The organism is Peptacetobacter sp. AB800, from assembly GCF_047807365.1.
Lineage (GTDB): Bacteria > Bacillota > Clostridia > Peptostreptococcales > Peptostreptococcaceae > Peptacetobacter.
On the sequence record NZ_JBLOUI010000007.1, the window covers coordinates 1 to 57,671 of the forward strand.

At 29.6% G+C, this 57,671-nt stretch carries 54 protein-coding genes and 2 other annotated features; of the genes, 50 read left to right on the forward strand and 4 right to left on the reverse strand.

Annotation, left to right across the window (positions count from 1 at the left end):
• Window positions 1-245: 245 nt before the first annotated feature.
• The 8 genes from ACK2WN_RS03935 (at window position 246) to ACK2WN_RS03970 (ending at window position 9,036) form a co-directional block, all read left to right on the forward strand.
• Window positions 246-674, forward strand: a complete 429-nt coding sequence (locus ACK2WN_RS03935) for a PPC domain-containing DNA-binding protein (protein WP_416154891.1) — start codon at window positions 246-248, stop codon at window positions 672-674.
• Between the two features lie 20 nt (window positions 675-694).
• Entirely contained in the window at window positions 695-1,342 is a 648-nt protein-coding gene (locus ACK2WN_RS03940; protein WP_416154892.1) for a YigZ family protein, read from the forward strand.
• Between the two features lie 11 nt (window positions 1,343-1,353).
• Window positions 1,354-2,109 carry an NAD(+) synthase gene (gene nadE, locus ACK2WN_RS03945; RefSeq protein WP_416154893.1) on the forward strand — a complete coding sequence of 252 codons (756 nt, stop codon included), beginning with the start codon at window positions 1,354-1,356 and terminating at the stop codon, window positions 2,107-2,109.
• A gap of 63 nt (window positions 2,110-2,172) precedes the next feature.
• Entirely contained in the window at window positions 2,173-2,895 is a 723-nt protein-coding gene (locus tag ACK2WN_RS03950) for a YebC/PmpR family DNA-binding transcriptional regulator (protein ID WP_300530319.1), read from the forward strand.
• 314 nt (window positions 2,896-3,209) lie between these two features.
• Window positions 3,210-4,061 carry a BglG family transcription antiterminator LicT gene (licT, locus tag ACK2WN_RS03955; RefSeq protein WP_118548640.1) on the forward strand — a complete coding sequence of 284 codons (852 nt, stop codon included), beginning with the start codon at window positions 3,210-3,212 and terminating at the stop codon, window positions 4,059-4,061.
• Window positions 4,062-4,167: 106 nt separating this feature from the next.
• Window positions 4,168-6,060: a beta-glucoside-specific PTS transporter subunit IIABC gene (locus ACK2WN_RS03960; protein ID WP_416154894.1), complete on the forward strand. Its 1,893-nt coding sequence runs from the start codon at window positions 4,168-4,170 to the stop codon at window positions 6,058-6,060.
• Between the two features lie 15 nt (window positions 6,061-6,075).
• The gene (locus tag ACK2WN_RS03965; RefSeq protein ID WP_416154895.1) at window positions 6,076-7,539 is read left to right on the forward strand and encodes a glycoside hydrolase family 1 protein; all 1,464 of its coding nucleotides are present in this window, start codon (window positions 6,076-6,078) and stop codon (window positions 7,537-7,539) included.
• Window positions 7,540-7,680: 141 nt separating this feature from the next.
• Window positions 7,681-9,036, forward strand: a complete 1,356-nt coding sequence (locus tag ACK2WN_RS03970; protein ID WP_416154896.1) for an MATE family efflux transporter — start codon at window positions 7,681-7,683, stop codon at window positions 9,034-9,036.
• A 54-nt stretch (window positions 9,037-9,090) separates the two neighbouring features.
• Here the strand turns inward: ACK2WN_RS03970 and ACK2WN_RS03975 are convergent, their stop codons facing one another.
• Window positions 9,091-10,056, reverse strand: coding sequence for a tyrosine-protein phosphatase (locus ACK2WN_RS03975; protein ID WP_300530307.1), 966 nt, complete (start codon window positions 10,054-10,056; stop codon window positions 9,091-9,093).
• 215 nt (window positions 10,057-10,271) lie between these two features.
• Between ACK2WN_RS03975 and ACK2WN_RS03980 the strand changes: the two genes are divergently transcribed.
• The 8 genes from ACK2WN_RS03980 (at window position 10,272) to rbr (ending at window position 17,309) form a co-directional block, all read left to right on the forward strand.
• Window positions 10,272-10,823 carry a DUF3592 domain-containing protein gene (locus ACK2WN_RS03980; protein ID WP_416154897.1) on the forward strand — a complete coding sequence of 184 codons (552 nt, stop codon included), beginning with the start codon at window positions 10,272-10,274 and terminating at the stop codon, window positions 10,821-10,823.
• Between the two features lie 28 nt (window positions 10,824-10,851).
• Window positions 10,852-12,660: an Hsp70 family protein gene (locus ACK2WN_RS03985; RefSeq protein WP_416154898.1), complete on the forward strand. Its 1,809-nt coding sequence runs from the start codon at window positions 10,852-10,854 to the stop codon at window positions 12,658-12,660.
• Window positions 12,657-13,940, forward strand: coding sequence for a DnaJ domain-containing protein (locus tag ACK2WN_RS03990; protein WP_416154899.1), 1,284 nt, complete (start codon window positions 12,657-12,659; stop codon window positions 13,938-13,940). The genes ACK2WN_RS03985 and ACK2WN_RS03990 overlap by 4 nt, the downstream gene beginning before the upstream one ends.
• 155 nt (window positions 13,941-14,095) lie before the next feature.
• Window positions 14,096-14,398: a hypothetical protein gene (locus tag ACK2WN_RS03995; protein ID WP_300530299.1), complete on the forward strand. Its 303-nt coding sequence runs from the start codon at window positions 14,096-14,098 to the stop codon at window positions 14,396-14,398.
• Window positions 14,399-14,739: 341 nt separating this feature from the next.
• A complete protein-coding gene (locus tag ACK2WN_RS04000; protein ID WP_416154900.1) occupies window positions 14,740-15,513 on the forward strand; it encodes a hypothetical protein in 774 nt (257 codons plus the stop codon).
• Between the two features lie 37 nt (window positions 15,514-15,550).
• Window positions 15,551-16,018 (forward strand): ATPase P, encoded by a 468-nt coding sequence (locus tag ACK2WN_RS04005; protein WP_329999040.1) that lies wholly within the window; start codon window positions 15,551-15,553, stop codon window positions 16,016-16,018.
• A gap of 239 nt (window positions 16,019-16,257) precedes the next feature.
• Window positions 16,258-16,668, forward strand: coding sequence for a universal stress protein (locus ACK2WN_RS04010; protein ID WP_201416781.1), 411 nt, complete (start codon window positions 16,258-16,260; stop codon window positions 16,666-16,668).
• A gap of 101 nt (window positions 16,669-16,769) precedes the next feature.
• Window positions 16,770-17,309 carry a rubrerythrin gene (rbr, locus tag ACK2WN_RS04015; RefSeq protein ID WP_329999038.1) on the forward strand — a complete coding sequence of 180 codons (540 nt, stop codon included), beginning with the start codon at window positions 16,770-16,772 and terminating at the stop codon, window positions 17,307-17,309.
• Window positions 17,310-17,411: 102 nt separating this feature from the next.
• Here the strand turns inward: rbr and ACK2WN_RS04020 are convergent, their stop codons facing one another.
• Window positions 17,412-18,527: a DEAD/DEAH box helicase gene (locus tag ACK2WN_RS04020; protein ID WP_416154901.1), complete on the reverse strand. Its 1,116-nt coding sequence runs from the start codon at window positions 18,525-18,527 to the stop codon at window positions 17,412-17,414.
• Between the two features lie 521 nt (window positions 18,528-19,048).
• Here ACK2WN_RS04020 and nifV point away from each other — a divergent pair.
• From nifV to proC, 12 genes are all read left to right on the forward strand, one after another.
• On the forward strand, window positions 19,049-20,206 hold the full coding sequence (gene nifV / locus ACK2WN_RS04025; RefSeq protein WP_416154902.1) for a homocitrate synthase: 1,158 nt from the start codon (window positions 19,049-19,051) through the stop codon (window positions 20,204-20,206).
• Window positions 20,207-20,254: 48 nt separating this feature from the next.
• Entirely contained in the window at window positions 20,255-22,180 is a 1,926-nt protein-coding gene (locus ACK2WN_RS04030) for an aconitate hydratase (RefSeq protein WP_416154903.1), read from the forward strand.
• A gap of 28 nt (window positions 22,181-22,208) precedes the next feature.
• The gene (locus ACK2WN_RS04035) at window positions 22,209-23,201 is read left to right on the forward strand and encodes an isocitrate/isopropylmalate dehydrogenase family protein (protein ID WP_416154904.1); all 993 of its coding nucleotides are present in this window, start codon (window positions 22,209-22,211) and stop codon (window positions 23,199-23,201) included.
• A 236-nt stretch (window positions 23,202-23,437) separates the two neighbouring features.
• Window positions 23,438-23,959 (forward strand): nitroreductase family protein, encoded by a 522-nt coding sequence (locus tag ACK2WN_RS04040; RefSeq protein WP_416154905.1) that lies wholly within the window; start codon window positions 23,438-23,440, stop codon window positions 23,957-23,959.
• A 264-nt stretch (window positions 23,960-24,223) separates the two neighbouring features.
• The gene (locus ACK2WN_RS04045) at window positions 24,224-25,087 is read left to right on the forward strand and encodes a hypothetical protein (RefSeq protein ID WP_416154906.1); all 864 of its coding nucleotides are present in this window, start codon (window positions 24,224-24,226) and stop codon (window positions 25,085-25,087) included.
• A gap of 26 nt (window positions 25,088-25,113) precedes the next feature.
• Window positions 25,114-26,352: a glycosyltransferase family 4 protein gene (locus ACK2WN_RS04050; protein WP_416154907.1), complete on the forward strand. Its 1,239-nt coding sequence runs from the start codon at window positions 25,114-25,116 to the stop codon at window positions 26,350-26,352.
• A gap of 101 nt (window positions 26,353-26,453) precedes the next feature.
• Window positions 26,454-27,308 carry a protein-ADP-ribose hydrolase gene (locus ACK2WN_RS04055; protein WP_300528844.1) on the forward strand — a complete coding sequence of 285 codons (855 nt, stop codon included), beginning with the start codon at window positions 26,454-26,456 and terminating at the stop codon, window positions 27,306-27,308.
• A 142-nt stretch (window positions 27,309-27,450) separates the two neighbouring features.
• Window positions 27,451-28,245: a DUF6873 family GME fold protein gene (locus tag ACK2WN_RS04060; RefSeq protein WP_416154908.1), complete on the forward strand. Its 795-nt coding sequence runs from the start codon at window positions 27,451-27,453 to the stop codon at window positions 28,243-28,245.
• Window positions 28,246-28,426: 181 nt separating this feature from the next.
• Window positions 28,427-29,029 carry a DUF445 domain-containing protein gene (locus tag ACK2WN_RS04065; protein ID WP_416154909.1) on the forward strand — a complete coding sequence of 201 codons (603 nt, stop codon included), beginning with the start codon at window positions 28,427-28,429 and terminating at the stop codon, window positions 29,027-29,029.
• A 69-nt stretch (window positions 29,030-29,098) separates the two neighbouring features.
• Window positions 29,099-29,312: a binding site (T-box leader), on the forward strand.
• 95 nt (window positions 29,313-29,407) lie between these two features.
• Window positions 29,408-31,324, forward strand: a complete 1,917-nt coding sequence (gene thrS / locus ACK2WN_RS04070) for a threonine--tRNA ligase (protein ID WP_416154910.1) — start codon at window positions 29,408-29,410, stop codon at window positions 31,322-31,324.
• Window positions 31,325-31,636: 312 nt separating this feature from the next.
• Window positions 31,637-32,086: a hypothetical protein gene (locus ACK2WN_RS04075; protein WP_300528834.1), complete on the forward strand. Its 450-nt coding sequence runs from the start codon at window positions 31,637-31,639 to the stop codon at window positions 32,084-32,086.
• A gap of 20 nt (window positions 32,087-32,106) precedes the next feature.
• Complete coding sequence (proC, locus tag ACK2WN_RS04080; protein ID WP_300528833.1) at window positions 32,107-32,904, forward strand: pyrroline-5-carboxylate reductase; 798 nt, start codon at window positions 32,107-32,109, stop codon at window positions 32,902-32,904.
• A gap of 68 nt (window positions 32,905-32,972) precedes the next feature.
• On the opposite strand, the gene ACK2WN_RS04085 is transcribed toward proC, so the two are convergent.
• Window positions 32,973-33,533, reverse strand: a complete 561-nt coding sequence (locus tag ACK2WN_RS04085; RefSeq protein ID WP_416154911.1) for a manganese efflux pump MntP family protein — start codon at window positions 33,531-33,533, stop codon at window positions 32,973-32,975.
• A gap of 369 nt (window positions 33,534-33,902) precedes the next feature.
• Here ACK2WN_RS04085 and ACK2WN_RS04090 point away from each other — a divergent pair, with 369 nt between their 5' ends.
• The 19 genes from ACK2WN_RS04090 (at window position 33,903) to ACK2WN_RS04180 (ending at window position 53,463) form a co-directional block, all read left to right on the forward strand.
• Window positions 33,903-34,772, forward strand: a complete 870-nt coding sequence (locus tag ACK2WN_RS04090) for a methionyl aminopeptidase (protein WP_300528829.1) — start codon at window positions 33,903-33,905, stop codon at window positions 34,770-34,772.
• A 275-nt stretch (window positions 34,773-35,047) separates the two neighbouring features.
• Window positions 35,048-35,557: a translation initiation factor IF-3 gene (infC, locus tag ACK2WN_RS04095; RefSeq protein ID WP_300528858.1), complete on the forward strand. Its 510-nt coding sequence runs from the start codon at window positions 35,048-35,050 to the stop codon at window positions 35,555-35,557.
• Between the two features lie 28 nt (window positions 35,558-35,585).
• Complete coding sequence (gene rpmI / locus ACK2WN_RS04100) at window positions 35,586-35,783, forward strand: 50S ribosomal protein L35 (protein ID WP_006440755.1); 198 nt, start codon at window positions 35,586-35,588, stop codon at window positions 35,781-35,783.
• A gap of 67 nt (window positions 35,784-35,850) precedes the next feature.
• Window positions 35,851-36,207: a 50S ribosomal protein L20 gene (rplT, locus tag ACK2WN_RS04105; protein WP_270840018.1), complete on the forward strand. Its 357-nt coding sequence runs from the start codon at window positions 35,851-35,853 to the stop codon at window positions 36,205-36,207.
• A gap of 284 nt (window positions 36,208-36,491) precedes the next feature.
• Complete coding sequence (locus ACK2WN_RS04110) at window positions 36,492-37,859, forward strand: TrkH family potassium uptake protein (protein ID WP_329999065.1); 1,368 nt, start codon at window positions 36,492-36,494, stop codon at window positions 37,857-37,859.
• Between the two features lie 36 nt (window positions 37,860-37,895).
• A complete protein-coding gene (locus ACK2WN_RS04115; protein ID WP_178411792.1) occupies window positions 37,896-38,567 on the forward strand; it encodes a potassium channel family protein in 672 nt (223 codons plus the stop codon).
• A gap of 3 nt (window positions 38,568-38,570) precedes the next feature.
• On the forward strand, window positions 38,571-39,365 hold the full coding sequence (locus ACK2WN_RS04120) for a TrmH family RNA methyltransferase (protein WP_006440759.1): 795 nt from the start codon (window positions 38,571-38,573) through the stop codon (window positions 39,363-39,365).
• A 59-nt stretch (window positions 39,366-39,424) separates the two neighbouring features.
• Window positions 39,425-39,661: a binding site (T-box leader), on the forward strand.
• 82 nt (window positions 39,662-39,743) lie between these two features.
• Window positions 39,744-40,763: a phenylalanine--tRNA ligase subunit alpha gene (gene pheS / locus ACK2WN_RS04125; protein WP_006440760.1), complete on the forward strand. Its 1,020-nt coding sequence runs from the start codon at window positions 39,744-39,746 to the stop codon at window positions 40,761-40,763.
• A gap of 27 nt (window positions 40,764-40,790) precedes the next feature.
• A complete protein-coding gene (pheT, locus tag ACK2WN_RS04130) occupies window positions 40,791-43,184 on the forward strand; it encodes a phenylalanine--tRNA ligase subunit beta (RefSeq protein ID WP_416154912.1) in 2,394 nt (797 codons plus the stop codon).
• A gap of 30 nt (window positions 43,185-43,214) precedes the next feature.
• Window positions 43,215-43,826: a cell division protein ZapA gene (gene zapA / locus ACK2WN_RS04135; RefSeq protein ID WP_416154913.1), complete on the forward strand. Its 612-nt coding sequence runs from the start codon at window positions 43,215-43,217 to the stop codon at window positions 43,824-43,826.
• A 166-nt stretch (window positions 43,827-43,992) separates the two neighbouring features.
• The gene (locus tag ACK2WN_RS04140) at window positions 43,993-46,422 is read left to right on the forward strand and encodes a DUF3656 domain-containing U32 family peptidase (RefSeq protein ID WP_416154925.1); all 2,430 of its coding nucleotides are present in this window, start codon (window positions 43,993-43,995) and stop codon (window positions 46,420-46,422) included.
• Window position 46,423: 1 nt separating this feature from the next.
• Window positions 46,424-46,906: an 8-oxo-dGTP diphosphatase gene (locus tag ACK2WN_RS04145; RefSeq protein WP_329982776.1), complete on the forward strand. Its 483-nt coding sequence runs from the start codon at window positions 46,424-46,426 to the stop codon at window positions 46,904-46,906.
• A 116-nt stretch (window positions 46,907-47,022) separates the two neighbouring features.
• A complete protein-coding gene (locus ACK2WN_RS04150; RefSeq protein ID WP_158573253.1) occupies window positions 47,023-47,160 on the forward strand; it encodes a hypothetical protein in 138 nt (45 codons plus the stop codon).
• A gap of 377 nt (window positions 47,161-47,537) precedes the next feature.
• Window positions 47,538-48,254 carry a LytR/AlgR family response regulator transcription factor gene (locus ACK2WN_RS04155; protein WP_416154914.1) on the forward strand — a complete coding sequence of 239 codons (717 nt, stop codon included), beginning with the start codon at window positions 47,538-47,540 and terminating at the stop codon, window positions 48,252-48,254.
• The gene (locus ACK2WN_RS04160; RefSeq protein WP_416154915.1) at window positions 48,254-49,600 is read left to right on the forward strand and encodes an ATP-binding protein; all 1,347 of its coding nucleotides are present in this window, start codon (window positions 48,254-48,256) and stop codon (window positions 49,598-49,600) included. Before ACK2WN_RS04155 ends, ACK2WN_RS04160 begins: the two co-directional genes overlap by 1 nt.
• A gap of 497 nt (window positions 49,601-50,097) precedes the next feature.
• Window positions 50,098-51,351 (forward strand): radical SAM protein, encoded by a 1,254-nt coding sequence (locus tag ACK2WN_RS04165; protein ID WP_416154916.1) that lies wholly within the window; start codon window positions 50,098-50,100, stop codon window positions 51,349-51,351.
• A gap of 54 nt (window positions 51,352-51,405) precedes the next feature.
• Window positions 51,406-51,528 (forward strand): hypothetical protein, encoded by a 123-nt coding sequence (locus ACK2WN_RS04170; RefSeq protein ID WP_300528812.1) that lies wholly within the window; start codon window positions 51,406-51,408, stop codon window positions 51,526-51,528.
• Window positions 51,529-51,585: 57 nt separating this feature from the next.
• Window positions 51,586-51,756 carry a hypothetical protein gene (locus tag ACK2WN_RS04175; RefSeq protein WP_158573256.1) on the forward strand — a complete coding sequence of 57 codons (171 nt, stop codon included), beginning with the start codon at window positions 51,586-51,588 and terminating at the stop codon, window positions 51,754-51,756.
• 144 nt (window positions 51,757-51,900) lie between these two features.
• The gene (locus ACK2WN_RS04180; RefSeq protein ID WP_416154917.1) at window positions 51,901-53,463 is read left to right on the forward strand and encodes an ABC transporter transmembrane domain-containing protein; all 1,563 of its coding nucleotides are present in this window, start codon (window positions 51,901-51,903) and stop codon (window positions 53,461-53,463) included.
• Window positions 53,464-53,724: 261 nt separating this feature from the next.
• On the opposite strand, the gene ACK2WN_RS04185 is transcribed toward ACK2WN_RS04180, so the two are convergent.
• Entirely contained in the window at window positions 53,725-54,597 is an 873-nt protein-coding gene (locus tag ACK2WN_RS04185; RefSeq protein ID WP_416154918.1) for a S1 RNA-binding domain-containing protein, read from the reverse strand.
• Between the two features lie 169 nt (window positions 54,598-54,766).
• On the opposite strand from ACK2WN_RS04185, the gene ACK2WN_RS04190 reads away from it, so the two are divergent.
• The 3 genes from ACK2WN_RS04190 to nagB all read left to right on the forward strand — a co-directional run bounded on the left by ACK2WN_RS04190 (window position 54,767) and on the right by nagB (window position 57,513).
• Window positions 54,767-55,501, forward strand: coding sequence for a GntR family transcriptional regulator (locus ACK2WN_RS04190; protein ID WP_201416794.1), 735 nt, complete (start codon window positions 54,767-54,769; stop codon window positions 55,499-55,501).
• A gap of 47 nt (window positions 55,502-55,548) precedes the next feature.
• Window positions 55,549-56,682: an N-acetylglucosamine-6-phosphate deacetylase gene (gene nagA / locus ACK2WN_RS04195; protein WP_416154919.1), complete on the forward strand. Its 1,134-nt coding sequence runs from the start codon at window positions 55,549-55,551 to the stop codon at window positions 56,680-56,682.
• An 84-nt stretch (window positions 56,683-56,766) separates the two neighbouring features.
• A complete protein-coding gene (nagB, locus tag ACK2WN_RS04200) occupies window positions 56,767-57,513 on the forward strand; it encodes a glucosamine-6-phosphate deaminase (RefSeq protein ID WP_329998998.1) in 747 nt (248 codons plus the stop codon).
• Window positions 57,514-57,671 lie beyond the last annotated feature (158 nt).

Sequence of the window (57,671 nt, forward strand, 5' to 3'; positions counted from 1 at the left end):
AGAAGATATGATGAGTGAACAGCTAACGCTTGACGTAGTGGACCCGTTTACGGGTAACCAGAAGTAGTTAGCGAGTGGCGGACCGACATACGCTTTGAAGCGTAGCTGGAAGTTGAGCCTTATAGGCGTCAAATGAAGAACCCCCAGTTTTACTGGGGGGTTCCTTTTTATGCGTTCACATATTTATAAAACTAATATATAATAAAATATAGTAGTTAAATATAAAAAAGAGGAGATGTTTCAAAATGGAATATATAAAATCAGGAAACACAATAGCAGTTCGTATAGACTATGATGAAGAGGTAATGGAAAAGTTAACAGAACTTTGTAAAAAAGAAAATATTACTTCAGCAGCAGTTTCTGGAATAGGTGCTACAAAATTAGCAGAATTAGGATTATATAATATAGAAACAAAAGAGTATAAAGTAACTTCTTATACTGGACTTTATGAAGTTGGTTCATTTATGGGTAATATAACTCAGAAAGATGGAGAACCATATTTACATATGCATATAACTATAGGTGATCCAGAAAAAAATGAGGTGCATAGTGGCCACTTAAATAAAGCAATTATAGGTGCTACAAGTGAAATATTTGTAACTGTATTTGATAAAAAAATAGGTCGTAAACTTGATGAAAAAACAGGAATAAATATTTTTGACTTTGAAAAATAAGAATTTGAAAGGGGATTTCTATGAATTCGTATAGAACTATCTACGAATATGGATGTGATGAATTCACAGAAGAGAGATCGAGATTTATAGGATATGCAAAACCTATAAATAGTGAGGAAGAAGCTGTTGAATTTGTCGACGAAATAAAGAAAAAGCATAAAGATGCAACTCATAATGTATGGGCTTATACAGTAGGACCTACTATGAATATTCAGAGATACAGCGATGACGGAGAACCACAGGGAACAGCTGGAATACCAGCACTTGAGGTTATTAAAAAAGAAGATTTAAGAAATGTTGTAGTTGTAATAACTAGATATTTTGGTGGAATCAAGCTAGGAGCAGGAGGACTTGTAAGAGCATATACAAGAGGAGCCAAAATTGGTTTAGAAGCAGGAAAAATAATTGATAGAATATGGTATCAAGAAGTTAAAATAAAAGTAGACTACAATCAGATAGGTAGAGTTCAGAATGAAATAATGAACTTAGGATATTTTGTAAAAGATACTATATATCTTGAAGATGTAGAATTTATAATATATTCTAAACCTGAAGATACACAAAAGCTTAAAGATAGAATAACTGATATAACAAATGGTACAGCAAATATTTCATTTGGTGAGGAATTCTATTTAAGTGAAAATAATGGAGAAATAATACTTGATTAATGGGGGAAAAAATGAGTACTAGAGCAGAACAGATTGAAAAAACAGTAGAATGGTTACAGGACAAAGTAAAAGAAGCACATGCTAGAGGATTAATAGTTGGTGTATCTGGTGGTATAGACTCTGCAGTTGTGGCATATCTTATTAAAAAAGCATGCCCAAATGATTCTATGGGTGTAATAATGAGTATAAAATCAAATCCAGCAGATAGAGTAGATGCTATGAAAGTTATAGATGGATGTGGAATAGAATACATGGATCTTGAATTAGCAGAACCACACAAATTAATATTAGATACAGTGACAAATAATCTAAAAGAAAAAGGATTATTTAAAGAAGAATATCTAAGAATGACAGATGCTAATCTTAGAGCTAGAATAAGAATGAGCACAATATATACAATAGCAAATGATTTAGGATATTTAGTTGTAGGAACAGACAATGCAGCAGAACTTCACACAGGATACTTTACTAAACATGGAGATGGTGGTGTTGATATACTTCCACTTGCAAACCTTACAAAAGGTGAAGTATTTGAATGGGCTAAAGAATTAGGAATACACGAAGATTTAATAAATAAAGCTCCATCAGCTGGACTATGGGAAGGACAGACTGACGAAAACGAAATGGGAACTACATACAAATATATAGATGCTGTTTTAGAAGGCAGAAGAGATGAAGTACCAGCAGAACATCTTGAAATAATAGACAGATTACACAGAAATAGTGAACACAAAAGACATACTGCTGCAAAACCACCTAAATTCTAATTTACTATTGCAAAAATTTATGATAGAATTTTAAGGTGAGTAAATAACAGAAGGAGTGGAATTATGGGACGTATAGGAAACATAATAAATAGAAAAGGAAAACAGGATGCTCAGAGAGCAAAAGTATTTACAAAACATGCTAGAGCAATAGCAGTTGCTGCTAAAGATGGTGGAGGAGATCCAGAATACAATGCAGCTTTAAAAACAGCTATAGAAAAAGCTAAAGCTGACAACATGCCTAATGATAATATAGATAGAGCTATAGCAAAAGGTACAGGTGCTGGAAACTCTGAAAGCTACGAAACAATAGTATATGAAGGATATGGACCAGGTGGGGTTGCAGTAATAGTTAACGCACTTACTGACAACAAAAATAGAACAGCTGGTAACATAAGATACTACTTCGATAAAAATGGTGGTAACTTAGGTACTTCAGGATGCGTATCTTTCATGTTCGATAGAAAAGGACAGATATTAGTTGCAGCTGAAGATGGTGTAAGCGAAGAAGAATTAATGGATGCAGCTTTAGAAGCTGGAGCAGAAGATTTCATAGTTGAAGAAGATGGATTCGAAGTAATAACTGAACCTAACGACTTTGCAGCAGTTAGAGATGCATTAAAAGAAGCTGGATACGAATTTATATCAGCTGACGTTAAAATGATACCTCAGACAACTACTGAATTAACAGAAGATGGTCAGTGCAATGCTATGGAAAAATTAATAAACATGCTTGAAGATGATGACGATGTTCAGGACGTTTACCACAACTGGGAAATAACTGAATAATAAAGTGAAGAAGACAAAGAGATGTTGCAGAAAATTACTGTATACATCTCTTTTTTATTTTCTATCGAAAGTAATAAATTATAGGAATAAAAGAATTATATAATAATAAAATGAAAACGATTGACAAAATAAAAAACTTATATTACAATAAAAAAGGATTCAATAGGATGGTAATTGTTAATTCAAGCTAGACCTATTTACATATATAGAAAATAATATTCTTTTAATAAAAAAGAAATGCTAATTTTTCTACATATGTAAGTAGGTCTTTTTTGTTAAAAAAAAAGCAAATCTTATCGAAAGGAGAGATTTAAATGATTATAGATAGAGTTTTAAATAACAATGTAGTTATTATAAAAGATGAAAATGGAATAGAACAAGTTGTATGTGGCAAGGGAATAGCTTTTAAGAAAAAAAGTGGAGATTTTGTAGATGAAAAAGAAGTAAATAAAGTATTTATTTTAAAGGATAAAGTTAAGAATAAAAGATTCCAGGAAATAGTATCAGATATACCTCTTCCATATTTAGAAGTAGCTGATGAGATAATAGATATGATTAAACTTGAATCTGGTAAAAAAATAAGTGACACAATATATATTTCTTTAAGTGACCATATTCATATGGCTGTAAATAGATTTTTAGATGGTATTACAATAAAAAATTATATGATTTGGGATATCAAGAGATTTTATCCAGAAGAGTTTCAGCTTGCATTAAAAGCACTGAATATAATCAATGAAAAACTGCATGTATCTCTACCAGAAGATGAGGCAGGTTTTATAACACTACATATAGTGAATGCAGGTATGGAAAATGACGATATGCATCAAACTATTGAAATAACAAAGATAATGCAGGAAATATCAAATATAGTGAAATATCATTTTTCTGTAGAATTTGATACAGATTCTGTATATTATTATAGATTTATAACACATTTAAAATTCTTTGCACAGAGATTGCTTTCAGACAAAATTATAAAAGACACAGATGAGGATGATCTATTAGATATTGTAAAAGTTAAATATGCATCTTCATACGCTTGTGTTGAAAGAATTACAGAGTTTATATCACGCAAATATAAATATGAATTATCAAAGGAAGAACAGTTATACCTGACAATTCATATAGAGCGTGTTATATATAAAAGTCAAAATGAAGAGTAAAAAATAAAATCAAATTAAACAGGTAACTTTATTTTGACAAAGGATGGTAACATTAAGTTGGCTAAACCTTCAGATAAGTTTTTATACTTAAGACGGAGGAGAAAAAATGGAAAACTACACAAAACTAGCAGCAGACATAATAGAAAATGTCGGCGGAAAAGAAAACATTGAGAGTTTAACACATTGTGTTACTCGTCTAAGATTCAAATTAAAAGATGAATCAAAAGCGAATGATGAAGTACTAAAAAATATGGATGGAGTTGTTACAGTTGTAAAATCAAAATCTATAGACCAGTATATGGTTGTAATAGGCGAACATGTAACAGATGTATACAACGAAGTTCTAAAACAGCTTGGAATGAGCGCAGATGCTATTGTTGATAATAGCAAGTCAGATAAAAAGAAACAGAGTTTATTAAATAGAGCTCTAAATGTTATATCTGGAGGGATTGGACCAGTACTAAATCTTCTATGCGCTTGCGGGATTATAAAAGGTTTAACAGTTGTACTAACTATATTAGGAATTAGTCCAGAATCTGGACCATATATGTTATTAAATGCAGCGGGAGATTGTTTCTTCTACTTCCTACCATTAATGTTAGGATACAACTTAGCTAAAAAATTCGAAATAGATCCATTCTTTGGATTAATACTAGCAGCTGCTATGTGTTATCCAACTATACAGAATGTAGATTTAGATTTCTTTGGACATAATATAAACACTACTTATGCTTCAACATTTATGCCAATATTATTTGGTTTATTATTTGCAGCACCATTATATAAGTTTATAGACAGATATATGCCTAAAATGATAAAAGGATTTATGACTCCTTTATTAACATTATTAATAAGTTTCCCACTAACTTTCATAATAATAGGGCCAGTAGCTAATTTAATAGGTACAGGATTAAACGTAACACTTACTTCTATATGTGAATTCTCTCCATTAATAGCAGGAATAATAATTGGTGGATTATGGCAGGTATTTGTTATGTTTGGAATACACGGTGTTTTAACAGTTGTAGCTTTTATGGACTTAGTTGCAGGAAATCCAAGCCAGATGCTAGCACTTTCATATCCAGCTACATTTGCAACAGTTGGTACAGTATTAGCAGTTTATCTAAAAACTAAAAACATTAAATTAAAAGAAGTAGCATTACCAGCGTTTATATCATCAATATTTGGTGTAACTGAACCAGCTACATATGCAGTAACACTACCAAGAAAAAAAGTATTCGTAGTTAACTGCATAGGTGGTGCAGTAGGTGGTATAATCGTAGCTTTAATGGGAATAAAAATGTATTCTTATGCAGGTATGGGAATTATAGGTTTATTAGGATTTGTAAGTCCAACTGATGTTAATTTTATGGGAATAATTATGATGGTAGTAATACCTCTTTTAGTTTCATTAGTATTAACAATGGCAATATACAAAGATTCAGACTACGATTACCTAGAAGGAAATAATTCTGGTAAATCAGATATAGATACAAATAAAAAAGAAAAAACAAATGAAAAAAACGAAGAAAAAATAGTAAATGTTAGAGAAACAATATTAATGCCTATGGATGGTACTATAAAACCATTATCAGAATCAGAAGATGATGCATTTGCAAGTGAAGCACTTGGAAAAGGATGTGTAATAGTTCCAGATAATGGTGAAGTTTGCTCTCCAGTTAATGGTGAAGTAAAAACTATCTTCCCTACTAAACACGCAATAGGTATATTAAGTGATGATGGTTGTGAAATATTAATACATATAGGGATAAATACAGTGTCTCTAGAAGGAAAATATTTTGAATCTCATGTAAAAGCAGGAGATAAGGTAGAAGCAGGACAGCTATTAGTTTCCTTTGAAAAAGAAAATATAGAAAAAGAAGGATATTCTTGTGAAATCCCTGTAATAATAACTAATACATTTGATTATTTAGACGTTTTAGAAATAGATAATGAGCATCATAAAAAAGGTGAAGCTATGTTAAAAATAGTGAAGTAAGGAGAGTGGGATAAAATGGCATTTCCAAAAAATTTCTTATGGGGTGGCGCAGTAGCTGCCAATCAGTGCGAAGGAGCATGGAATGTAGGTGGTAAAGGAATGACAGTTTCTGATACTGTTACAGCAGGAACTGTATCTGAGCCTAGATATACAACATATATATCAAAAGACGGTGAACCTGGTAAAGCTTCAATGTTTGAACAGTTACCAGAAGGAGCACGCAGAACAGTATTTGAAGGTTACTACTATCCTTCTCATGAGGGAATAGATTTTTACAATAGATATAAAGAAGATATAGCATTATTTGCAGAAATGGGATTCAAAGTATTCCGTATGTCTATATCTTGGTCTAGAATATTCCCAAAAGGAATAGAAGAAGAACCAAATAAAGAAGGATTAGATTTTTATAGAAGAGTATTTGAAGAATTAAGAAAATACGATATAGAACCTCTAGTAACTCTATTCCACTACGATATGCCTTTATACTTAGAAGAAGAACTAGGTGGATGGAGCAATAGAGAATTAATAGATCTATTTGAAAAATACACAAAAGTGCTATTTAAAGAATATAAGGGATTAGTAAAATATTGGCTAACATTCAACGAAATAAACAGCCCAATATTAATGCGTACATTTATACCAAATTATCCTGATTCTAAAGTTCGTGAAGCAATGCAGATATTACACAACCAGTTTGTAGCGAGTGCAAGAGCTGTTAGAGCAGCACATGAAGTAGATTCAGAAATGGTAGTTGGAGCTATGTTAGGTGGGGTATGTAATTATCCATTAACATGTAATCCAGATGATATAATATCTTGCCAGAAACATTGGCAGGAAGATTGCTACTACTGCTTAGATACAATGGCAAGAGGAGCATATCCATACTATGCACAGAGACTTTGGAAAGAATATGATTTTAAACTAGAAGCCGAAGAACAGGATTTCATAGATTTAAAAGAAGGTATTGTTGATATGATTACATTCTCTTACTATTCATCAGGATGTGTCACAGAAGATGAAAATGCTGAAAAAGCAAAAGGGAACTTTACAACTGGAGCTAAAAATCCTTATTTAAAATACAGTGAATGGGGATGGAGTATAGACGGACAGGGACTTAGATATTTCTTAAATGAAGTATATGGACGCTATCAGTTACCACTTATGGTAGTAGAAAATGGTCTTGGAGCTATAGATGAATTAGAAGAAGATGGAAGTGTACACGACCAGTACCGTATAGAATACACAAAAGAACATATAAAAGCAATGAGCGATGCTATAGAAGATGGTGTAGATTTAATAGGATACACATACTGGGGATGTATAGATTTAATAAGTGCGTCTACAGGTGAGATGAAAAAGAGATACGGATTTATATACGTAGACAAAAATAACGATGGAAGTGGAACATTAAATCGTTATAAAAAAGATTCTTTCTATTGGTACAAAAAAGTTATAGAATCTAACGGAGAAGAATTATAATAAGAAGAATTTATAATAATTAAACATATTAAGGTAGATTAGATGATTTTGTATATCATTAAGTCTACCTTAATATTTTGTCTAAAATAAGAAGTGAAATAGTAAAATATTATAAATTACTAAATTTAGATAGGAGAACGTATGGAAAAGAAAGATGATTTTTTAGGAACGGAACCTATAAAAGGTTTATTATTTAAATTGGCATTACCTACACTTGTAGCTCAGGTTATAAATATGTTATACAACATAGTGGATAGAGTTTATATTGGGCATATAGCAAATGTTGGAGATTTGGCATTGACTGGAGTAGGAGTTTGTATGCCTATAATTATTATCGTGTCTGCATTTGCAGCATTAATAGCGAGTGGAGGAGCACCTCTTGCAAGTATTTCTATGGGAGAAGGAAATTCAGAAAAAGCAGAAAAAATATTAGGAAATTGTTTCTCAACTCAGATAATAATATCAATAATACTAACTGCTATTTTATTGATTTTCAATGAAAAAATATTACTTTTGTTTGGAGCAAGTAAAAATACTATTAAATATGCAACGGAGTATATGGATATATATTCAATAGGAACAATATTTGTTCAGCTTACATTGGGAATGAACGCATTTATTACAGCTCAAGGATTTGCCAAAATAGGAATGTTATCTGTTTTAATAGGAGCTATATCAAATATAATCCTAGATCCAATATTTATATTTGTGTTAGATATGGGAGTAAAAGGAGCAGCTTTAGCAACTATAATCTCACAGGCGCTTTCTTGTATATGGATTATGTATTTTTTAATAGGGAAAAAGACAAAGATAAAATTAAAAAGAACATATTTAAAAATAGAAAGAAATATAATAGTACCATGCATGACATTAGGTCTTTCAACATTTATAATGCAGGCTAGTGAAAGTGTTATAGCTGTATGTTTTAACTCATCTTTATTAAAATACGGAGGAGATATAGCTGTAGGCTCTATGACGATATTAACTAGTGTTATGCAGTTTGCATTATTACCACTTCAGGGAATAGGGCAGGGTGCACAACCTATAATAAGTTTTAACTTTGGTGCAAAAAATAGAAACAGAGTAAAAGAAACATTTTTACTTTTAGTAAAAATAAGTGTTGGATACTCTGCGTTATTATGGCTACTTGTTATGATGGTGCCACAGGTATTTGTAAAGATGTTTACAACAAGTCCAGAATTAATAGCATTTACAGAAACATCTCTTCGTGTATATATGGGAGGGTTAATGTTATTTGGTATACAGGTTGCTTGCCAGATGACATTTACATCTATTGGAAATGCAAAGGGATCTATAATGGTAGCGGTTATGAGAAAATTTGTACTTCTAATACCGCTAATATATATTATGCCTAGATTTTTAGAAAATAAAACTATGGCTGTATATATGGCAGAACCAATAGCTGATATACTAGCTGTGTTATTTACTAGTATATTATTTATATTCCAATTTAAAAAAATACTTAGAGATATGTAATAAATTATAAAATAAAGAACCTATAGACCAATTAAAAGGTCTATAGGTTTTTATTTACTGAAGGTATTTATCTTGTAAAGTTTGGATATCCTCATCTGAAAGTCCTAATTCTTGTTTTACGTATTCTGTAGGAGAGCCATATTTTTCATCTAATTCTGCAAGAGCTTTTTCCATGAAACTTCTGTCTACTCCAGTTAATTTTCCAACTCCATCTATCTCATCTTGTTTGTCAGTTAATTTTTTTGCTTCTCCTTGCATATATGAAATTCTATCTGCTAGGAATTCATTAGTTAATTCAAAATCATCTAAAACAGTTTCTCTATCTACACCTAAAACACTTAATAATAGTGCAGATGCAGAGCCAGCACGGTCTTTACCACCAGTACAATGCCATAGGATAGCTTTGTCGGCATCCTGTTCTAAGAGTATCTGGAAAAATTGAGCAAATCCTTTTTGAGCAGTTTCATCATTAAGTACAGAACTGTACATATCATCACTTAACACGCCATTACGATACATTTCTAATAAACTTTCCGCTGGGTTATCATAAACTTTAGTAGTTGCCTTAGTTGTGTTGTTATCTACATTTTCATTTAATATCTTAACCTGTTCATTTTTCACACCTTCTATTTCTGGATCAGGTTCTTTACCTATTTCATCAGTTGTTCTAAAATCAACCACAGTAGATAAATTTAAGTCTTTTAATTTCTGTATATCAGAATCAGTTGCTTCGGCTAGTTTTCCACTTCTTATTAACTTATCCATTACTACTTTTTTACCAGATTCTGTAACATACCCACCAAGCTGTCTAGCATTTGATACTTTTTCAAGTCCTATTGACTGTTTTTCTAAAGAAACATCATTAGAAGGCTTTGTTTCTTCTTTGTTTTCGTCCTGAGTTTGAGTTGCTTCAGTCTTTGAATTGTTAGACTCTGTATTATTAGATTGACATCCAGTTAAAACTCCTATACCTATAATCCCAACTAATCCCAAACTAATTATTTTTTTTGCAAATTTCATAAATTAAATTCTCCTTTTCAAAATTTATTAATAATATTTATAAATTCAAATACTATTAAAACAAAATAATATTATAATAAGGTTAAAATAATTTTAAAATGAAATTAATTATTTTAAAATATAATAAAATAAGTAAAATATGTTATAAAAAAACGTTTACCTAGATAAAAATAAATGAGATAATAAAAAAAAGAGATGAGTTCGGGGGGATTGGTATGCTTAAGATAGGATTACTTATCATTGGACTAGGAATTTTTATAATAGCTATGTCTAGCAGTAGATACAGCAAAAGTGAAAAGGACTCTAGGAAAGTTGGAGCTGCTATTACGGTATTTGGAATAGTATTTCTTGCAACTGGACTAGATAGTTCTGGAAGGGCAAGTTTTGCACTTATTGGAATAACTTTTGGTGGATTTATGGTATATGCTGGTGTAGAGGAGATAAAAACTATATTAAAATGTAATCAAGCCGTTGATGCAAAATTAGAAGGATTTATAGAGAAAACCGGAAGAAGTAGTATTTACTTCCCTATAATGAGCTTTAATTACAATGGTAGAAAATACAAGATAAAATCAGATAATTCTATGTATGAAGGAGCTATGAAATTATATCAAGATAGTGAAATTCATACTGTTTATATAAACCCAAGTGATCCAAGTCAAATGAGATACAATAGAAAACCATCAATATACATATACACAGGATTTATACTTGGATTGATATTTTTAATAATGGGGATAAAAGTTTTGATAACTGGTACAATTTAGAATAAAAAAGAAAAGGAGCGTTGATATTATGGCTGTGATAGGTATAGATTTAGGAACTACAAATAGTATAGCTGTTGTTTTTAGAAATGGAGAAGTAGAGATGATACCTAATTCATTTGGCGAATATCTAACTCCGAGTGTAGTTACAATAGAAAACAACGAGCTTATAGTTGGGAAAATAGCTAAACAAAAGTTAGTTACAAATCCAGAAAATACAACGTCTCTTTTTAAAAGAGATATGGGTACTAACAAAACAATAAAGCTTGGTAAAAATAAATATCTTCCACAGGAATTATCTGCATTAGTACTGAAACAACTGATAAATGATGCAGAAAAATATCTAAATGAAAAAGTAGAAGAAGTTGTTATAAGTGTACCTGCGTATTTCAATGCAAAGCAGAGAAGGGCTACAAAACTAGCAGGAGAAATTATAGGAGTAAAGGTTGATAGGTTAATAAATGAGCCATCTGCAGCAGCTATTGCCTGCCACGAAGATGAATTTGAAACATTTGTAGTATTTGACTTTGGAGGAGGAACTCTAGATGTTTCTGTTGTAGATTGTTTTGAAAATGTAGTCAGTATATGCTCGATAGCTGGAAATAATCAATTAGGTGGAATTGATTTTGATAAAGCAATTGCAATGCATTTTTGTCAACAAAATAAAATTGACTACAATTCTCTTTTAAGAGCAGAAAAAGAAAGTTTATTCTTAGCAGCTGAAAGAGCGAAAATAGCATTACAAGATAATGAAGAAGCAACTATGAGCCTATCTATAAGAGGAAAATTATATTCAGTGAAAATTACAAATGAAATACTATCTCTAATATCTAAACCTATTTTAGATGAGATAAGAGAGGTTATAAGAAGGGCTGTAAAAGACAGTGGATTTGTCCCTTCTGATATAGATAGAATGATAATGGTAGGTGGATCTAGCTATATGCCTATAGTTAGAGATTATTTAGAAAAATTATTGAAAATACCAGTTGAGTCAGCTGAAGATATAGACTATATGGTTGCTATGGGACTTGGAAAATATCTAGGAATAAAACAAAGATGTAGTGAAGTAAAAGATTTAGTCGTTACAGATATTTGTCCATTTTCACTTAGTACACCTATTGTAAATGAATCTGATTCAAGTAAACCTTTAGCAAAAGTTATAATACCTAAAAATACAGTATTGCCTTCAAGTAGAACTGTAACTCTTCAAGCATATAGAAGAGGTCAAAATAATATAAGTATATCTGTTTATCAAGGAGAAGAAATGTACGAAAATGACAATATTCTTCTTGGGCATACAAAGGTAAAAATACCTAGAAATTATAAAGAAAATGAGCAGTTCAATATAACATATTCATACGATATAAATAGTATGCTATATGTAGAAGTAGAAATAATATCAACAGGTGAAAAAAGTGTATTTATAATAGGGGATGATAAAAAACTAGAGTCTATAAAAGAGGGTAACCAGTTAAATGCTATTAAGGAGATATCTATAAAATTAAATAGCAATCCAGAGTATGAAGCATGTATTGAAAGAGCAATGAGAATATATAAAGAATTATCTCCAGAATTGAAACGTATGCTTCAAGAAAGAATGGAATCTCTTGAAATTATGTACAAAGATTGTGTAAATAATATACAGAAAAAGAGAGAAATTGTAGAAGAAATGGATAGGTTATTAGATGTATTTGATAGTATTTCAGAGTTTAATGAATCAGATATATTTTCCGATTTTGGAATAGATGACAATAGTATTGAAGATAAGGATATAGAGGAAAAAGATATTAAAGAGAAAGATATTAAAATAATAGATGGTACAGGAGGTCGCTTGTCGTGATAGAGAGTATTTGGGATATTTTGGGGATAGATCCGACAACTGACAAGAAAAAAATTAAAAAGGCTTATGCTGAAAAAACAAAGGTATATCATCCTGAGGATTATCCGGAAGAATTTAAAATAGTTCAAGAGGCGTATCAATGGGCTATGAAATATGCTAGTAAATCTGTGTTAGATGATGAGGATCTAGAAATTGGTATAAATACAAATAAAAGTACTGATGAAGTTATTGAAGTTAATAAGAAAGAAGAAAATAAGTCTATAGAGATTGACTATTCAAATTTAGAAGAAGAAGATTTTAAAATAAAAGATAATCGTAAAGAAAAAACTAATAAAAAATCTGAAACAAATAGTTCTAATAATAAAAAATCAAAAGACGGAGAAATCTTTAATGAGATATATAACGAAAGAACTAGAGATGATGAAGTAGATCAGATGATGTATTTCTTGGATTATATAGAAAAGAAAATTCCTAAAAAAATAAATATGGAAATGTTTAAATTGATTTTATCAAACTCATATATAAAATCATATCTAGAGCATCCTGATTTTAAAACTAGATTTGAGGAAATAATGGTAAATAAATCTTATGCTGATACACTATACACAGAAAAGAAAATGTCTGAAATAGCTAGAAAATACAATCTATACAAGGTTGCAAGAGCTATAGATAAAGATACAAAGCGGAGATATATAGTTGGAATTAGGACGCCGGTATTTATGTTGGGTATAGCGGTGGCTGTATCTGGGATGTTTTTAAAAGTAGAGAGTAAAAAAGCAGAAAAAGCAGAGCAAATATCAAATAGTATAAATCAGAGTATAGAAAAAAGTGGTGAAACAGTACATAAGATAAGAGAATCTATGCTGAATACATCATTGATTGTAAATAAAGATTTTATTAATGGATATGATGTAACTGTAGATGAAGAAGATGGATACTATTCTATATTAGATAAAGACAAAAATACTATTTTAGGCAATGTAAGCAGGGTAGAGTTTACAATGTCAAATTTAATAATAGCATATCAAGCTGGGGAGTACAGCATAATTAATACAAGCAATGGGAATATAGCAAAAACAAAATACGCAGATATAAAATCAGCGGATATAATTAAAGATAATGATAAAAAATATGGAATAGTTGGTATGGAAAAGGATAAAACTTGGTATATAATCGACGAAAATGGAAATAAAGTACAAAAGATTAGTGGAGAACCTAATGTTGGAAAAATAAATGTCGAAATAAAAGATGGAAAAACTAGTTTTGTGAGTGAAAAGTAAATAAGTTAATTTAGTGAGATAACTATAAATTGGAAAAATCTATAGTTATCTCTTTTTTTATAGAAAAATGTTTATGGGTATAAAGAGAGGGTATAAGTTAAATATAATCGAAACAGTATATTTTAATATATTTGTTTAAATAAGGGGGGAGAAGTATGATTCAGGTAATATTAATTGTCTTCGTTGCAATGCTTATTTATTCATTTATGAAATCAAAAAGAGAGGCAAGTATAATACAAGCGCAAAGAGATGCATTAAATGAAAAGAAAAACAAGGCTATAGAAAGCTTAAATATCAAAGAAAAAGTGTCTACTATAGACAAAGAAGATAGAGTGTTTATATTCACAGAGGATAATGAAGTATATGTATATAACTCAAAAGATGAGTCAGTTGAAAAGCTAGAAGATATAAAGAAGATACTTTCAAAAAGAAGATATGAAAGTGTGCAATCTGGTTGAGCCACTTGTACACAGCTACGGGGCGTAGTTTTAGCAATAAAATTATCAAATAGCGAATATAAAAGCGAATTTGAGCCAAGTGAAGTAAAAAATGTTGAAAGATTTGAGGAATTAGTTCAGCAGGAATTAGGAATTTAATTCTTGAAATCAGATAAATTAACAAGATTGAAAATGCAAAATAGCATTAAATAATATATAAATTAAAAACTTATAAAAACCTTATTGTCAAACACATATGAATTAGTTTCGTATGTGTTTCTTTTTTTTGAGATTGTTGTAATATTTTTTGAATGATATAATAAAATCATAATAAAAATAGTACAAGAAAAGAGGATTTAATTATGAAAATTGCTTTAGATGAAGTGGAATCACTTTTAAATATGATAGAAAAAATAGAAATACACGAAGAACGAAAATTAATAAGAGTTGGAGCAGGAATAAAAGTTCTTTATCGTGGATATAAAGAAGGCAGCAAAGATAAAACTTTTTTAGATGATGCTAGAGTAGATCTATTTTTAATATACGAAGAAGATGGAGAAGAGTACTTAACTAAGCTTACTCAGAAAGTTGGATACAGCACAATAAAATACACAAATAGTGCTTTTAAAGTCGATGATTTATACGATGCGACAATAACAATTGATGATACTGAAAAATGGCGGTTAAATAAACAGATTAAGGACTTTATAGAAGAATTTAAAGAGAAAAATTTCTTCAGTAGGGTTAGATATTTTACAGACAAAAATAGTGTAAATATGCTTGTTCAGGATATTTCTAAACTAAAGGAAATGACAATGTTTAGTAGATATACTGGTGAAGATATGACAAAAATAGAGTATATGACTAACTTTATGTATTATATAGAAAAAGAATTTAATGGTGTGAAAACTAGCGATATAGATAAGTATAAAATGGAAGAATTTGAAAATATGGACTTTATAGGATGGCTTATAAAATCTGGAGAAATGGGAGATTACCTAGAATGGAGAAGTGAAAAAACTGATTTAGGTGGATGTATAATTCAGGTGGATGAAGGTACGATAAATCCTAAAGTATTTGAAAAAATGCTTGAAAATGAAAATATAAGAGAATTAAATATAAAATTTAGACGATAGTGTTTAGATAATTAGCGTATATTAATGGGGGAAGATTATGATAAAAATAGAAATTCCAGGAAGAGGAGATTATGAAATAGAAAATGCTGTATTTGATTACAATGGTACAGTTGCTGTAAATGGAGAGATGAGTGAAAATACTCAAGAAAATTTAAAAAAACTTAGTGAGTTTGTAGATATTTATATATTAACAGCTGATACCTATGGTACTGTTAAGAAAAAATGTGAAAAACTTCCTGTATCGGTTGAAGTATTTCCAACTCACGATGCAGCAGATTACAAAGAAAAAATAGTAAGCTCTCTTTCAGGACAGAGTATATGCTTTGGAAATGGATACAATGATATAAAAATGTTTGATGTTGCAGATTTATCAATATGCATAATAGAAGGAGAAGGATGTGCAGGAAAATTATTATCACATAGTGATATAATTGTAAAATCTATTGATGATGCATTTGAATTAGTATTCAATACAAATAGAATAAAAGCAACTCTAAGAGGATAACTGATTAAAGTAATACATAATGGGTATTAATATAATATACAAATAATTAAATGCAATATAATTAAGTTTTAATGATAAAAATGAATAGAAAATTTGTAAACTAAACAAATATTAAAAAATATTTTAAAAATTATTGATTATATTGCAAAAAAAGTTTTTTAGTGTTATCATAATATTAATAAAAGAATTTTTAGTAAATTTAGAAAAGTTATTCTAGATTTTTGAAAGGAAGATGTGTTATGGCTAAAAAGAAAATATTAGTACCAATAGACGGAACTGAAAGAAGTATGCATTCTCTAGAGTTTATAAAAGGAATATTTGACAAAGATTCTGTAGATATCGAGGTAATGAATGTCAAAGAACTAGTATTTATAGATGGCATATCACTATCTGAAGAAATTAAAAATTCTGAAGCATTAGGTAGAAAAATTCTAGATAAAGCAGAAGAAATAATGGAAGGATACAATGTTAGTGTATACTTCACATTTGGATATCCAGGTGATGAAATAATTAGAAAAGCAAAAGAAGACGATATAGACATAATTGTTATGACTAAATCAACTAAGAAGGGACTAACTAGAATGATAGGATCTGTTACAGCAAGTGTTGTAAAACAGGCTAAATGTATAGTTATGATAGTTCCAGAATAGGATATGAGAATATTAAATTAAGTGTAATATAGTAAATTTAACCCCATATTTTTAATATGGGGTTTCTATAAATTTAAAATAAAAAATAAGGGGGTTTTACAATGGAATTAAAAGGAAGTAGAACTGAACAGAACTTATTAACTGCATTTGCAGGAGAATCACAGGCAAGAAACAAATACGATTACTTTGCATCAAAAGCAAAAAAAGAAGGTTACAACGAAATAGGTGCAATCTTTGCTGAAACTGCAGGTAATGAAAAAGAACACGCAAAAATATGGTTTAAATTATTAAATGGAATAAATTCAACTGAAGAAAACTTAAAAGCAGCTGCAGCAGGTGAAAACTACGAATGGACAGATATGTACGCAGGATTTGCTAAAGTAGCTAAAGAAGAAGGATTTGATCATATAGCATACTTATTTGAAGAAGTAGCTAAAATAGAAAAAGAACATGAAGAAAGATATCTTACTCTATTAAAGAACTGCGAAGAAGAAAAAATATTTGAAAAAGACGCAGAAGTTACAGCTTGGGTATGTACTAACTGTGGACATATACACTTTGGTAAAAAAGCTCCAGAAATGTGTCCAGTATGTGAACATCCAAAAGGATACTTCAAAGTTAAAGATGAATCTTACAAATAAGATTATCTAAGGTAAAATTTTGGTAAAATAATTAAGATTAAAAAACGGGCTATTACATTAACTAAATTTAATGTGATAGCCCGTTTATAATTATCTTACAAATTATATTTCTGTATCGTCAAATCTTACTTTTATTTTGAATCCCAATTTACTTTCTACATCTTCAAGTACTTTTGTATTTTTATCTGTTACAAATGCACAAGTATCTCCATTTTCTCCTGCACGTCCAGTTCTTCCTATTCTATGTATGTAGTCCTCTGCAGTTTCTGGAAAATCATAGTTGTATATATGTGTAACCCCAGTTATATCAAGTCCTCTAGATGCTACATCTGTAGCTATTAGATACTGAGTTTTCATATTTCTGAAGTTCTTCATAATTCTTTCTCTCTTTGCCTGAGAAATATCGCTGTGTATTTTTTCGCAGTTATATCCTCTTGCACCCATATCTTCCTCTAATTTATCAGCTCTTCTTTTAGTTCTACAGAAGATTATAGCCATAAAAGGATTGTCTTCATCTAAAACTTTGCATAAACTGTCGAACTTTCTTCTATCTGTAGTTTTTACAATAGATTGGTTTATTTTTTCTAATGTTACTTCCTGATTTTTTATTTCTATAAAAGCTGGGTCATTTGTATATCTATAGGCAAGTTTTTTAACCTGTGAATCCATAGTTGCGGAGAAGAAAAGAGATTGTCTTTTCTTGTTTGTTTCTTTAAGAATTGCATCTATTTCATTTTTAAATCCCATAAGAAGCATCTGATCTGCTTCATCTAATATGAATACATCTAGATTTTTTAAACTTATTGTTTTTCTATCTAAATGGTCTAAAAGTCTACCAGGTGTAGCTATTACTAAATGAATGTTTCCTTTTAGTTTGTTTACCTGAGATTTTATATCCTTTCCACCGTAAGCAGATAATATATTTAATCCTAGTGGTTCTGCTAGTTTTTCAGCTTCATTAGAAATCTGAAGTGCAAGCTCTCTTGTAGGCGTTAGTATAAGTGCAGAAACATCCTTTTTATTTTTGTTTATTCTTTCAAGTGTAGGAATTAAGAATGCAAGAGTCTTACCTGTTCCTGTCTGTGACTGAGCAATGACATCTCTTCCTTCTTTTATTATTCCAATACATTCCTCTTGGACTGGAGTAGGTTTTGTTATTCCTGATTTTTTTAGAATATCTATAATCTCGTCTTTTATGTTTAAATCTTTAAATTCCATAATTGATTTCCTTTCAAATTAAATTTGTTTAATAAAATTTTAATAAATTAAAAATTACTTACTAAGCATTATAGATTATTATAACACGAAAAGAGTGGATTTAATTGAAATGAGATAAAAAATGAATAGTTGCAATAAAATTATTTGATTAAATGTGAAAATAATATTCTAATACTGCGTTAAATTTGGATAAATTATGTAAAATAAGCTGATAAATTATTAAAAATTAATAACAAATTGCAATTAGAAACGTCGTATTTGTCAAAAAAAGGCTTAAAATTTGATTTTTAGACAAAAAAATGCAAGAAATTAAAAATAAAATTCAAAAAGGTATTGATTTATTTTTATTAAAGGACTATTATATATCCAAGAGATAAATGCAAGATTAAAAAAATAAATTGCATAATTCAAAAAAGTTATAAATTAGTGTAAAATCTAAAAAATAAATCAATGCACTAAAAAGGGAATTTGTTAGGGAAAATAAAAAAGGAATTTAGTTTAAAATTTAGGAGGTATTAAAAATGTGTGTAATTGATAAGTTAAGAAATAGAGAGATAAAGATAGTGGATACAACACTTAGAGACGGTGAACAGACAGCAGGAGTTGTTTTTGCAAATAATGAAAAGATAACAATAGCACAGATGCTTAATGATTTAGGCGTTGACCAGCTTGAAGTAGGAATACCTGCAATGGGTGGCGACGAAAAAGATGCAATCAAAAGAATATGCAAGAGAAATTTAAAATCAAGCATAATGGCTTGGAACAGAGCAGTTATTGGTGATATAGAACAGTCTATAGATTGTGGTGTTGATGCTGTAGCAATCTCTATTTCAGTATCAGACATACACATTCAGAATAAACTAAGAACTTCAAGAGAATGGGTTATAGAAAATATGGTAAAATCTGTTGAATACGCTAAGAAAAACGGACTTTACGTATCTATAAACGGTGAAGATGCTTCTAGAGCAGACGATGATTTCTTAATACAGTTTATAGAAGCTGGTAAACGGGCTGGAGCAGATAGATTTAGATTCTGTGATACAGTTGGAGTTATGGATCCATTTACAATAAGAAATAAAATAGAAAAAATTCATAAAGCAACTAATTTTGATATAGAAATGCATACTCACAACGATTTCGGTATGGCTACAGCAAATGCAATAGCAGGTGCTATAGGTGGAGCAAATCATATAGGTGTTACAGTGAATGGGCTTGGAGAAAGAGCTGGAAATGCTGCATTAGAAGAAGTACTAATGGCATTAAAACATGTTTTCAAATACGATATGGACATAGATACTAAAAAATTCAAAGAGTTATCAGAATATGTATCAAATGCATCAGGAAGAGAATTACCTGCTTGGAAGGCAATAGTTGGAAGCAATATGTTCAAACATGAATCTGGAATACATGCAGATGGAGCATTAAAAGATCCTAAAAACTATGAAGCTTTCGAACCAGAAGAAGTCGGACTACAGAGACAGATAGTTATAGGAAAACATTCAGGAAAAGCAGCTGTAATAAATAAATTCCATGAATACGATATAGAATTATCTCCAGAAATGGCTTCAAAAGTATTAGAAGAAATAAGATCAGTATCAGTTAGAATGAAGAGATCTTTATTCGACAAGGAAATAGTAGGAATATACTACGATTTATTAGCTGACGAAGAAAATGCTTAAGTAGAAAATAAATTCAATAATTAGAAAATAGATTAAGAGGGTGAAAAAATGGGAGAAAATCTCGTATATAAAATATTAAAAAAACATTTAGTAGATGGAGAACTTAAAGCAGGAAATACTATAAGTATTAAAATAGATAACACACTTACACAGGATTCAACAGGAACAATGGCATATCTTCAGCTTGAAGCAATGGGAATAAAAAAAGTTAAGACAGAAAAAAGTGTGGCATTTATAGACCACAATATGCTTCAGCAGGGATTTGAAAATGCAGATGACCACAGATATATACAGACTGCGGCAGATAAATACGGGATATATTTTTCAAGACCTGGAAATGGAATATGCCATCAGGTATATCTTGAAAGATTTTCTAAACCAGGAAATACTTTACTAGGATCAGATAGCCATACGCCAACAGCAGGTGGTGTTGGTATGATAGCTATAGGTGCAGGAGGACTTGATGTGGCACTTGCAATGGCAGGAAAGGCATATAGTATAAAAGCACCTGAAGTAGTAAAAGTAAACTTAGTAGGAAAATTAAACAATATGGTAGCTTCAAAAGATATCATATTAGAAGTATTAAGACGTGAAACTGTAAAAGGTGGAGTTGGAAAAGTATATGAATACGGTGGAGAAGGACTAAAATATCTTTCTGTACCACAGAGAGCGACAATAACAAATATGGGTGCAGAGCTTGGTGCCACAACATCTATATTCCCAAGTGATGAAAAAACTTTAGAATTCTTTAAAGCACAGGGAAGAGAAGATGAATGGATGGAATTAAAACCAGATGCAGATGCTGTATACGATAGAGTAATAGATATCAATTTAAATGAATTAGTTCCAATGGCAGCAAAACCTCACAGCCCAGACAATGTAGACACAATAAAAAATATAGGCAAAATAAAAATAAATCAGGTAGCTATAGGAAGTTGTACAAACTCTTCTTATGAAGATTTAATGAAAGTAGCTCAGATACTAAAAGGAAAGAAAGTTCATAAAGATGTTAGCTTAGTAATTGCACCTGGATCAAGACAAGTTATGGAAATGATATCAAGAAATGGAGCTTTAGCAGATATTATATCTTCTGGAGCGAGAATACTTGAAAATTCATGTGGACCATGTATAGGTATGGGACAGTCTCCAGGAACAGATGCAGTATCTTTAAGAACATTCAATAGAAACTTCTACGGAAGAAGTGGAACACTATCAGCTAAAGTATATTTAGTTAGCCCTGAAACAGCTGCTGTAAGTGCAATAACTGGTGTACTTACAGATCCTATGGAAATGCCAGTTGATTTTGAAAATCTATCAGTAGACAGATTTATAACTGACGACAGTATGATAATCAAACCAGCAGAAGATGGAGATAAGGTAGAAGTGGAAAGAGGTCCAAATATAAAACCATTCCCATTAAATACAGAACTTACTGAATTTGTATCAGGAAAGGCAGTTTTAAAAGTAGGAGATAATATAACTACAGACCATATAATGCCATCAAATGCAAAATTATTACCATACAGAAGTAATATTCCATATCTTTCTAGATTCTGCTTCAGCACAATAGATGAAGATTTTCCAAAGAGAGCTGAGGAAAATGGCGGTGGATTTATAGTAGGTGGAGATAACTACGGACAGGGATCTAGTAGAGAACACGCAGCACTTGCACCACTTTATCTAGGAATAAAAGGCGTAATAGTTAAGAGCTTTGCAAGAATACACAAAGCAAATCTTATAAACAGTGGAATAATACCTATGGTATTTGAAAATCCAGATGATTACGACAGAATAGACCAGATGGATGAACTTGTAATAGATGACGCTATAAATAAAGTAGAAAGCGGAAAAATAACAGTTAAGGATGTTACAAAAGGATTTGAATTTGATGTAATAGTTGAATTATCAGATTCAGATGTAGAAGTAATAAAAGCTGGTGGAAAATTAAATTACACAAAAAAGACAGCTAATTAAAATATATTATGATTGGGAAGTGAAGCTAATGTATAAAATAACACTTATACCTGGGGACGGAATAGGACCTGAGGTAACTGCAGCTATGAAAAAAGTAGTAGCAAAAGCAGGAGTAGAAATAGATTGGGAAGAAGTAAAAGCTGGTATGGAGGTAATAGATGAATACAATACTCCTCTACCAGAATATGTAATAGATAGCATAAAGAAAAATAAAATTGCTATAAAGGGGCCTATAACAACTCCTGTTGGAAAAGGATTCAGAAGTGTAAATGTTGCACTTAGAAAAACACTAGACCTTTATGCAAATGTAAGACCTGTAAAAAGTTTTAAAGGAATAAAAAATAGATATGAAGATGTGGATTTAGTTATAGTGAGAGAAAATACAGAAGGTTGCTACACAGGAATAGAACACAAAATAGGTGACTATGGTGCAGAAACAATAAAAATAATAACAAGACCAGCATGCGAAAGAATAGTAGACTTTGCTGTAGATTATGCTAAGAAAAATGACAGAAAAAAAATAACTGGCGTTCATAAAGCAAATATAATGAAATTAACTGATGGATTATTCTTAGATGTATATAGAGAAAAAGTAGAGGGACTAGATATTGAAGCAGATGATCTGATAGTAGATGCAGCTGCGATGAATTTAGTTTTAAATCCAGAAAAATACGACGTAATGGTTATGCCAAACCTTTATGGAGATATACTTTCAGACTTATGTTCAGGACTTGTTGGAGGACTTGGATTAATACCTAGTGCAAATATAGGTAAAGACTATGCTGTATTTGAGGCTGTACATGGAAGTGCACCTCAGATAGTAGGTCAGAATATAGCGAATCCAACAGCAATAATACAGTCTGCAGTTATGATGCTTAGATACATAGGAGAAAATGATGCAGCAGATAGAATCACAAATGCTTTAGAAAAAGTATTTGAAGACGGAACAGTTTTAACTGTTGATTTAGGCGGAGATGCAAGCACAGACAAATTCGCCGATGAAATTTGCAAATATCTTTAATAAACTAAATTCCCTATATTGAAGGAGTTATTACAATTATTGTAGTGACTTCTTTTTTGTATTTATAATTACAACGATTTTAAGTATAGCTATACAAAAAGTTGGTACTCCAGAGTAAAAAAATTGTTATTTTTTTAATTAAAGTTATTTTTTATAAATATATATGAAAAAATTTTAATTACAGTATAATGTAATTAAGGAAATAAAATATTTCAAAAATGAAGGGGGTATTTTTTGTGATAGATTTCGTAAAAACTAGAAGAAGTTGTAGAAAGTATTCTGATCTTCCAGTGCCAGAGGATAAACTTAAAAAAGTTTTAAAGGCTGGACTTTTAGCTCCATCAGGAAGATCTAAAAAACCTTGGGAATTTGTAGTTACTACAGATTCAAAAAAATTAGAATTATTATCTAACTGTAGAACAAAGGGTGGAGGATTTTTCCTAAAGGATGCTCCGGTAGCAATTGTTATAGCTGCAGATCCAGAATTAACTGATGTTTGGACTGAAGACTGCTCGATAGCAGCATCTTATATGCAGCTTGAAGCTCATAGTTTAGGGCTTGCTACTTGTTGGGTACAGGTAAGACAGAGAGCTCATGATGAAAATCAGACAGCTGAGGAATATATAAAAAATGTTATGGAAATACCAGAAAACTACAAAGTACAGTGCATATTAGGTCTTGGATATTCAAATGAGGACAAAGAATCATACACAGATGCAGATGTAGTTTGGGAAAAAGTTCATTTTGAAAAATTTTAATACGGAAATAGAAAAAGAGTCTAATTTAGGCTCTTTTTTTGTTGCAATTTTAAGCAAAAATTTTACAAAAAATATATTTATTGTAGTAGAATAGAAAAGTAAAGATTTATATAGAAAAAAACTAATAGAAAGAAAAATACAATAGAAAAAACAAATACTATCATAAAAAATATAGTGTTATACTGATTTGTATAGAAAAAATAATTTAAGATATTGATTAAAAAAATAATTGTAAATATATAAATCCAAAAAGGAGGATTGTCTATGAGGCTAAAAATAAAAAACTGTAGCCTTTTATGTAATCAAGGAACAGCACCTTATAATGAAGATGCAGCTGGTATAACACCTTTTGGAGTATGGGTACTTGACGGAGCAACTGGACTTAATGGGAAGAATATAGTATCTGATGAGAGTGATGCAAGATGGTACTCTCAGTGGTGGAATAACTTTTTACATGAAAATATATACAGAAGTGATTCATTAAAAGAAATTATGTTAGATGGAATAAGAAGTATAAAGGAAGAGTATAATGAGCTTGTAGAGGGAAAAGATGTAAAAAAATTAGATTTACCATCTAGCTCTATAGCTATAGTAAAATTTAGAGATGATATGATAGAGTATTTTCTTTTAGGAGATTGCTCTTTCTTCTATAATGATGGAGAAAAAAAAATTATAAAAGATAGAAGCATATGTCATCTTGATGATAAAGTATACGATGAAATGATTAGAATACCTAACTTAGAAAAGCTTTCATTTAATGAAATAAAAGCTAGAGTTATGAACACTATAATAGATAATAGAATGAAGAAAAATACTAAAGATGGATATTGGATTTTAGATTTTAGTGAGGAAGCAATAGAAAATTCTATACATGGATATATTCAGGTAGAAGATGAGATGAAAATAATGCTTGCTAGTGATGGATTTACATGTGCATCTGATAGATATGGTATTTTAAAAGAGGATGAATTAATATATATAGCTGAAAAAATGGGAATAGAGTATATTTTTAATCAGGTGAGAGAATTTGAGGAAGACGACTACAAGGCAATAAAAATGCCAAGATTTAAGGTTATGGACGACTCAACAGCTGTATATGTAGAGCTTTATAATAAAAAAGAAAAGTAATTATATAGAGAAGGAAAGGATTAGAAATGAGAATATTACACATAACTACCCAAAAACCTAACAGTACAGGAAGCGGAATATATATGTGTGGAATGATAAAGGGGTTTGAAAAATTAGGATATGAGCAATCTGTTATAGCTGGAATTGATGTAGATGACAGCATAAAAGAATTAGAAGAACATTTTGGAGCGACAAAATTTTATCCAGTTGTATATAATACAAATGAGTTGGATTTTAATGTTGTTGGAATGAGCGACTCTATGCCTTATAAGAGCACTAGATATAGAGATATGAATGACGAAATGGTGGAGAAATTAAAAAAAGCATTTGAAAAGCAGATAAATAAAGCATTGGAAGAATTTAAGCCTAATATAATAATCTGTCATCATTTATATCTACTTACTGCATTTGTAAGAGAAGTTGTAAAAGAAAAAGATATAAAAATTGCTGCAGTATGCCATGGAACTTGCTTAAGACAGTTAAAAACTATACCATTAGAAAGAGATTATATAAAAGAAAATATAAGAAATCTAGATATGTTATTTGCACTTCATGAAGAACAGAAGAGAGATATAATGTCTGTATTTAATGTTGGAGAAGAAAAAGTAAAAGTAATTGGAAGTGGATTTAACGATAATATTTTCAAGAATAAAAACTATGAAGTTGAAAGAGATTATATTGAATTGGTATTTGCTGGAAAAATATGTAAATCAAAAGGACTTATACCGTTTATAGATTGTTTAGATAGACTAGATTACAAAGATGATTTCATCAAAGTTAGACTTGCAGGTACTGGAAGCGATAAAGAATCTTATGACGAAATTGTAGAAAAAGCTAAAGAAAGTAGATTTGATATAAAATTTTTAGGAAAATTAAATCAGGATGATTTAAGTGAGGAATTCAACAAAGCAGATATATTTGTATTACCTTCATTCTACGAGGGGCTACCTGTTGTTGTACTAGAAGCTATGGCATGTGGGACAGATGTTGTAGTTACTGATATACCAGGTGTTAAAGAGTGGATTGGAGAAAAAATAAATACATCTGGAAAAATAAAATACGTTGAACTTCCAAAAATGAAATCTGTTGGTGTACCAGCAGACGAAGCTATAGAGCCATTTGAAGAAAGATTATCTGATGCACTAGATCAGATGATAAAAGAAAATCTAGATACTACAAATCATAAAAGATTTATAGATATGTCAGAAAAAACTTGGGATGGACTTGCTAAAAGAATGGAAGAAATGATAATAAAAACAAAATAGTATAACGTTTACAAATAAAATTTTAAGTTTGTTCAATATGTGGTACAATTAAGTTAAATAAGAAACTAAAACTGACTTAAAACAGATTGGAGTGATGAGTTATGAAATGGAAAGACTATGCTGAGGATATAAAACTGTTTGAAGAAATAGATAAAACAGTTAAACCACTTACAGAGGAACAGAAAAATAAGAATATAAAAACATTAATTACTTATTTTGCATCTGATGTACCAGCAAAAGTGTATAGCTCAAAAGTTGAACTAGAACCGATAGAAAAATTAAAAGCATTATTAGCAGCTTATCCGGTTAAAAAAATTACTCCGGAAATACTAGCTATGCTTGAAAATATTCTTCTTATAGAAAATGATGTTGAAAATGCAGTTGATGCGAATTCAATAGAAGAAAAAGAAGATAGAATAGCTGTTTGGAAAGGTGATATAACTAAAATAAAAGCTGATGCGGTTGTAAATGATGCAAATAGTTCATTATTAGGAAATAGACAACCATTCCATAAGGGAGTAGATAGTAAAATTCATGCAGCAGCAGGACCAAGACTTAGAGAAGACTGCAATACAATAATAGAAAAACAGGGACATATTGAATATGCAGGAGATGCTAAAATAACTAGAGCATACTGCCTACCTTCAAAATACGTTGTTCATACTGTAGGACCTGTTGTTTTAGGTGGAAATCCTAGTAAAGAGCATGAAAAGCAGTTGCTTCACTGTTATAAATCAGTTCTAAATACTGTAAAAGATATAGATGATATAAAAACAATAGTATTTTGTGGTATATCTACAGGATCTTCAGGATATCCAAAGAAAGAGGCTGCACAGCTTGCAGTTGATAGAGTTAGAATTTGGTTAAAAGAAAATCCTGAAAAAGATATAAAAGTAATATTTAATGTATATGATGATGAAGAAATGGAAAAATATCTAAAAGCGTTAGAAAGATAGTTTTTATATTAAAAGTAATATTATTTAAAAACAAGAGAGTGTTATTAATTAAAAATAATATTAAAACTGAAATATAATTGAATTAGATTAAATTTAGGGCAGTATGATTTTCGTACTGCCTTTTATTTTGAGGTGAGATAATATGAAATTTGTAGAAAGTCCGTTTTGTTTTGATGGTAAATTAAAAACTTGTATAGTAGATGGAAGAATTACAGAAGAATTAGAAAAAAATTTATTGGATAGAGATGTTAGAATAATAAAAACACCAAAGTGCAATGATGTTTACGATGCTATATCATATCATCCAGATATTCAGTTTTTTAATTGTGGAAACGGAAAAATAATAGTTGCACCAAATTTATATGAGGAATATGTTGAGATTTTAAATAATTTTTACTCATCAGAAGAAGGATATGAAATAAAAAATAATAAAATTGATTTGATAAAAGGGGAGAAACATCTAAGTAAAAGATATCCATACGATATCGCTTATAATGTCTGTATTGTAGGGAAATACGCGCTCCATAATTTTGAATATACAGATAAAGAAGTATTAAAATATTTAGATGAAAATGAGTTTGAGAGAATAAACATAAAACAAGGATATTCTAAATGTTCTATATGCGTTGTTGATGATAAATCAATAATAACTGCTGATAAAGGTATAGTAGACAGTATAGAAAAAAGTGGAGCTGATATAGATTATCTGCTTATAGAACAAGGAAATATAGATCTGTTTGATATGAATTTTGGATTTATTGGAGGTTGTACAGGGATATTATCAGATTCAGAAGTTGGATTTTTAGGGAAGGTAGAAAATCATCCGGATTTTGAAAAGATTAAAGAGTTTTTAAATAAATATGGAAAAAGATATGTATCTCTTTCTAAGGAGAAACTTATAGATTTAGGATCTATAATACCAATTGTAATCGAATAGTGAATTTAAAGTGAAATTATAGATTAAAATGATTAAGGTGTTGAATAAATTAAATAGATAGGTATATAATAATATTCTGATGTAGCATAGAAATAGATAACTCTAGATTATGCATATATAAAAATTAAAACGAAATTAATTAGATTGATTAAAAAATATTAAAAGGGAAAGGATGTTTGTTATGAATATATTTTTAAGAATATTATTTATGGCGATAATTGGGGGGCTTATAGGATATATTACGAATGTTGTTGCTATAAAAATGCTATTTAAACCGTACGAACCTATAAAAATACCACTTACCAACATAGAAATAATGGGGTTAATACCTAAGAGAAGAGCTGAAATAGCAAAAAATGTAGCTGAGACAGTAAAAAGAGAGTTACTTAGTGAAGAAGACATATTCAATGGAATAATAAAAGATGAAGATAAAGCAGAAATAGCGGGATATATAAATTCAAAGGTATCCAATATAATAGTTGAAAAAGCTATATTCCTACCATCTTCTTTAGTTAATAAAATAAACGGTTATATATCAGATATAGTTGACAAAGAAGTTGGAAATGCTATAGATGATTTAGGTAGTAACTTTATAGAAAAAGCAAAAGATAGGGTAGATATAGAAAAAATTATTGAAGATAGAATAAATGAGTTTGATATAGAGTATTTAGAAGAGGTTACTGTAAGAATAGCTAAGAAAGAATTAAAACATATAGAGGTTCTAGGACTACTTCTAGGATTCTTAATTGGTATTATTCAGGGCTTAATATCACTTGTTATATAATATTTCAGAAAATTAAAAGCTTTGTATTGTAATATGCAAAATGATGTGGTAGAATGAAATCAGAGTTTTATATTAGCGATGAAAAGACAGAGTAGGATAAAGATCGTCTTACAGAGATTTTGGGTCACCGGCTGAGAGCCCAATAGAAATGAGTTATCTGAAAACTAGCTTGGAGCAGGATTTAGTAGCGAAAGTGAAAGTATCCGGGTGATTACCTTATAATCTTCAAGAGGATGTTTTATACATCAACTTGGGTGGAACCGCGAGCACACTCGTCCCAATTTTATGGGACGAGTTTTTTTATTTCCATAAATTGCAAAATATAAAATTAATATGTAAATTATTATCAATTAATATAAAAAAGGGGAGGACACAATAATGATAAAAGTATCTTTAAAAAACGATGTAAGAGAATTTGAATCAGGTGTATCAGTTTTAGATGTTGCTAAGTCAATAAGTGAAGGTTTAGCAAGAAGTATAGTTGCAGCTGAAGTTGATGGGGAAGTTGTTGGATTAGATACAGTATTAGACAAAGACTGTTCAGTTAATCTTCTAAAATTTGAAGATAAAGAAGGTAGAGAAGTATTCAGACATACTTCATCTCATATCTTAGCTCAGGCTATAAAAAGATTATATCCAGAAGCTAAATTAGCTATAGGACCTGCTATAGACAATGGATTCTACTATGACATAGATTTAGAACATAGTTTAGTTCCAGAAGATCTTGAAGCTTTAGAAAAAGAAATGAAAAAAATAGCTAAAGAAGATTTAAAAATAGAAAGATTTGAACTTCCAAGAGAAGAAGCTATAAAATTAATGCAGGAAAAAGGTGAAGACTACAAAGTAGAATTGATAGAAGATTTACCTGAAGATGCAGTAATATCATTCTACAAACAGGGTGATTTCACAGATTTATGTGCTGGACCACACCTTCTTTCAACTAAGAAAGTAAAAGCAGTTAAACTTACAAGTGTAGCTGGTGCTTATTGGCGTGGAGATGAAAATAGAAAAATGCTTCAGAGAATATACGGTGTATCTTTCGAAAAAAATAAAGACCTTGAAGAACATTTACATATGTTAGAAGAAGCTAAAAAGAGAGATCACAGAAAATTAGGTAAAGAATTAGGATTATTCATGATACCTGAAGAAGGACCTGGATTCCCTCTAATGTTACCAAAAGGTATGGCTCTTAAAAATGCTTTATTAGAATACTGGAGAGAAGTACATAGAGCAGCTGAATACGTTGAAATAGAAACTCCAATAATATTAAACAGAAAATTATGGGAAACTTCAGGACATTGGTATCACTACAAAGAAAATATGTATACTGTAAAAATAGATGAAGAAGATTACGCTATAAAACCAATGAACTGTCCAGGAGGAATGTTATACTATAAGAGCGAAATGCATTCATACAGAGATTTCCCAATGAGAGTTGCTGAATTAGGTAGAGTTCACAGACATGAGCTATCTGGAGCGCTTCATGGATTAATGAGAGTTAGAGCATTCACTCAGGATGACGCTCATATATTCATGTTACCAGAACAGATAAGAGATGAAATAAAAGGTGTAATATCTTTAATAGATGGTATATATAAAACATTTGGATTCGAATATCACTTAGAATTATCTACTAGACCAGAAGATTCTATGGGTTCTGATGAAGAATGGGAAGCAGCTGAAAATGGTTTAAGAGGAGCTCTTGAAGAATTAAATCTTCCATTCGTTATAAATGAAGGAGATGGAGCATTCTATGGACCTAAGATAGACTTCCACTTAACTGACTGCATAGGAAGAACTTGGCAGTGTGGTACTATACAGCTAGATATGCAGCTTCCAAGACAGTTCGATGCTACTTACATAGGACAGGATGGAGAAAAACATAGACCAGTTATGATACATAGGGTTGCATTCGGAAGTATAGAAAGATTTATAGGAATACTTATAGAACAGTATGCTGGTAAATTCCCAGTTTGGTTAGCTCCAACTCAGGTTAAAATAATACCTATATCTGACAAATATGCTGATTACGCTGAAAAAGTTAGAAAAGAATTATTCGACAATGGATTAAGAGTTGAAGTTGACGGTAGAGTTGAAAAAGTTGGATTCAAGATAAGAGAAGCTCAGCTTGAAAAAGTTCCTTACATGGTAATAGTAGGTGAAAAAGAAGAAGCTGAAAACAATATATCTGTAAGATCTAGAGATGAAGGTGAATTAGGTAATGTTGAATTAGCTAAATTCATAGAAGATGTACAGGCTAAAGTAAAATCAAGAGAAAATATAGTAATGGAATAAATTTATAAATCAAGGGTGTCATAAAATTTTGTGACACCCTTTTATTTTTTATAATAGTAATTTTCATCTCCACGGTTCCGACGCCTATTTTAAATAAAAATAGTAGGCGTCTCCAAGTGTCGATGTTTAATTACTATTATAAAAAAATAAAAGAAAGTGGCACAAAATTTTTAATGACACCATTATTTTATATGTGCTAACACTGAAAAGTAATGATATACTATACTAAATAGGAATAAAATTTAATATTCTATGAAAAAATTAGACCATATTAAAAAAATACTATCTGTAAAATTTAAAAGGAGGTAATATATGAATGTATATAAAGTTATTTTTTATTATATTGCCATAGTAGTAGTTTGTATTGTGTTTGTTAGGATGTTGTACGAGTTAGTAACAAAAAAATATAGGATGAGATTGAATTCAGATTATGTGAATAAAAATCCTAAGATACAATATTTTCAAACAACCTTTTGGATTTTAGGAGTTATTTTTTCTGGAATATGTGTTTTTACAATTGGAGTAGCTGGGTTAAAAGATTTACCCTTTGTGTTAAAAAATGAATACCCACATGTGATAGGTAGAGTAGTAGAAGTTGACAAGACATCTCATGGAGATTATTCTGTTATTATTGAAGATGAAATAACAAAGGAAAAAGTTGATATAGGTTTTGTTCATAAGATATTAATAAAAGGTGAAAAAGTAGAGGTATATTATTTGCCACATTTAAAGTTTGGCAGTATATATAAAATGCAAAAGTAATGTTTTGAGGAGGGAATTGTATGAAGTTTGGATTTTTAGGTGTAGGTAATATGGCAGCAGCTATTATGAAGGGGATGTGTTTAGGTAAGTCTTTTGATAATGCTGATGTTTTAGGGTACAATAGAACAGCATCTAAGGTAGAGAAGTTATCTGAGCAGTATGGTTTAACTACTTGTTATTCTGTTAAGGAGCTTATGGAAAATTCTGATGTTGTGGTTTTATCTGTTAAGCCACAGGTGTTACCAGATGTTATGCCAGAAGTTAAAGAACTTTTAAGAGAGGGGCAGTTAGTTATATCAATAGCAGCAGGTAAGGAAATAAGTTATTTACAGGAAAATTTAGGTGCAGATACTCATGTAGTTAGAGTTATGCCAAATGTAAATGCACAGGCTTTGATGTCTACTAGTTGCTTTACTTGTAGCGAAAATGTTACTGATGAAGAAAAAGAAGTTGTAAAAACTATGTTTGGAGAAGTTGGAAGTATAGTTGAGATAGAAGAACATCAATTTGCTGTATTTACAGCTGTTGGATGTGCATCTCCAGCATTTACTTACATATATATAGATGCTTTAGCAAGAGCAGGTGTAAAATGGGGACTTCCAAAAGATGTTGCTTTAGAAATAGCAGCAAGCTCAGTTCTTGGATCAGCTAAGATGGTTATGGAGTCTGATAAACATCCATTTGGATTAATGGACGAGGTTTGTTCTCCTGGAGGAACAACAATAGAAGGTGTTTGTCAGCTTCAGGACAATAACTTCATGAGCACAGTTGAAAAAGCAGTTAGTGCAGTTATAGAAAAAGATATGTCATTAAAATAAAAAATATAAAATAAAATGTAAAAACGGGCTGTTGAAATAAATCAATAGCCCATTTTTTATTATAAAAATTAAAATATTCTGAGATGTTGTAGTAATATTTTTGTGCCTAGTAGTATAAGTACTACACCACCGGCAAATTCAGCTTTAGATTTGAATCTTATTCCAAATAGAGTACCTATTCTTATCCCAAATGCAGATATTATAAATGTAGTTATACCGATTAATATAGCAGCATAAACTATGTTTACTCCTAAGAACGCAAATGTTATTCCAACAGCCATTGCATCTATACTAGTTGCTATAGCTAAAACAACCATAGTTTTAAAATCAAAAGAAGAACTTTCAACATCGCAACTTTCTTCTCTAGATTCTTTAATCATATTTACACCTATAAGTGCAAGAAGTACAAATGCAACCCAGTGGTCTATAGACATAATTCTTTCTTTAAAACTACTTGCAAGAATATATCCAATTACTGGCATAAGTGCCTGAAAACCACCAAAGTATGTACCAGTCAAAAGTGATTTTTTTACATCCCTTTCTCTAAGCGTAAGTCCTTTGCAAATTGCAACTGCAAAAGCATCCATTGAAAGTGCTACAGCAGTTATAAATAATTCAAATAAACTCATAATTTCCTCCTTAAAATTTATAAAATCAGCAACTCAGAATAGTTTAATTTAAAATAAAAATAAAAAAAGACCTATCTACAGCCTAAGCTGCAGATAAGTCTCGTCATTCAAAATAAAGCCAGACAGTCAAACTGCCAGTATGTTGACTAAATTACAATCTTAAAAGATTGCCAACTACTCCCTTATTGCTAAAAATTATCATATAAATATCTTCTAATATTATAAGTGAAATTATTTGTAATTGTCAATTAGAAATGAATGATAAAATTCTTTTGTAAAAATAAATAAACCTTCACATATTAAAAATAAGTGTTAAAATATAAATGTAGATTTAAAATAATTAAAAATAATCGGAAGGAAGGATAACAAATGACTACTAATAGAAATGATAAATGCTGGTGTGGAAGCGGATTAAAATATAAAAAATGCCATATGAACTTTGATGAAAAATACAATGAAATGGCGGCAAAAGGTCATATAATGCCACCAAAATCTTTAATAAAAAATAAAGAACAGATAGAAGCAATAAAAGAAAGTGGAAAAATAAACACAGGTGTACTTGATGAAGTTGCAAAACATATAAAAGCTGGAATGAGTACAGCTGATATAGATAAAATAGTTTACGACTATACAATAGCTCATGGTGCAACTCCAGCACCTCTTGGATACGGTGGATTCCCTAAGAGTGTTTGTACTTCAATAAATAGCGAAGTATGCCATGGTATACCAGATGAAAATATAATATTAAAAGAAGGAGATATTATCAATGTAGACGTATCTACTATAAAAGATGGATATTTCTCAGATGCATCAAGAATGTTTAAAATAGGGAAAGTTAGTGAAGCTGCTGATAAAATAACTGATGTAGCTAAAGAATGTTTAGAAGCAGGTATAAAAGCAGTTAAACCTTGGGGACATCTTGGAGATATAGGTGCAGCTGTACAGGAATTAGCAGAAAAAAATGGATATTCAGTAGTAAGAGCGTTTGGTGGACATGGAATAGGATTAGAATTCCACGAAGATCCATTTGTAGCTCATGTTGGTAAAAAAGATCAGGGAATGGTTTTAGTTCCAGGAATGATATTCACAATAGAGCCTATGATAAATGAAGGAGAGTACGATGTATATGTTGACGATGTAAATGAATGGACAGTATACACAGCAGATGATTCTCTATCAGCTCAGTGGGAGCATCAGATACTAGTAACTGAAGATGGAATAGAAATAATAACATACTAGTGGTATTTTACTTAAAAATTGTTAAAAAATTTATTTCAAAAATAAATTTAAACTTTTTCAAAAAAAGACTTGCATTATGTTATAGAAAGTAATATAATAAATAAGTAAGTTAAAAGACAGCAAGTAGAAATCCGTTTCTCACCTTACGACGAGAGTTAGTAAGTGTTAATATGAGTTAGAAAAGCTTTAGGTAAAAGCTTTATTAGTAATGAAAACTTATATGGCGGATGATTTATCATTCGCCTTTTTTAATATAATGATGGAGGTGGACTACCATTAGTAAGGAAGTCGCAATAAACGAACAGATAAAAGAAAAGGAAGTAAGAGTTATCTCTGCAAATGGAGAACAGCTTGGAGTTATGCCTACAAAAGAAGCTCAGGGATTAGCAAACAATAAGAATTTAGACTTAGTTCTAATATCACCAAATGCTAAACCACCTGTTTGTAAAATAATGGATTATGGAAAATACAGATACGAACAGGCAAGAAAAGAAAAAGAAGCAAAGAAAAAACAGAAAACTGTTAATGTTAAAGAAGTAAGATTAAGACCAGGTATCGAACAGAACGACCTTAACACTAAAGCTAAACAGGCTATGAAATTCTTATCAAAAGGAGATAAGGTTAAAGTAGAACTTAGATTTAGAGGTAGAGAATTAGGTCACAAAGACCTTGGTAAAGAAGTAATGCTTAAATTTATAGAAGCAGTGAAAGAGTTTGGAGAACCAGCGAAAGCCCCTACATTTGAAGGGAACAACATGGTTGTAATAATAGATCCAAAAAAATAGATAAATATTCGAGAGGAGGAACTTTGTCATGCCAAAAATGAAAACTCATAGAGGTGCAGCAAAAAGATTAAAAAGAACAGGAAATGGAAAATTAAAAAGAGCTAAAGCTTACAAAAGCCATATATTAACTAAAAAATCTGCAAAAACTAAAATGAACTTAAGACAGTCAACTTTAGTTTCTGAAGGTGATGCTAGAAGAATAGCTCAGTTATTACCATACAAATAAGAATCGTAATAAAAGAAACGGAAAATATAAGAAGATTTTAAATAATAAATAATGGAGGATAAGAATAATGGCAAGAGTAAAAAAAGGTATGAATGCCCGTAAAAAACATAAAAAAGTTTTAAAACTTGCAAAAGGATTCAGAGGATCTAGAAGCAAATTATATAGACCAGCTAATGCATTCGTTATGAAAGCATTAAGAAATGCATACATAGGTAGAAAATTAAAGAAAAGAGATTACAGAAAACTTTGGATACAGAGAATAAATGCAGCTGCTAGAATGAACGGAATATCTTACTCAAGATTAATGAACGGTTTAAAATTAGCAGGTGTTGAAGTTAACAGAAAAATGTTATCTGAAATGGCTATAGCTGATCCAGCTGGATTCGCTAAACTTGTAGAAGTTGCTAAAGCTAAATTAGCTTAATTAACATTATACTACCGTAAATACAGACTGTTTTGCATAAGCAAGACGGTCTTTTTTTTATGTTTTTTTGTGCTTAAACTTAACAATTTATTGTATTCGATAAGGTTGTTTTTAATTGTAAATTAGAATATAATATATTAATGACATTTAAAATAATTAGTTAGAACTTCAAATGAAAATAAAAAATAAACATAAAATAAAACTGTGTCAGCGGACACAAAAATAAAGTTATATTAAAATGTATAATTTTATGATGTTAGGAGGTATGAAGGAAATTGAAAACGATGCTCAAAAGAGTGGCTTCTTATGGAAGTGGAATGCAGCCGACTCAGGTAATGGTAATCGGATTCGCAACGGTTATATTAGTAGGAGCTATAATATTAAATTTACCGATATCTACGCAAGATGGAGAAAGTATAGGATTTTTAAATGCGCTATTTACGGCTACATCTGCGGTGTGTGTAACAGGGCTAGTAGTAGTAGATACGTCTACTTATTGGAGCTTCTTTGGACAGCTAACGATAATAATGCTTATACAAATAGGTGGACTTGGATTCATGACGGTTACAACAATGTTTGCACTTATAACGGGGAAAAGAATAAATTTAAAAGAAAGACTTTTAATACAGGAAGCGTTAAATCAGAGGGATTTATCTGGTATAGTAAGACTTACTAGATATGTACTTATGATGACATTTACTATAGAGGGGATAGGAGCACTTATACTATCTACTAAATTTATACCAATGTTTGGATTTGTAAAGGGTACGTGGTTTTCAATTTTCCATGCAATTTCTGCATTCTGTAATGCAGGATTTGACCTTATGGGAGCCACAGCAGGTAAATTCACATCTATAGTGTGTTTTAACAATAGTTATTTAGTTATGCTTACAATTTCGGCATTAATAATACTTGGTGGGATTGGATTCCCAGTTTTACTAAATATAATCAGAGAAAAAAGATATTCAAGATATAATTTACATACTAAAGTGGTTATTTTCACTACTATTTCGCTTATAATAGTGGGTACAATTACTATTTTAGCTATAGAGTTTGATAGACCAAGCACTATTGGAGATATGCCTCTACCTCAGAAAATTGTAAATGCATATTTCCAGTCTGTTACATCTAGAACAGCAGGATTTGCAAGTATAGATCTTACTAAGCTTAGAGAAAGTACACTATTTGCAATGATAATTCTGATGTTTATAGGAGCTGCACCGGCGTCTACTGGTGGAGGTATCAAAGTTACAACACTTGCAACACTTTTATTATCTGTTAAGAGCCTTATCCTAGGAAAATCAGATATAGAAATATATGAAAGAAGAATAAGTTCATCAACAGTTAGAAAAGCTATGGTAATATTTGTAGTTGGGATAAGTTTTGTTGTAATAGGAACATTTTTACTATCTGCAACACAGGAACACTTTACATTAACAGCTGCAGCATTTGAGGTTGCATCGGCATTTGCGACTGTTGGACTTAGTATAGGTGGAAGTCCTACACTGACACCTATAGGTAAACTACTTATAATAATGTATATGTTCGCAGGACGTGTTGGATCACTTACAATATTCATGGCATTTATGTCAGGTGGATCTAAAAAAGTTCAGCCAGTTAGATATCCTGAGGGAAGTTTAATCGTAGGATAAAATATTTAGTGTTATTAGGAGAATAGAAAAATGAGTATGAAACAGTATATAGTAATTGGATGCGGTAGATTTGGTGCATCAGTTGCATCAACAATGCATTTATTAGGCCATCAGGTAATGGCAATAGATAAAAATGAGGATATAATACAGAACCTTTCAGATAAGGTAACACATGCAGCTATAGTAGATGTTACAGATGAGCGGGCACTTAGATCTCTTGGTCTAAGTAATTTTGATGTTGCTATAATTGCTATTGGATCAGATATAAGAGCATCTATAATGGCTACACTTATAGCAAAGGAAATGGGTGTAGAGGAAATAATCTGTAAAGCTAAGGATGAATTACAGGCTAAAGTTCTTTATAAAATAGGTGCTGATAGAGTTGTATTCCCAGAAAGAGATATGGGTGTTAGGGTTGCACACAATCTAGTATCAAACAATATATTAGACCATATAGAATTAGACCCAGAATACTCTATAGTTGAAATAGTTGTGCCTAAAAAATGGATGGGTAAATCTCTTATAGAGCTAGAACTTAGAAGTAGATACGAAATAACAGTACTTGCTATAAAGAGTGGGAAAGAAATAAACGTAACTCCATCTCCAGAAGAAAAACTAGAGGGTGGAAATATACTAGTAATAATAGGTAAAAACTCAAGTATAAGAGATATAATAAACCAGAATATTGAAACCGTAGGGAGAAGATAGTATATGGTAGAAATAACTAGTAAAGACAATGAAAAAATAAAAAGTACTAAGCTTCTTCTTAAATCAAAAAATAGAAATAAAGAGAGCAAATTTATAATAGAGGGATATAGAATTCTTACTTTAGCATTTGAGCAGAAGGATATTATAGATTACGTCTTTATAAACGAGGATTTTGAAAATAAAGAAGAACACAGAAAGTTTTTAAAAGAATTAGAAGATGCAAATATAAAAGTATATAAGACAACTAACAAGAATTTTAAAGATATGGTAGATACTGAAAACACTCAGGGGATACTAGCTGTTGTTTCTTATGAAAAGAAAACTCTTGAAAAAAATCTAACTGACGATGATAAATACATCATAGTCCTAGATAGAATTCAGGATCCGGGAAATATGGGGACAATAATAAGAACAGCAGATGCAGCTGGAGCTGATGCGATAATAACTTTAAAAGGATGTGTAGACATATACAATCCAAAGGTAATAAGATCTACAATGGGATCTATATTTAGCATGAACATAATTCCTGCAGAAAGAGATGAGATGTTATCTACATTAAAATCAAAAGGAATAAAAATAGTATCTAGTTGGCTTAATACAGAAAACTGGTATGATACTGTAGATTATGGGAATAAAGTTGCGCTTGTAATAGGAAATGAGGCAAATGGTATAGATGATGTCATAGCTGAAAATTCTGATTTACTTGTAAAAATACCTATATACGGAAGTGCAGAATCTTTAAATGCTGCAATAAGTTCTGCAATTCTAATGTACGAAATCAAAAAATCACTTGTCTAAAATGTTGACAATGTGTTATAATTATGAGGAATTGTAAATACAATTACAAAAATTAAAAATAATTAATGTTGATAGAGAAAAGTACTGTGAACCATTTCAGTAAAGAGATAGATTGTCGTTGGCTGTGAGCAATCTTCTGAGATATCATAGGAAGTTCGCTCTGGAGTTTCTAAGCTGAAGTCTTACGATGTGTAGGTTTGGACGTATAAGATGCGTTAAATCTTTTGAGGTGGTCTAATTAAAGTTTATTAGGCTACTAGGGTGGTACCGCGGAATTATAGTCTTTCGTCCCTAGCTGGGATTGAAAGACTTTTTTTATGCAAATTATGAAAATAAGAAAACTAAGAAAAATTATTAAATGAAAGGGTGATATTAAAGATGCAGGAAAAACTTCTTGAATTACAGAAAAATGCATTAGCTGAAATAGCAGAGGCAGACAGTATAGAAAAAGCTGAAAGTCTTAGAGTTAAATACCTTGGTAAAAAGGGAGAACTTACAATAATATTAAAAGGAATGGGAAAATTATCTGCTGAAGAAAGACCAGTAGTTGGTAAAGTAGGTAATGAAGTTAGAACAGCTATAGAAGAAGGAATAAACAACGCTAAAACTGAACTTAAAAAAGCAGAACAGGCTAAAAAACTAGCAGAAGAAGTAATAGACGTTACAATGCCTTCAAAAGAATTTAAAGTAGGTAAAAAACATCCTATAACTAAAATAATAGATGAAGTAACTGATATATTCATAGGAATGGGATTCTCTATAGCAGAAGGTCCAGAAGTTGAAACAGTTAGAAACAACTTCGATGCATTAAATGCTCCAAAAGACCATCCATCAAGAGATATGTCAGATACATTCTACATAAACGATGATTTATTATTAAGAACACAGACTTCTCCAGTTCAGATAAGAACTATGGAAAAAGAAGACTTACCAATAAAAATAATAGCTCCTGGAAGATGCTTCAGATCTGACTCTCCAGATGCTACACATTCTCCAATGTTCCATCAGATAGAGCTTCTAGTTGTTGGAAAAGACATAACAATGACAGAATTCAAAGGAACTTTAAACACATTTGTTCAGAAATTATTCGGAAGTGAAACAAATACAAAATTCAGACCTCACAACTTCCCATTCACTGAACCAAGTGCAGAAATAGACGTAACTTGCTTCAAATGTGGTGGTAAAGGTTGCCCAGTTTGTAAAGGAGAAGGTTGGATAGAAATATTAGGTGCAGGTATGGTACATCCTAACGTACTTAGAAACTGTGGAATAGATCCAGAAGTTTACAGTGGATTTGCAGCAGGTATGGGTGTTGAAAGACTTGCAATGCTTAAATACGGTATAGATGACATAAGATTATTATTCGAAAATGATGTTAGATTCTTAGATCAGTTCTAATTTGATGAAATAGGGAGGAAAATATAAATGTTAGTATCAGTAAAATGGTTAAGAGATTACGTAGATATAGATATGGACGTAAAAGAATTTGCCGATATGATGACAATGACAGGGACTAAAATGGAAACTGTTGAATACTTCGGTGAAGATATAGAAAATGTTGTAGTTGGGAAAATATTAGAGATAAACCCACATCCAAATGCAGATAAATTAATAGTAACAAAAGTTGACGCTGGAGAAAAAATTCTTCAGATAGTAACAGGAGCAAAAAATGTAAAAGTTGGAGATTATATACCTCTAGCAATACACGGAGCTAAACTTCCTGGTGGAATAAAAATAAAAACAGGAAAATTAAGAGGCGAAGTATCAGAAGGTATGATGTGTTCTGCTGCTGAACTTGGAATAGATGAAAAATACGTTGAAGAATACAAAAAGAACGGAATATTCCTTCTTGATTACGAAGATACTTATGAAACAGGTAAAGATGTTAAAGAAGTTCTTGGTATAAATGATGCAGTTATAGATTTCGAATTAACATCAAATAGACCAGACTGCAGATGTGTAATAGGTATAGCTAGAGAAGCAGCTGTAACAGTTGGTAAAAAAGTTAAATACCCAGAAGTATCTGTTAAAGAAGAAGCTGACGAAGCAATAGATTTCGATGTACAGATAGAAAACCCAGAATTATGTAGAAGATATGCAGCTAGAATAGTTAAAGATGTTAAAATAGCTCCATCTCCATACTGGATGCAGAGAAGATTAATAGAAGCTGGTGTAAGACCTATAAATAATATAGTAGATATAACTAACTATGTAATGTTAGAGATGGGTCAGCCAATGCACGCATTTGACTTAAGTGATATAGGAACTGGAAAAATAGTTGTTAGAAATGCTGAAGAAGGAGAAAAATTCGTTACTCTAGATGAACAGGAAAGAACTCTTGATAAAGATATGTTAGTTATAACTAATGGAGAAAAATCTTTAGCTTTAGCTGGTGTAATGGGTGGATTAAACTCAGAAATAAAAGACACTACAACTGAATTATTATTCGAAAGTGCAAACTTCCAGGCTGAAAACGTAAGAGCTACTTCTAAAAAATTAGGACTTAGAACAGAATCTTCTTCAAGATTCGAAAAAGGTATAGATCCAAACTTAGCAGAACTTGCTGTAAACAGAGCAGCTCAGTTAGTTGAAATGTTAGGAGCAGGTAAAGTATTAAAAGGTATAGAAGATAACTATCCTTCAAAACCAGAACAGAAAATACTTACAGTAAATCCTAAGAGAATAACAGCTAGATTAGGAATAGACCTTCCAATAGCTCAGTTCATAGAAATATTAGAATCATTAGAATTCGACTGTGATTTAAAATCTGCTGAAGAATTAGAAATAAGAGTGCCTTCATTCAGATTAGATATGGAACAGGAAGCTGATGTTCTTGAAGAAATAGCAAGAATATACGGATTCGAAAATATACCAGCTAAACAGTTAGAAGGTAACTACACAGCAGGTATAAAAACTGAAAGACAGAAATTCAACGATATACTAAAATCTACTGCTCTATCAACAGGATTATATGAAGTACTTAGCTACTCATTCGTAAGTCCATCAGGAGTAGATAAAATAAAATTACCTGCAGATTCTCCAAAGAGAAACTTTGTAAAACTTTTAAATCCACTTGGAGAAGAAACTTCTGTAATGAGAACTACAATGATACCAAATATGCTTGATATAGTATACACTAATATGTCTAGAAAGAACGCAGAATTCGCAGGATTCGAATGTGGACATGTATTTGTACCAAGTGAAGAAGGACTTCCTTCAGAATTAAACCATATGTGTATGGCAATGTACGGAAAAGAAGTAGACTTCTTCGTATTAAAAGGTGCAGTTGAAAAAGTTCTTGAAAGAGCAGGAATGAAAGAATACGAAATAATACCAGAAAAAGAAAACACTACATTCCATCCAGGTAGATGTGCTAAAATAGTATGTAATGGAACATTAGTAGGTTACTTAGGAGAAGTACATCCTGATGTACTTGAAAACTATGGATTAACTCAGAGAGTATATGTTTGTGAAATAGACACAGATGTAGTATTTGAAAACTCAGACAGAACAATAATATTCAAATCTCTTCCAAAATATCCATCTACATCAAGAGATATAGCACTTACTGTAAAAGATGAAGTATATGTAAAAGATATAGAAGATATAATAAAAGCTAACGGAGAAGGATTAGTTGAAAGTTATAGATTATTCGACGTATACAGAGGATCTCAGATAGAAACTGGATATAAATCTGTAGCATACAGCATAACTTATAGAAGTGCTGAAAAAACACTTACTGATGATGACATAGCACCAGTTCATGAAAACATATTAAAAGAATTAAGCGAAAAATTAGGTGCTGAATTAAGAGCTTAATGAAAAGTAATCATTAGGGGGTTGAAACCGATGAATAAGGTAACTGTAAAAATACAGGGAGCTGAATATCAGATGACAGGAGATAAGCCTGTTGAAAAAATGAAACAGATAGCTGACTATGTAGACAGTGAAATGAGTACAATAGCTGAGGCGAATTCAAGACTTAGTATATCAGCAGTATCAATACTTACAGCTCTAAACATAGCAGATCTTCTATTTGAATGCTCTGAAGAAAACCAGGAAATAGCTAAAGAGCTTGAAGAATTACAGGAAAATGCAGAAAATGGTATAAACTCTGAAGCTGCAAAAGAATTAGAAGAAAAAATAGCATTAAAAGACCAGGAAATAGAAGAGTTAAAAAACGGGGTTGAATCTAAAAACTCAGAACTTGAAGAGCTACAGAAAAGAATGGCAGAACTTATGGAAATAGTAGAAGAAAAGAAAAAAGAAATCTTAGAACTACAGAATCCAGAAGTATGCCAGGAAATTAATGTAGATGAAAGAATAAAAGAGCTAGAAGAAAAATTAGCTGAGGCTAATAAAAAGGTAGAAACTGCTGAACAGATAGCATCTGAATTCCAGAACAATGCCTACGAACTTCAGCTTGAAAACACTGAGCTTAAAAATAAATTAGACAAATAACGCAAATGTATTGCAAAAAGAGTCGCTTGATACATATAATATATGGAGCGGCTCTTTTTTTTATGCCGATTTTTAAGTGAAAATAATTGTTTTTAAAAAGAAATTATATTAGATAATTGTTGGAATGTTGAAATAAAATTATGATTTCAATAAGAAGGAGGAAATGATGAATAAAATAGAACTTCTTGCTCCGGTTGGAAGCTTTGAAGCGTTAAAGGCAGCTGTTCAAAATGGTGCAGATGCAGTTTATTTAGGTGGAAAAGATTTTAGTGCTAGAGCATCTGCAAATAATTTTGATAGAGAAGAACTACAGGAAGCAGTTAAATACTGCCATACAAGAGGAGTTAAACTCTTTATAACAGTAAATACATTGATAAAACAGAATGAGGTAGAGGACTTTATTGAGTATATAAAATTCTTATACGATATAGATATAGATGCTGTAATTGTGCAGGATATAGGTATGGCAATGCTTATAAAAAGAGAACTTCCAGACTTTGAAATACACGCAAGCACTCAGATGGCAGCACATTCATTAGAAGATGTAGAGTATTTAAAAAGTATAGGATTTGATAGAGTTGTACTTGCTAGAGAACTAAGTGCACCAGAAATAAAAGAAATTTGCTCAAAGGTTAAGGTTGATATAGAGGTATTCGTACATGGAGCACTGTGCGTATGCTATTCTGGTCAGTGTTTAATGAGTAGTATGATAGGAAATAGATCTGGAAATAGAGGTAGATGTGCACAGCCTTGCAGACAGAAATATGAATTAATAGATGTAGAAACAGGTGAAACTGTAAACACAAATGGAGAATACCTACTAAGTCCTAGAGATTTAAATACTATAGAAGAAATTGGAGAAGTAATAGACGCAGGTGTATTATCTCTAAAAATAGAAGGTAGAATGAAAAGACCTGAGTATGTTGCAACAGTTGTATCTGCATATAGACATGCAGCAGATAACTATATAGCTACAGGAAAAACTGGTGTAACTACTGAAGACATGAACGAGCTTTATACAATCTTTAATAGAAAATTCACTAGAGGATATATACTTGGAGAAAAAGGTATAGATATAATGAACTCTGAAAAACCAAACAACAGAGGTTTATATATTGGTAAGGTAGTAGATTTTAATAAGAAAAGAAAAAGATTAAAGATAAAATTAGAAAATACTCTTAAAAAAGGCGATGGAATAAACCTTGGTGGAGGAACTATAGGTAGAATAATCAAGGGAAATGAGATAAGTGAAATAGGATTCGCTGGAGAAACTATAGAGCTAGACTTTGTAGGAGAGGCTAGAAAAAATCAGGATGTTTTCAAAACATCGGATAACTCTTTAATAGAAAGGGTAAAATCTACTTTTGAAAGCGATAAAGAGTTAGTAAAAACTCCTGTTTATATGAGATATAAGGCTTATATAGGAGAAAAACCTGTACTTGAAATATCTGATACAGAAGGTAATTCTGTGCTAGTTGAGGGAGAAAAAGAGGCAGAAAAAGCTATGAAGGTAGCATTATCTGAAGAAAAGGCAAAATCTCAGCTTGAAAAACTTGGAAACACTCCTTATGAGTTAGAAAATATAGAACTAGATATAGGTGAAGATGTTAGTATTCCCGTAAGTATGATAAATAAAATGAGAAGGGAAGCTATAGAAAAATTATCTGATTCAAGAGAAGTTGTAAAAGGAAGAAGTCTAAAAGATAAGGAAATAAACTATTCTATAAAAGATAAAAGACCAGAGTATTTAGAAGAAGAGCCTAGAATAAGAGTTAAGGTTAAAAATTTAGAACAGTTAAAAGCAGTTGCGGATTTAGAAATAGATACAATATACTATGAAAACTTATATGATTTCGCTGAAGCTAAAAAAATAGCTGTAGAAAACGACAAGAAAATAGTATACTCTGCACCTAGAATAATGAGAAATCCTGACTACAAGGTATTTGATAAGATAATAGATGAAATAACTGAAGAGGATTCTGTACTTGCAGCGAGCTGGGGAGAAATAAAATTCTTTACAGAAAACTGTGGATGTGGAATAAGAGCAGATTGGTCATTAAATGCATTCAACGGAGAGAGCATGAATTGGCTTAGAAATAGTGGAATGGAAAGTATATGTATATCTCAGGAAATGAATGTGAGTGAAATAAAAGAATCTATAAAACACACAGATGCAGAAATAGAAACAGTTGTATACGGATACGCACCTATGATGATAAGTGAATACTGTCCAATGGGTGTACTTGTAAGAAACTGCAAAAAAGACAAAAGATGTGCAGAATGTAGAAAAGATAAATATATGTTAGAAGATCAGAAGGGAAGCAAGTTTAGACTATCTCAGAGCGAATTCTGTAGAACTACTATATATAATTCTGAACCTACAATAATGCTTGAAAATCTTGAAGATGTTGCAGAAACTGGTGTTGACTTCTTTAGATTAGACTTCTCACTAGAAACACCAGAAGAAGTTAGAGAAATAGCTAAAGCATATATAGAAACAACAGAAAACGACTTTGAATTAAGCAACACTGCAAAAAAAGTGTTAAATAAAAACAGAAATTACACAACTGCTCACTTCTACAAAGGAGTTGAGTAATATGAATAAGACAGTACTTACAACTATTTGCTATATTGAAAAAGGTGGCAAAACGCTTATGCTTTATAGAAATAAAAAGAAAAATGACGTACATGAAGGAAAATACGTCGGGATTGGTGGAAAATTTGAATTTGGAGAAACTCCAGAAGAATGTATAATTAGAGAGATTAAAGAAGAAACTGGATTAACTGTAAATTCACTTAGATATCATGGACTTATTTCTTTCCCTAAATTTGCAAATGATGACAACTGGTACATGTTTATATTTAGTTGTAGAGATTTTGAAGGGGAAGTTCCTGAAGATAGATTAGATGATTGTCCAGAGGGTAGACTTCTTTGGGTCGATAACGATAAGGTTATGGACTTAAATATGTGGGATGGAGATAGAGTATTTTTAGAGTGGGTAGCAACTAAAAAAGTCTTTAATGCAAAAATTGAATACGAGGATGGAGAATTAAAGAGATATAACGTGGATTTTTATTAAGAAAATATTAGATTTATCCAGATAGGCAATAATAATACCTAGTTGGGCAAAATAGAATAATTATAAAAAAATAAATGCTATAATATCAGTAACATAAAATGAAAGAGGTAAAAATTATGAAATATAAAAAATTAATATCATTATTTTTAGTTACTATTATTACAGCATTATCTTTTACTCAAGTATTTGCTAATGAAAATACTGTAAAACCACAAACTGTGGATCCACTTAAAAAATCTGTACTTAGAAATTAAAGGCTGGGATGTCAAATGAGTAATAATATAAAATTAAAATTAATTTTGTTATCAGTAATATCTATCTTAATTTATTATATTCCACAAAATATTTAAAAATCGACAGCCCTAATAGCAGATACAGCAAAATATGAAGTTATTTTTAGTATAATAAGCATATTGTTAATACTATTTATATTTTCCTTATTTATAATATTTATAACTGATATAAATAAAAAATTATAGATTAATTAAATAATATTTTTACTGGAGAAAACAAGAAGAGTGAAATACTTTTCTTGTTTTTTTTGTAACAATATTGTAAATTATAGCATATGAAAAAGGACTATAATATAAATATAGATATTTTTATGAAAAAATTTGGATGGTGATAAAATATGTATAATATAGTTATTTGTGAAGATAATAAAGAACAAATAAAAATAATACTAAATTACTTAAGGATAATATTTGAAAATATAGATGATAATTATAATTATAATATTAATATATTTAATTCAGCAGAGGAAATGTTGGAAAAAAATATAGATGATGTAGATATATTTTTATTAGATATAAAAATGAAAAAAATGAGTGGAATGGAAGCAGCTCAAAATATAAGAAGTAGAGGTATTAATTCTGAAATAATTTTTTTGACTGGACTTATAGAGTATGCTAAAGATGGATATAAGGTAAGGGCGTATAGATATATATTAAAACCTATAAAATTTGATGAGCTTCAAGAAAGTATTTTGATTTGTATAGAAGAAATAAATAAAAATAAAAGAAAGTATTTTCTAATAGATCAAAATGGGAAAATAGAAAAAATAAAAATAGATTTAATAAAATATATTGAGATAAATAGAAAAGAATTAATAATTCATTTAGTTGATAAAAACATTATTTATTCTTGGAAAAGTATAGCAGAGTTTGATAAAAAATTAGAAAAATATGGATTTTTTAGAGTACATAAAAGTTTTTTAGTGAATATGATATATATTGATTTAATAACAAATGATGCCGTTATTATTGGAGAAGATAAAGTTCCTGTTAGCAAATATAGAATAAAAGATTTGAAACAAAAATTTACTAGATTTATAGGGAGAAAAATATAATGGAGAATATATTTTACTGCGAATTGATTAGAATATTTTCTAGTGTATTTGATATATTAATTTTTATGGTTATAATAAATAAATTTGAAAGTAGAGTGAAAAATAAAAGAGAATTTGCCTACTCGAATTTATTATTAATTTTAGTTATAGTTATAGAGTCTATTTTTAGTAAAGATTTATTTTTAAGATTATTTATAAACATATTATTTGTAAGTATGAATATTAGATATAATTATAATATAAGATTGCAAAGATTATTTTTTATAATATTTATTTATAGTTTATTTATTATAGGAATAGATTCATTAGTAACGATATTTTTAATGAAAGTTCAAAATATAGAAAGAATAAATTTATTATTTAATAATTATATTTATTTTATACAGTATTTTGTTGTTACGAAGGTAATACTAGTTTTAAATTTACTAAAAATAAAAAAAGAACGTTGGAAATTTGTATTTGACTTAGAAAAAGAAGAATATTTAAAATTTTTATTGCCTGTAATAGTAAATATTGTTAGCATAGTGATAATATTTGAATTTTTGATGACTAATACAATAAAGTACAATTCTAATTTTATAACAATTTTAATTTTAATAATATCCGCTATAATTTCAAATATAGCTATAATAAAAATGATTATACGAATATTAAAAAACAATAAATTAGATTATGAAAATAAGTTGATAAAAGAAAAGTTAAATATGCAGTACCAATATTATAACTCTATGCAAAAGAATTATTCAAAAGTTAGAGAAATATACCATGATATGAATAATCATATTATGTGTATAGAAAAATTAAATAGTATGGATAGGAAAAAATATATAAATGAAATAAAAGAAAAATTAGAGGATGTAAAAAATAATTTTCATACTAATAATTTAATATTAGACATTATACTTATGGAAAAAGAGGAAATATGCAAAGAATATAATATAAATTTATATGTAGATTTAAACTTAAAAAAGTGTGATTTTATAGAAATGACAGATATATGCACTATATTTTCTAATTTGCTTGACAATGCTATAGAAGCTAGTAAAAATATAGAAGATGAAGAAAATAAAAAAATATTTATAAAAGATACTATAGTAAATAAATTTTATTTAATAAAAATAGAAAATAATAAAAAAAATATAATTATAAAAAAAGAAAATAGAATTATTACTAGTAAAAAAGATGATTTTTTGCATGGATTAGGTTTACAAAGTGTAAGAAATGCAGTTGAAAAATATAATGGAAATATGGATATAAATGATAGCGAAAATGTATTCGAGATAATAATCTATATTCCATTGGTCCAGATAAGCAATAATAATACCCAGATAGGCAAAATATATTGAATAGTTTAAATTAAGATGTTATTTTGTAAACAAAGATTTTGAAAGAAGATAATTGTTTATAAGGTGATATCTTTTTTTTATAAAAAAATTATTAATGAAAAGAGGTGTATTTATAAAGATGGATAAAATAAAATCTTTTAATTATAAACTTGATGACTTTTTCCAAAGGAATAAATTGATATCAAGTATAATAATATTTATTCCATTTACATTAATTTTAATGAAAAATATAGGTATATTATCAGAAAATAATAATTTAAGTATATATATTGTTTTAAGCATTATAGCGTATATTGTTTCAGCGCATAGCAATATTAAAATTTATAAATGGATATCTATTTTAAATTTAATTTTAAGTTTTTCAATATATACATTAATAATATTTCCTTTATTATTTTTTATTAATATTTTGGAATTATTTTCTTGTATTTCACCTTATATTTGTATGATTTTAATTTTATATATTTCAAAAATTAAATAATAAAATGGAGGTAAAAATGAAATTTTCACAGTTTAATATTGAACATAAAATTGAAAATAATATTTTATTATATAATACATTTAGTTCAGGAATTCTTTTAATAGAAGAAGAAGATTTGAATGAGTATAAAAATATAAAATTGGATATTGATAAAAATGAATCCTTATTAAAAAAAGAATTGATAAAGGGAAATATGATAGTAGAGGATTCTTTGAATGAAGTAGATTTAATAAAATATTATAGTAATATATTGAGATATAAAAATGAAGGATTATTTTTAACTATAGCACCAACTCTATCATGTAATTTTGTATGTCCTTATTGTTATGAAAAAGGTGTAGATTTTACAACAATGAATGAAAATACAATAGAAAATACTTTGAAATTTATAAAAAACAATATAAAAAAAGATGAACCGTTAAGTATAAGCTGGTATGGTGGAGAACCGCTTATGGCATTTAATATAATTGAAAAATTAACAAATGAAATATTAAAGTATGTTAATATAGAAAATTTTTCTGCAGATATAGTTACTAATGGATATTTACTTACAAGAGAATATGCTAAAAAAATGAAAGAAATGAAGATAAACTCAGCTCAGATAACATTAGATGGACCTCCTAAAATACATGATTCTAGGAGAAAACTTTCTTCAGGTAGAGGTAGTTTTGATAGAATAATAGAAAATATAAAAAATAGTTGTGATTTAATAGATATAACAATAAGAGTTAATTTAGATAATACAAATAAGGAAGGAATAGATGAATTAGTAAGTATACTAAAAGAAAAAGATATATATGATAAAGTATTTTTATATATAGCAAAAGTAGAAGATTTACTTAATGAAAATAATATTAATATATTGAAAGAAGAAGAATTTACTGAATACAATAGTAGGTTTTTAAGAAAAAATAAAAATTTTAGTAATATATCTGAATTTAATCCTAATATTTGTGGAGCTGTAACCAACAACTCTTTTGTAATAGATCCAAATGGGAATCTTTACAAATGTTGGGATGAAATAGGTAGAAAAAAAGGATGTATAGGAAATGTAAAAGATGGAATAGAGCTTAACAACACAGTAATTTATTATGGAGCTTATAATCCAGTTGAAGATAATCAATGCAGAAAATGCAATTTATTACCTATATGTATGGGTGGATGTCCTTATTCAAAGAAAATGTATGGTAAAAATGATTGCTTTGAAAAAAAAGAGATAGTTATAAGGAAAATAGAAAATATTTACAAGCAAAAGCTAGAATATAATTAATTCAAATTGTTATAAAACTAACCTTATAGCTTAAAAATATAGGAGAAAATAAATATGAAGTGGATTTCAGAAGTAAATACATTAAATAACAAAGAAAGTAGACTAGGTGGAGGACCATCTCCATGTATACCACATAAACCATGTAAATTAACATTATGTCCTAAATTATGTGTATGAAAATGTACTTGTGGTAAACAAAATAATTGTATAAAAAAATAACGGAGGATTAGTAATATGAAATGGATATCAGAAAGTAAAAATTCAATTACTGGTAAAGTAGATTGCTTTTTTGTATTTAATGAAGGAGTTAATACAGAGCAAGAAAAAGGTAAATTAAAAGGATGTATACTAAACTTTAATTGTAAAACACAGAATAACTGTGTAAAAAAAGGAAGAAAACTATAAAAATATATTTAGCTATAGGGTTAGTTTTACATAATGAAAGAAGTGATTTATATATTAAGTAAAATAAAATTTTTTGTTAAAGATATAAAATTAATAATAAAATATATAAAAAAAATAGATATTTCTATCAAAGAATTTATTTTTATGCAAATATTAATTTTCTTAGAAATGATATTCTATTTGATAAACCCCTTTATTATGGGGAAAATAATAGATTGTATATCAAAAGAAAATGGAATAAATAAATTGAATTACTATATCTTGTTTATGGTGATAATATATATTTTTAATATTATTACATATAGAATTAGATCAGTTTATATATTAAAGATAACAGCTAGAGTAGAAAAGAAAATAAAATTAGATATATTCAATAATATATTAAATTTAGATTATTTGTATACTAGAAATATCAATAAAGGATTACTAATAAATAATATTGAAGATGATGCTATGAATGCAGCTAGTATATTAGGAGAGTTTTTGGATTTTATTAGATGTATAGTAACAGTTATATTTATTTTGTTTATAATGATAAAAATAAATTTATTATTAAGTTTGTTAATTTTAATATTTATTCCTATTGAATTTTTAGTATTTTTAGTTATGGGAAGAGTTATAAAAAATAAATTAGAAATATTAATGAAAATGAAAGATAAATATTTGAATTTTATAAATGATACATTAAATGGGTTAAAAGTGATAAATATATTTAATATTATAGATAAAAGAAATAATGAATTTAAAGGCTTAACAAACAAAATATATGATAAAGCTGTGCAAAAGTCAAAGTTGGATATAGATATGTATATTATTATAAATATAATATCTTTCATTTCTAATATATTGATTTTATTAGTTGGTGGATATTTATGCCTAAAAAATATAATAACTATAGGTATATTAGTTAGTTTTAACTCATATTCAGAAAAATTTAAAACAGAAAGTAGTAATTTATCTAGTTTTAATTCATTGATACAGAATATAAGTATATCTTTGGAAAGGATAGATAATATATGTAATAAAGATAATTATTTTTCTAATAAAAAAGAAAAAAAATCAAAAGATTTAAACGGAGAAATGATCTCTGTTAAAATTAAAAATCTATCTTTTGGATATATAAAAAATAATGAAATAATTAAAAATTTTAATTATGAATTTTTAAAAGGTAATATATATAGAATAATTGGAGAAAATGGAAAAGGAAAATCTACTGTATTAGATATATTGTCTGGATTATATCCTAATAATATCGAAGAATTAGAAATTAATTACAGAAGAATAGTTGAAATCAATGAATATAGAAAAAATATTGCATATATAGATCAAAATTCATATATTTTTACTGATACAATTTACCAAAATATATCATTGTATAGGAATATAGATTTAAGAAGTATAAGAAAAATTTGCAAAAAACTTAATATAGATGATTTAATAATGAGTTTTCCAGAAAATTATAATACAGTTTTAAATAAAGAAATAAATTTATCTGGGGGACAAAAGCAAAAAATACTTATAGCTAGGGCTTTTGTTGAAAAAAAAGAAATTTATATTTTTGACGAAGTAACTTCTGCATTAGATAGAGAAAATAAAATGATATTTTATAATATTATAAATGAAATAAAAAAAGATAGTATTATTATCCTCGTATCACATGAAGAAATTTTAAGTGAACTAACTAATGTAGAAGAAATATATTTATAATAAAAAAGGAGTAAAAAAATGAAGTGGATGTCAGAACCAAATGATAAGAATAATACTACAACATATGCAAATTGCTATACGAATAATGGACAATGTAAAAAATTCAAAATATGTGGTAAAGTATGTATATTGCATTTTATTTGCAAAGTACAAAATAATAACGTGAAGTAACTAAGTATAGAGTATATGAAAAAAAGTCTGTAAATTTAATCGCCTTCTATGGTAATATCAAATTAATCATAGGAGGCGATTTTTCATTATCTATTTTAAATATGTTCCGTTTTCGTCCTGGTATACTATACCTTTTCTCATAAGTACACCTAAAGCTCTTTTGAAGTTCTTTTTACTTGAATTGAATAATATTTTTATATCTTTTGGATCAGATTTGTCGTTAAATCTCATATATCCATCATTTCCTTCAAGATAGCTTAATATCTTGTATTCAACTGAATCCATTTCAGATTTTCTGTCCGCTCTTGGAGTGAGTCCAAGTTTTCCGTCTTCATATATTTTTATAACTTTTAGGTTTTCCATAACCTGTCCGACATCTAAATCTGTGAAGTATTCGTTATTTAGTATAACTGCAGCGTATTTGTTGTCTACACAAAGCATAGCAGTTCCATTAGTCTGGAATCCGTACACTATACCAGTTACAGTATCTCCCAAATTGTACTCATGGTCTGTAGTTAGATGATTGTCTATATCAGTAGTTGCAGCTATTCTTCCGCTCTTATCTACATATATATAGAATAAATATTTTTCATCTCTAAACATTGGATGAGTTTTTTCTCTAAATGGTACAAGTACATCCTTTGGAAGTCCAACATCTATAAATGTACCTATATCAGTATTATCAACTACTTTAAGATATGCTATATCCCCCACGCAAGCTAAAGGTTTCTTTGTAGTTGCAGCAAATCTTCCTTTAGAATCTTTGAATATGAAGACTTCTACTTCTTTTCCGACCTCGATTTCAGTTCCGTCTTCAATAAATTTGTTGTGAAGTAGTACATCGTCAGTTGAGTTACCTGTCTGACCATCTAAGAAATAGCCAAAATCAGCTTTTCTCTTAACTTCAAGCGTATTTAATTCTCCTATTTTTACCAAATTTTTCACTCCTAACGTTTTAATCATTAAATCTATTATAATACATAAGTCATATGAAATGGAAAGTTATTTTAATTTAAGAGAAATAAATTTTTATAAAGTAAGTTAATAAAAATTATTTTTTTGTTAAAAGCATTGAATAAAAAATGCTATAGGTATATAATTGGTATATACCAAAATAAAAGGTGGAATCGATATGAAGAAAGTAGATAAAACTAGTTCTGTATCAATACATATCCAATTAAAATCGATAATAAAGGATATGATTGAGTCTGGAGAATTAAAAGAAGGCGATGTACTTCTTCCAGAAAGAGAAATTTGTAAAGAACAAGAAATAAGCAGAATGACTGTCAACAAAGCTATAAATGCACTTGTTTCTGAGGGGATTCTCTACAGAAAACAAGGTAAGGGAACTTTTGTAGCGCAGAAAAAGAAAAAATATCAGTTCAACAATGTAAAAGGATTTACAGAAGTTATGAAGAGCAGAGGAATTGATATTAAGACAGATATAATAAAATTTGAAATACTAAACCCAGATGATATTATAATGGAAAAACTGGGAATAACTGACAAAAGAGAAAACGTATACAAGATAAAAAGAATTAGATATGTAGAAAATGAGCCATTTGGATACGAGATTGCATACATTCCTGAAAAGGTATGTGGTGGTATGACAAAGGGAATGTTAGACGATAATTCTTTGTATAAAATTTTGGAAAATGAATATGGATACAAAGTAGCTAGAGTAGAGCAGATAATAGATCCTATACAAGTAGATACAAAAGTTAGCGAAAAACTACAATGTGAAAAAGGACGGCTAGCACTTAGCATCCAGAGAACATCTTACACCGAAGATGAAAAAATTATAGAGTATACAGTGACTATAATTAGAAGTGATAAATATCAGTATGAGATAAATATAGGAATGTAATTTTAATAGAATAAATTAAAAAAATATTGATTAGGAGGGGTATTAAAATGAAATGCCTTACAAACGGTAGAATTATATTAAAAGACAAAGTTTTAGAAGGAAAAAATATAGTATTTGACACTAAAATACAGAGTATAACTTCTGAAATACCAGAAAACTGTGAAGTAATAGATGCTGAAGGAAAATATATATCTCCAGGTTTAATAGATATACACATCCACGGAAATATGGGTGAAGATACTATGAATGGTACAGACCACGCAATAGAAACTATGTCAAAATCTGTTGCACGTCATGGTGTTACAGGGTTCTTACCAACAACTATGACAATGGGAAAATCTGATATATATACAGCTTTAGATACAATAAGAAGAGCAAAAGCTAGAAAAATGAAAGGTTCTCAGGTACTTGGATCTCATGTTGAAGGGCCATTTATAAATGAAGCATTTAAAGGTGCTCAGAATGCTAAATTCATAGCAATACCTGAATTCTCATTTATAAAAGATTACTCAGATGTTATAAAAGTTATAACAATAGCTCCAGAAAAAGATGAAAACTTTGAATTTATAAAAGCTGTTAAGAGAAGTACAGATATATTAATATCTATGGGACACAGTAAAGCTACATTTGATGAAGCAAATGCAGCCATAGATGAAGGTGTTGGAAGTGTTACTCACTTATTCAACGCTCAGACAGGATTAAACCACAGAGAGCCAGGAATAGTTGGTGCAGCACTTACTAGAGATGTATTCACTGAAATAATAGCAGATACAATACATGTAAACAAAGGATTATTCCAGTTTGTAATACATAACAAAGGCAAAAATAAATTAATACTTATAACTGACTCAATGGAAGCTGGAGGTCTTGAAGATGGAGAATACTCATTAGGTGGACAGAAAGTTATAGTTAAAGATAATGCTGCTAGATTAGAAAATGGAGCATTAGCAGGAAGTGTTTCTGCACTTAACTCTATGGTAAGAAACTTCTACAACAACACAGACCTAACAGTAGTAGAAGCTATAAACCTTGCTTCTTTAAACCCAGCAACTGCAATACATGTAGCTGATAAAAAAGGTAGCATAGAAATAGGTAAAGATGCAGACTTTGCATTATTTGACGACGATTTCAACTGTAGCATGACAATTTGTACAGGAGATATAGTATTCGAACGGAAATAATAGTAAAATATAGGCATAATAAAAAATTGTAAAAATCCGCAAAATGCGGTAGATGATAAATATAAAAATATTGGAGGATTTAAAATGAAGATATTAGTATGTAAAGACTATGCTCAGATGAGCGAAAAAGCGGCTAGAATATTTGCAGCTCAGCTTATATTAAAACCTAACTCAGTATTAGGATTAGCAACAGGAAGTACTCCAGAAGGAATGTATGCAGCTTTAGTTGAAAAATACAACGAAGGAAAAATAGACTTTGCAGATGTAACAAGCTTTAATTTAGATGAATACTATCAGTTACCAGCTGAAAATGATCAGAGCTATGATTACTTCATGAAAAAACATCTTTTCAATCATGTAAACATAGAAAACTACAACCTTCCAAATGGAATGGTAGAAGATGTAGAAGCTGAATGTAAAGCTTACGAAGAAAGAATAGAAGCAGCTGGTGGAATAGATATACAGGTTCTAGGAATAGGAAAAAATGGACATATAGGATTCAATGAACCAGATTCAGTATTCATAAAAAATACTCACTTAGTTGAACTTACACCATCTACAATAGAAGCAAACTCAAGATTCTTCGCTTCAGAAGAAGAAGTGCCTAAAAAAGCAGTAAGTATGGGTATAGGAACTATATTAAAATCTAAAAAAATAGTTCTTTTAGCTTCAGGAGAAGGAAAAGCAGAAGCTATAGCTAAAACTGTTTACGGAGATATAGATCCAATGGTTCCAGCTACAGCATTACAGTTACACAACGATGTAATAGTTATATTAGACGAAGCTGCAGCTTCTCAGTTAAAACCAGAAGATTACACAGTTGTAAAATAGTAAAATTAAAAAATATATATTTTAATAATAAAGGGATACCTACTGGTATCTCTTTTCCTTTATAAACATTTAATGTTTTGAAAAATTTAAATAGGGTAATTAAATAAAAGATTGCAAAAATATGATAAAATATTTATAATAATAAAATTAAACTTGGG

Excerpts from the sequence above, each read along its gene's own strand:
- ACK2WN_RS04055 (WP_300528844.1), top strand. The coding sequence starts at position 26,454 with ATGAAATGGAAAGACTATGCTGAGGATATAAAACTGTTTGAAGAAATA.
- thrS (WP_416154910.1), top strand. The coding sequence starts at position 29,408 with ATGATAAAAGTATCTTTAAAAAACGATGTAAGAGAATTTGAATCAGGT.
- ACK2WN_RS04145 (WP_329982776.1), top strand. The coding sequence starts at position 46,424 with ATGAATAAGACAGTACTTACAACTATTTGCTATATTGAAAAAGGTGGC.
- ACK2WN_RS04185 (WP_416154918.1), bottom strand. The coding sequence starts at position 54,597 with ATGATTAAAACGTTAGGAGTGAAAAATTTGGTAAAAATAGGAGAATTA.
- ACK2WN_RS04155 (WP_416154914.1), top strand. The coding sequence starts at position 47,538 with ATGTATAATATAGTTATTTGTGAAGATAATAAAGAACAAATAAAAATA.
- ACK2WN_RS04115 (WP_178411792.1), top strand. The coding sequence starts at position 37,896 with ATGAAACAGTATATAGTAATTGGATGCGGTAGATTTGGTGCATCAGTT.
- ACK2WN_RS04140 (WP_416154925.1), top strand. The coding sequence starts at position 43,993 with ATGAATAAAATAGAACTTCTTGCTCCGGTTGGAAGCTTTGAAGCGTTA.
- ACK2WN_RS04150 (WP_158573253.1), top strand. The coding sequence starts at position 47,023 with ATGAAATATAAAAAATTAATATCATTATTTTTAGTTACTATTATTACA.
- nagB (WP_329998998.1), top strand. The coding sequence starts at position 56,767 with ATGAAGATATTAGTATGTAAAGACTATGCTCAGATGAGCGAAAAAGCG.
- ACK2WN_RS04090 (WP_300528829.1), top strand. The coding sequence starts at position 33,903 with ATGACTACTAATAGAAATGATAAATGCTGGTGTGGAAGCGGATTAAAA.
- ACK2WN_RS03965 (WP_416154895.1), top strand. The coding sequence starts at position 6,076 with ATGGCATTTCCAAAAAATTTCTTATGGGGTGGCGCAGTAGCTGCCAAT.
- ACK2WN_RS04180 (WP_416154917.1), top strand. The coding sequence starts at position 51,901 with ATGCAAATATTAATTTTCTTAGAAATGATATTCTATTTGATAAACCCC.
- ACK2WN_RS04190 (WP_201416794.1), top strand. The coding sequence starts at position 54,767 with ATGAAGAAAGTAGATAAAACTAGTTCTGTATCAATACATATCCAATTA.
- ACK2WN_RS03970 (WP_416154896.1), top strand. The coding sequence starts at position 7,681 with ATGGAAAAGAAAGATGATTTTTTAGGAACGGAACCTATAAAAGGTTTA.
- ACK2WN_RS04045 (WP_416154906.1), top strand. The coding sequence starts at position 24,224 with ATGAGGCTAAAAATAAAAAACTGTAGCCTTTTATGTAATCAAGGAACA.
- ACK2WN_RS04010 (WP_201416781.1), top strand. The coding sequence starts at position 16,258 with ATGGCTAAAAAGAAAATATTAGTACCAATAGACGGAACTGAAAGAAGT.
- ACK2WN_RS04160 (WP_416154915.1), top strand. The coding sequence starts at position 48,254 with ATGGAGAATATATTTTACTGCGAATTGATTAGAATATTTTCTAGTGTA.
- ACK2WN_RS04035 (WP_416154904.1), top strand. The coding sequence starts at position 22,209 with ATGTATAAAATAACACTTATACCTGGGGACGGAATAGGACCTGAGGTA.
- ACK2WN_RS04110 (WP_329999065.1), top strand. The coding sequence starts at position 36,492 with ATGCTCAAAAGAGTGGCTTCTTATGGAAGTGGAATGCAGCCGACTCAG.
- rbr (WP_329999038.1), top strand. The coding sequence starts at position 16,770 with ATGGAATTAAAAGGAAGTAGAACTGAACAGAACTTATTAACTGCATTT.
- ACK2WN_RS04075 (WP_300528834.1), top strand. The coding sequence starts at position 31,637 with ATGAATGTATATAAAGTTATTTTTTATTATATTGCCATAGTAGTAGTT.
- proC (WP_300528833.1), top strand. The coding sequence starts at position 32,107 with ATGAAGTTTGGATTTTTAGGTGTAGGTAATATGGCAGCAGCTATTATG.
- ACK2WN_RS03980 (WP_416154897.1), top strand. The coding sequence starts at position 10,272 with ATGCTTAAGATAGGATTACTTATCATTGGACTAGGAATTTTTATAATA.
- ACK2WN_RS04050 (WP_416154907.1), top strand. The coding sequence starts at position 25,114 with ATGAGAATATTACACATAACTACCCAAAAACCTAACAGTACAGGAAGC.
- rpmI (WP_006440755.1), top strand. The coding sequence starts at position 35,586 with ATGCCAAAAATGAAAACTCATAGAGGTGCAGCAAAAAGATTAAAAAGA.
- ACK2WN_RS03975 (WP_300530307.1), bottom strand. The coding sequence starts at position 10,056 with ATGAAATTTGCAAAAAAAATAATTAGTTTGGGATTAGTTGGGATTATA.
- nadE (WP_416154893.1), top strand. The coding sequence starts at position 1,354 with ATGAGTACTAGAGCAGAACAGATTGAAAAAACAGTAGAATGGTTACAG.
- ACK2WN_RS04065 (WP_416154909.1), top strand. The coding sequence starts at position 28,427 with ATGAATATATTTTTAAGAATATTATTTATGGCGATAATTGGGGGGCTT.
- zapA (WP_416154913.1), top strand. The coding sequence starts at position 43,215 with ATGAATAAGGTAACTGTAAAAATACAGGGAGCTGAATATCAGATGACA.
- ACK2WN_RS04120 (WP_006440759.1), top strand. The coding sequence starts at position 38,571 with ATGGTAGAAATAACTAGTAAAGACAATGAAAAAATAAAAAGTACTAAG.
- ACK2WN_RS03985 (WP_416154898.1), top strand. The coding sequence starts at position 10,852 with ATGGCTGTGATAGGTATAGATTTAGGAACTACAAATAGTATAGCTGTT.
- ACK2WN_RS04060 (WP_416154908.1), top strand. The coding sequence starts at position 27,451 with ATGAAATTTGTAGAAAGTCCGTTTTGTTTTGATGGTAAATTAAAAACT.
- licT (WP_118548640.1), top strand. The coding sequence starts at position 3,210 with ATGATTATAGATAGAGTTTTAAATAACAATGTAGTTATTATAAAAGAT.
- nagA (WP_416154919.1), top strand. The coding sequence starts at position 55,549 with ATGAAATGCCTTACAAACGGTAGAATTATATTAAAAGACAAAGTTTTA.
- nifV (WP_416154902.1), top strand. The coding sequence starts at position 19,049 with ATGTGTGTAATTGATAAGTTAAGAAATAGAGAGATAAAGATAGTGGAT.
- ACK2WN_RS04000 (WP_416154900.1), top strand. The coding sequence starts at position 14,740 with ATGAAAATTGCTTTAGATGAAGTGGAATCACTTTTAAATATGATAGAA.
- ACK2WN_RS04085 (WP_416154911.1), bottom strand. The coding sequence starts at position 33,533 with ATGAGTTTATTTGAATTATTTATAACTGCTGTAGCACTTTCAATGGAT.
- ACK2WN_RS03950 (WP_300530319.1), top strand. The coding sequence starts at position 2,173 with ATGGGACGTATAGGAAACATAATAAATAGAAAAGGAAAACAGGATGCT.
- ACK2WN_RS03960 (WP_416154894.1), top strand. The coding sequence starts at position 4,168 with ATGGAAAACTACACAAAACTAGCAGCAGACATAATAGAAAATGTCGGC.
- ACK2WN_RS03935 (WP_416154891.1), top strand. The coding sequence starts at position 246 with ATGGAATATATAAAATCAGGAAACACAATAGCAGTTCGTATAGACTAT.
- rplT (WP_270840018.1), top strand. The coding sequence starts at position 35,851 with ATGGCAAGAGTAAAAAAAGGTATGAATGCCCGTAAAAAACATAAAAAA.
- ACK2WN_RS04005 (WP_329999040.1), top strand. The coding sequence starts at position 15,551 with ATGATAAAAATAGAAATTCCAGGAAGAGGAGATTATGAAATAGAAAAT.
- ACK2WN_RS04170 (WP_300528812.1), top strand. The coding sequence starts at position 51,406 with ATGAAGTGGATTTCAGAAGTAAATACATTAAATAACAAAGAAAGTAGA.
- ACK2WN_RS04020 (WP_416154901.1), bottom strand. The coding sequence starts at position 18,527 with ATGGAATTTAAAGATTTAAACATAAAAGACGAGATTATAGATATTCTA.
- pheS (WP_006440760.1), top strand. The coding sequence starts at position 39,744 with ATGCAGGAAAAACTTCTTGAATTACAGAAAAATGCATTAGCTGAAATA.
- ACK2WN_RS03995 (WP_300530299.1), top strand. The coding sequence starts at position 14,096 with ATGATTCAGGTAATATTAATTGTCTTCGTTGCAATGCTTATTTATTCA.
- ACK2WN_RS04030 (WP_416154903.1), top strand. The coding sequence starts at position 20,255 with ATGGGAGAAAATCTCGTATATAAAATATTAAAAAAACATTTAGTAGAT.
- ACK2WN_RS04175 (WP_158573256.1), top strand. The coding sequence starts at position 51,586 with ATGAAATGGATATCAGAAAGTAAAAATTCAATTACTGGTAAAGTAGAT.
- ACK2WN_RS04165 (WP_416154916.1), top strand. The coding sequence starts at position 50,098 with ATGAAATTTTCACAGTTTAATATTGAACATAAAATTGAAAATAATATT.
- pheT (WP_416154912.1), top strand. The coding sequence starts at position 40,791 with ATGTTAGTATCAGTAAAATGGTTAAGAGATTACGTAGATATAGATATG.
- ACK2WN_RS03940 (WP_416154892.1), top strand. The coding sequence starts at position 695 with ATGAATTCGTATAGAACTATCTACGAATATGGATGTGATGAATTCACA.